Origin of the sequence: Ideonella alba (genome assembly GCF_018069875.1) — a bacterium.
Lineage (GTDB): Bacteria > Pseudomonadota > Gammaproteobacteria > Burkholderiales > Burkholderiaceae_C > Ideonella > Ideonella alba.
In genome coordinates this window covers 281,234-329,320 of the sequence record NZ_JAGQDF010000006.1, presented here as the reverse complement: position 1 = coordinate 329,320, position 48,087 = coordinate 281,234, and the positions used below count along the sequence as shown (strand labels likewise).

The window sequence follows — 48,087 nt, the reverse complement described above, 5'->3', positions numbered from 1 at the left end:
AAGGGGTCTCTCTCATGTCCCCCGGCCTGCGGCCTCCTCCTTGACTTCGTTCGACCCCTTTCCCCCACCTCGCTGGTCACCGTTTCGGGACTGCTCGCGCGAGCGACGCGGAAACGTTGGCAGCGGGCGAGGGGGAGTTCGCTTGGCCGAAGTTAAGGAGGAGGCCGCAGGCCGGGGGACGGAGCCCGGACTCAAACAGTCCTGAGGACTGTTTGTGCCTGGCGACGGCCAGGGCCTCTGGCCCTGGCATGAGGACAAGCGAACTCCCCCTCGCCCGCCGCGCCAAACCGCCGCAGTCGACCCAACGGCCGGTCAGGGCAGGAAGCAGGCAGCGATCAGGTGTCTTCGCTGAGTCGCTTGAACGGCCCGATGCAGCTGTTGAGGCTTTCGTCCTCGCACATCAGGAACTCGCGGCCCGAGCGGTGGATGATGATGAAGTTGACCGCGATGTGGCCGACCTCCGTCACCTGGCCTGTGCAGTCGGGTCGGCCGTTGTCCTTGACGAGCTTGTCGACCCAGCGGTAGAAGCCGCGCGGCGAGGGTTCCAGGTCGATCTCGAACTCGGACTCCGCGGACTGTTCGCCGCTGGTGACCGACATGCTGCCGTCGGCGTGGATGTCGTAGACCTCGTGGCAGGCGGTACCGGGCACGTCGATGCGCCAGGCGCCCACCAGCGGATGCTTGCTGGGCAGCGGCGTGCGCCGCACTTGGGTGGGCAGTTCCTGAGCGACTGCTGGCAGGGTTGGCGCAGCGGTAGCAAGGGCCAGCAGGAGGGGCCAGGTCTTGGTCATGGGTCTCTCAAGGCAGGCGGGGTCGATCAGGTCCGCAGTATGGGCCCTCGGGCCTGGGCGCCATGGGCATTGTCGACGGTGTCAGCGGGCGGGAGGCAGCCAGGCCCGCCAGTTCACGGGCAAGGCATGCAACAGCAGGCTTCGGGCGCCCCGCCACTGAGCGGACAGCAGCAACAGCGCCGCGCCGATCAGCAGCGCGGCGGCGGCCAGGCCGTGTTCCATCACACCCTGGTGCTCCAGCGAGGCCTGCAGGGCATAGACCACATAGGCCAGCGCCGACACCATGAGCGCACGCCGGTCCAGCAGGAGGGAGACAGTCGCCAGCAGCAGGTACAGCGCCAGCACGGCGATGCTTGAGCCCAGGCCGCGGTCCACCGCCATGCCGGTGAACACCGGGTGCACGATCAGCGGAGCCGCCAGCAGGTGCAGCCAGAAGGCCACGTCGGCGCGCCAGGTCTGGCGTGTCGGGTCCCGGCGATCCCAGCGCCAGGCCAGCGCAAAGACCGCGACGCCTGAGACCGACAGCAGCGCACCCGACCAGGGCTCCAGCCCCGGCGCCAGGCTCAGCAGCAGCAACAGGGCCAGGGCCACCGCAGCGGCACAGCCCAGGGCCACCGTGATCGGCACCCGGAAGCGCCGCCAGTGCAGTGCGGCGGCGGCGGCGGTCGCGGCAATGGCTGCCACCAGCGTGCCATCGTCGGGCAATCCCTGGCGCCACATCAGACCCGCGGCGAGCACGCCGCCACACCAGGCCAGCGCCAGCACGATCGAGGGCAGCGCCAGCCGTCGCTGGCGCGTGAAGATCTCGGCCAGACCCCAAGCGGCGGCGGCCACCGCCAAGGCACCCGCCCAGGGCTGCCAGCCCTTGCCCAGCACGGCCAACGCGACCAGCAGCAAGACACAGGCGATGACCACGAACAGGTCGTTGAACCCCGAGACCAGGCGCAGCCGTTCATCGTCGGCATCGGACGGTGGTGCCGCGCCGTCAGCACGGGTCTGCACGCCATAGCGCGCCATCGCCTGCGCCACCTGCGAGGCCTCGGTGGTGTGCTCGGGGTAGAGCCGGTAGCTGGGCGCGAGGATGGGCTCGGTGTGGGTGGGCGCTATCAGCACGACCGCATGGACCGGGAACCGCCCCTGGGTCATGGCCAGCAGAGGTGCGGCCCAGCGCTGGAAATCGGCATCGTCGGGGCGCAGCAGCCGCGCCCGTCCCTTGAGCTTGAAGCCCTTCTGCACGAAGACATCGACGAAGCTGAAGCACACCGCCGGCCGCTCGGCCAGGTTGCGCACCGTGGTGGGCGAGGCGATGTGGGCCACCGCGATGTGCCCGTCGACCAGCGCGAAGACCTCCTTGGGCGAGACGTTGGGCGTGCCGTCGGCGTCCACCGTGGCCAGCCAGCCCAGCACGGCGCGCCGGGCGGTGTCGAGCAGCGCGTCGTCGAAGCCGGCTGGCGTCGCGGTCATCGGGCACGGGCCTGTGCCACCGCGTTCTTCGGATGCACCAGCCGGCGGCGGCCGTCGGCGCTGGGCTCGGCGGTGGCGACGATGATGTCGATCAGCTCGCGTGGCGTGAGCTTCGGGTTGACCGCCAGCATCTTGGCCGCCAGGTTGGCCACCTGCGGTGCCGCCATCGAGGTGCCCGACAGCGCCACGCGCGCACCGCCGGGCAGGTAGCTTTCCACCAGATAGCCGTTGGCGTGCACCTTCACCGTGGGGCCGTAGCTGGTGAACGAAGCCTCGTCGCCGGCCAGGTCCACCGCGCCCACCGTCAGCAGGTTGGGCAGCACGATGCCCGAAGGGATGAACTCGTTGAAGCTGGCATCGCTGTTGTCATTGCCGCCGGCGGCGATGAACAGGATCCCGGGCGCGCTGGCCATGGCCTCGGTTTCGGCGCGCTTGAGCAGGTCGAAGTACTCGCGCGCCATGGCCTTGCGGTCTTCAGGCGTCTTGCCCAGGCCGCATTGCTCCAGATCGCTCTCGATGCTCTTGACGTTGCCGCCCCAGCTCATGTTGACCACGCGCGCACCGTGCTGCTTCAGGAACGCCACCGTGCCGTGCATCGACGCCGCCTCGCGCTCGGTCTGCTCGCGCGTGGGGCAGGGATCGGGCTGGAGCGTGTGGCCGAACTCGATGCGCGCCACCAGCAGCCGCGCGCCCGGGTTGCCGGCCATGGCAATGCCGGCCACATGCGTGCCGTGCTCGTAGTTGCCGGCCAGGTTGATCTCCTCGATCGCCGCCTTGTAGTCGGCCGGGGCCAGCGTGGACAGCCAGGTCTTGACCTCGGTGGCCTCCTTGCTGTCGATGTTGGCCTGCAGGTCGGAGAAGCCCTTGCTGCGCGCCACCATCTGCGGCAGCTTGCCGCGCAGCTCGGCGGGAATCGGTGCCAGCGTGGTGTTCGCCGGGCGGGCGTACTTGTCGTAGCCAATGACCTGCGGCTGGCCTTGGGCGTCCTTCACCACCTGGTTGCCGAACAGCGCGGTGTCGACGCCGCTGTCCCAGACCGCCAGCACCACCGGTGCCTTCACGTCGGCCGGCTGCAGGGCCACGTCGCGGGCGGCCCAGATGTCGGTCTTGGCCACCTGGTGCTGGGCCAGGTAGGCGGTGTAGGTGTCGATCAGGGTCTGCTTCAGCGGCAGGGTGCCGATCAGCGCGAAGCGGGCGAAGACGATCATCGGCGCGAATTCCGAACTCACCGCGCCCGAGCTGTCGGCGATCGGCTGCACCACCTCGCGCACGCGACCCAGCGCCAGCGCTTCGCCGATCAGCTCGGCGCTGGCCTTGGCGCCCTTGATGTCGTTGGCGATCACCGGGTAGGGCAGTGGCGCGAGCTCGCTGCTGATGAAGCGGGCCACCGCCTCGCGGTAGGCCGGGCTGCCCAGCGCATGCTGCTTCGCGGCGCTGGCCATGGCGCGCAGGCGCTGGGCCGAGATCAGCTTGTCGGCGGGCTTGTCCTGCAGGCTGCGCACCAGCTCGGCGCGCTGCAGCGCGCTGTCGTAGCGGCCGTCCAGGAAGTCCATGATGGCCAGCGTGCTCAGCAGGTCACGCCGCGTGCCGACGTCGGGAATCTCGTAGCCGGCCAGCACCGACTCGATGTCGCGGCGCAGCGCGGCGGCGAAGGGCGCATAGGCCTCGGTCTGCCGCACCAGGGTTTCCAGCGGACCCTTCACCGGGTAGCTGAAGCGGGGCAGGTCGGCCGCCTTCTCGATGCGCGGCTTGGCGCTCTGAGCCCAGGTGGCAGGTGCGCTCAGCGTCAGGCCGGCGGTCAGGGCCAGCAGGGCCAGGGTGAGCGGGGCGATGCGGAGGGTACGCATGGTGGTGTGGCAGGTCCTTGATGAGGAGCGGCGATGGTAGCGGGCGGCGGCACTGTCGCCCCTCGCCCCCCCTTGAAACCCCTGAGCGGAATCGCCCGGGGTGTCGTCGTATCCTGCGGCCATCCAACGCCTTTGAATGCACAGACCGAGGAGCCACCGATGGGCACGATGATCCGCTTCCAACGCCCCGACGGCCAGAGCGCCGCCGGCTACCTGGCCGAACCCGCGCAGCCGGCCGGCGCGCCCGGCATCGTGGTGATCCAGGAGTGGTGGGGCCTGAACGACCAGATCCGCGGCGTGGCGGACCGCCTGGCGGCGGCCGGCTACCGGGCACTGGTGCCGGACCTGTACAAGGGCCAATCGACGGTGGAGGCCGAGGAGGCGCACCACCTGATGGACGGCCTGAACTTTGGCGAGGCGGCGTCGCAGGACATCCGCGGCGCGGTCCAGCACCTGAAGGCCGGCGGCGGCAAGGTGGGTGTCACCGGTTTCTGCATGGGTGGCGCGCTGACGCTGCTGGCGCTGTGCAACGCGCCCGAGGCCGATGCCGGCGTGGTCTGGTACGGCTGTCCGCCGCTGGAGTACATCGACGCCTCGAAGATCACCGTGCCCGTGCAGGGCCACTGGGCCGAGCAGGACCAGTTCTTCCCGATCGCCACCGTGGACGCGCTGGCCGCGAAGCTGACCGAGGCCGGCGTGGCGCACGAGTTCCACCGCTACCTGGCCCACCACGCCTTTGCCAATGAGACCGCGGTGGGACCGGCGCGCATCCCCGCCACGCAGTACGACGCGGTGTGGGCCGCGCGCGCCTGGGACCGCACGCTGCGCTTCCTGGGGCGCACGCTGGGCTGATCAGCATGCAGCGGCGGCGCGCGCCGCCTGGGTGCGGCCGCCCCAGCCCCAATGCGCTGCCGGCACTTCCTGCACCTGCACGTAGCTCACCGCGTGCAGGCCCAGGCGGGCGTCCAGCGCCCGGTGGCCGGCGGCGACGAAGGCGGCGATCTCCTCGGGTCGGTTGCTGCCGGCGCTGATGCGGATCTCGACGAAGGCGGTGGGCGCGCCGGCCTGGCCGCCGATGAACCACTGGCCCGGTGGCACGAACTGCAGCGCCACCGCGGTCAGGTCGCGGCGCTTGTGCAGCGTGTCCACCGTGATGTCCAGCAGCTCGTCGGCCACTGCGGTGGCCAGGGCGTCGTCTGCTGCGACGCCCAGCAGCACGGTCAGGATGGGCATGCCGGGGTCTCCAGGCGGCGGGACTGGTGGCGCTGCAGGCGCTGCGTCAGGCGGCGGCCGGCGCGGGCGGCGCCGGTCGACGGCCGCAGCACCTGGCCCAGCAGCCAGTCCCAGGCCTGGGCGATCGCGGCTTCGCGCAACTGGTGGGCCCGGTCGATGGCCTCGGCGTGGAGGCGGGCGCGTTCTTCAAGGTCCATGGTGTGCTCCAGCGGAGGGGTGTGAGTGCACTGTATTGAAGGCACCACCGGCTGGAAACCGCCTTCCATGCGAATTGGTTTTGCAAAAATTGCAAAATATGGGCATGAATTTGCAGCTGGATGACCTGGCCCTGTTCGTCCGCGTGGTGGAGCTGGGCACGCTGTCGGCCGCCGCGCGCGAGCGCAACGGCCCGGTCAGCCAGGTCACGCGGGCCTTGGCGCGGCTGGAGGCGCAGTGCGGCGCGCGCCTGCTCCACCGCAGCACCCACGGCCTGACGCTGACCGACGAAGGCGACACCGTGCTGGCCCATGCACGCCAGATGCTGCAGACCAGCCTGCAACTGGAAAGCGAGCTCTCCGGTCGCCTGGCCGGCCCGCGCGGCTGGGTGCGGGTGGGCTGCAGCGCGGTGATCGCCCAGGCGGTGCTGGCCCCCAGCCTGCCCGCGCTGCTGGCCGCCCACCCCGGGCTGCGGCTGGACATCGTGGCCGACGACCGCATGGTCGACATGGCGCGTGAGGGGCTGGACCTGACGATCCGCACCGGCACGCCCGCTGGCGACGACCTGGTGGCGCGCGAGATTGGCCAGCTCAGCCGCAGCCTGTACGCCGCACCGACCTACGCCGAGGCCCACGGCCTGCCGACCGAACCCGAACAACTCGCCCGCCACCAGCTGGTGGGCCATGCGCTGATGCCGGTGCTCAACACCTGGACGGCGGGCGAGGGCCGCGAGCAGCGCCGCTGGACGGTCAGCCCGTCGATCCGCGCCAGCGACACCGGCACCGTGCTCGCGTTGGTGCGCGCCGGCGTGGGCATCGGTCGCCTGGTCGATCTGGTGGCGCGGCCGCTGGTGCGCAGCGGCGAGTTGCTGCCGGTGCTGCCGCAGTGGTTTGGTGAGAAGCCGCTGCCGATGTATGCGGTGATGCTGCGCGAGCGCCACCGCCTGCCCAAGGTGCGGGCCTGCATCGAACACTGGGCGGCCTGGATGGCCGCGGTCTGACCCTCAGGCCCAGGCGTCCCACACCAGCTTCAGGCCGGTCAGCAGCATGCCCAGGTGGAACAGGCGGTAGAACCAGGTGGGGTTGATGCGCCGCACGATCTTCAGGCCCAGCCACACGCCCACCGGCGCGAAGGGCGCCAACACCAGCGAGGTGGCCATGTTGCGGCCGTCGATCAGCCCCAGCCACCAGTAGGGCAGCCACTTCGAGAAGTTCACCGCGGTGAACAGCACCGCCAGCGTGGCGGTGAAGGTGATCGGCGCCAGGCGCAGCGGCAGCAGGTAGAAGCTGATCGGGGGGCCGCCCGCATGGGCGACGAAGCTGGTGAAGCCCGAGGTGGTCCCCAGCAACAGGCCCAGCCAGCGCGGCGGTGGCGGGCTGTCGGCGCGCGGCGGGAAGGCCAGGCGGATGGCGAGGAAGACCAGCGTGATCGCGCCGACGATGCCGGCCACCGTGCGGCTGCTCAGCACGCCGAACAGCGCGGTGCCGATCACCGTGCCCAGCAGCGCCGCCGGGATCAGGCGGCGCAGCAGCGTCCAGTCGGCCTGGCGCATCAGCGCGGCCAGGCCCATCAGGTCCATGATGGCCAGCAGCGGCAGCATGATCGCGGCGGCCTGCGGCACCGGCACGGTCAGTGCCATCAGCGGCACCACGATGGCGCCGAAACCGGCGCCGAAGCCGCTCTTGGAGATGCCCATCAGGACCACCGCCGGGATGGCCACGGCGTAGAACTGCCAGTCGGTGATCATGCGGCGACAATTGGAGCATGTTCCAGCCGTCCCAGACCGATGTGCGCCGCTTCTTCTGCGAGACGCACGCCAAGGCCCGCCAGGGCCTGCCGCTCACGCCGATCGAGACCCTCGCCGCCGGCTGGATCGACCAGCACCCCGAGTACCACGCCGATCTGGCCGACCTGGAGGCGGCGCTGGCCGCGGTCTACACGGTCGAGGAAGGCCGCACCAACCCCTTCCTGCACCTGGCCATGCACCTGACGATCAGCGAACAGGTGTCGATCGACCAGCCCACCGGCATCCGCCAGGCGGTGGAGCTGCTGGCGGCGCGGCGCAACTCGCTGCACGAGGCCCAGCATGTGGCGATGGATGCGCTGGGCGAGATGATCTGGGCCTCGCAGCGCAGCGGCCTGCCGCCGGACGGCCACGCCTACCTGGACGCGGTGCGTCGGCGCGCCACGGCCTGAGGCCCGCGGGCCGCTCAGTCGGCCCGCTTGTTCGGGCCGCTTATTCGGCCAGCTCCGGCACCGGGAAGTTCCAGACCCAGTCGCCACCGGCACCCTGGCGGGCCAGTCGGCGCAGCACGCGGCGGTAGGGCTCGGTGTTGTCGGCCTCGAACTGGGCCACGATGCGCTCGCGCCGCGTCGTGTCCAGGCCGGCCGTGGCCAGCAGCGCTTCCACCACGCACAACGCCACCTCGCGCCGGGCCTGCAGCAGCGCCTGCAGCGCCAGGCGGAAGTCCTCGAAGCCCAGCGCGTGATCGTGGCTCACCGTGGGCAGGTGCTGGAACAGCTGCTCGCGGTCGAAACGGCGCCGCGCCACCTCGGCATTGGACGCTGCGCAGTGCGCGCGCACCTGGTCGGCCAAGGCCGGCGCCAGCGCAGGCCGTCGCCGCAGCGCCGGGTGCGTGCCGGCCGCGTGGCTGAAGGCCTGGTACAGGCCTTGGGGCCAGCGCTCGACCGGCAGGCGCGCGTTGAGCAGGCGCTTGAGTTCGAGCAGCGCACCGCCGATCGACGGATTGCGGTCCTGCGGCTCGTCCGAGGCATCGACCTCGATGCCCAGGCGGGCGAAGAAGTCATCGATCACGTTGCTGCGCAGCAGGGCCTGGCGGGCATACACCCCCACCTGCAAGGCGGCGCCGGGCCAGGCCGCTTCCCAGCCGGCCAGGAAGTGGTCGTAGTCGACGCCGGTGCCGTTGCCATAGGCCGCCAGCTCGGCGGCATGCTGGCGGGCATGGACCACCTGCTGGTAGCTGGAGACCAGGTAGTCGGCCTGCTCGCGCAGATAGACGATGACCGACGAGCGGCGCGGGTCGAAGGCCGCGGCCACATCCTCGGCGCGCGCGTTCTGGAAGGCCTCGGAGCTGAGCAGCACGCGCCGCGCTGGCTGGGCTTGCCACTCCAGCGCCAGGGCTTGGTGGAACTGGCGCAGCGTGGTGTCGGCCCGCTGCGGGTCTTCGCGCATCGCGCGCTGCTGCAGCACGCCGGCCACAGCATGGTGGGCCACGCCCTGACGACCGGCACGCGGATACAGGATGCCCTCGGCGGCCAGGCGCTCCGGGTGGCCGGCCAGGTAGGCCTGCAGCGAGGAGGTGCCGCTCTTGTGGCGGCCGATGTGCAGGATGAAGGCGGGATCGTTCATGGGGGCGCCAGGCGGCTCAGGCGCCTGCGGCGATCAAGGGCAGCGTGTCCACGCGCTCGTGGAAGGTGACGCGGTCGAAATAGCCTTCGATGCTGGAGCGGTACACCGCCTGCAGCTTGAAGTAGCCGTTCGGGTAGAGGTGCACCGCCTTGCCCAGCAGGCAGCCGCCGATGGCCACGTGCAGGCGGTCGGTGTGGATGGTCTCGTAGCGGTCGATCGCGGCCATGAAGCCGGCGATGTCGGTGGTGTGCTTGCCCTGGTTGCTCAGGTCGACATTGCCGGGCGGGGCGTCAAAGCGGTCGGGATGGCGTTCACGGTCGGTGCGGAAGAACAACCCGGCGCCCTGGCCCGCGCTGCGCGGCCAGTCCTGCAGCGCGAAGGCCATGTCGTGGCAGAAATGCGCGCGCGGCATGGCCTGGCGGCTTTCCTGGTGGTCGCGGCGGAAGAACGTGATGTCGTCGGGCAGGTCCACCGGAACCTCATAGGTGGAGGGCAGCACCACCACGCGGAACTTGCGGCGCAGCTTGCCGACGTGCGTGGCGGCGTGGTTCCAGAACGAGCACCAGGCGCCGCTGCCGCCGTAGATCAGCGTACCGCCGGAGGGCTTCTGCATGAAGTCGATGCAGCGGAAATGCTCCTCGACCTGGAAGCCGTGGGTCTCGAAGAAGCGCAGCGTGCCGGCGCGGATCAGCCCGTCGCCCCAGTTGCCCGGATTGGGAAAGTAGTAGACGGGCTCGTCACGGCAGATGTCCCGTAGCACATCGCGCAGGTGCTCGAAGTCGGGTCGGTGGGTCTTCATGGCGCGTTCCAGAGTTCGGATTCGACCATCGCGTGCAAGGCGGCCAGATCGCCTTTGGCCTTGCGGGCGAACAGCGCGCCCTCGGCGTGGGCCTGTCGCAGTGCCGGGGGCGCACCGGCGCCGTTGGCGCCCAGCTGGCCGCGCAGGTTGTGGCGTGTGCCGATACCGGCCTTCAGCGCCTCGGGCGCCTGGGACAGCGCGGTCTGGAAGAAGGTCTCGTCGGGCAGGAAGGTCTGCGACAGCAGCGTGGCCACCGCAGCCGCCTGCGGGGAATCGACCAGCCACTCGACCACCGATCGGTGCAGCACCACCCATTGGCGGCCGATGACGTAGGGGTGGGTCGTCCAGAACCGCTGGCGGTCGCGCAGCTCGGGAGACGTCAGCGCGCGCAGCTGCAGGAACTTGTCGGTCTCGGTGCAGCATTCGGTGCAGGCCAGCGTGCGCCGCAGCTCAATACGGGACATCGGATTGAAGGGCTCACCCGGCGCAGCCATCAGGCCCTCGACCACCTGGTCGGCCACCACCGAGATGCGGAACAGCGGCAGCCGCCGGCCCGAGCCGGGCCCCGCGTAGGCCAGCCACACCGGCGGACGCCGCACCGGGAAGGCGAACAGGTGCGAGTGCAGGCCGGTCTCGGCACGGTGGCGCGCCAGCGCATCGGCCATGGCTGCGGGCCGCCGCAGGGGGATGCAGCTGCCGCTGAGGTTGATGAACCACTCCCACCCCGGGCGTTCAGCGGCAAACAGCAGCGACTCGCGCATCTGCTGCATCACGCTGGGGCCGGCCCAGATCACGGGCTGGCTGCGTCGCACCGTGGCCAGGGGGCCGATCTCGGCGGCCAGCGTGGCCACGTCGGCGGCGGGCGCGTCCAGGGTGACATCCACCTGGCCGCCCTCGCCGCTGAGGGCGCGCACCAGCCAGTGCAGGTGCGCCCACTGCTGGCCGTGGTGCTGGATCGAGAAGTGGATCATCGACGGCGCGCCGGCTCGCAGCCGCTCAGATGTCGTCGGCGAAGGCGCCTTCGGCGTCGCCGCGGGCCTCGAAGGCGTAGTGCTCGGCCAGCTTGTGCCAGGCCTCCTCGGCACTCTCCACGTACTGGAACAGGTGCACGTCGTCCGGGCTGATCATGCCGGTGTCGACCAGGTGCTGCAGGTCGATCAGCTTCTCCCAGAAGTCGCGGCCGAACAGCAGCACCGGGCGGCGGCGGCTCTTGCCGGTCTGGATCAGGGTGAGCGTCTCGAAGAGCTCGTCGAGCGTGCCGAAGCCGCCCGGGAAGCACACCAGGGCCACCGAGCGCATCACGAAGTGCATCTTGCGCAGTGCAAAGTAGTGGAACTGGAAGCACAGCTCCGGCGTGATGTAGGGGTTGGGCGCCTGCTCATGCGGCAGCACGATGTTCAGGCCCAGGCTCTGGCCGCCCACTTCCCAGGCGCCGCGGTTGCCGGCCTCCATGATCCCGGGGCCGCCGCCGGTGCAGACGGTGATGGGCGTGGCAAGTGCCTTCGAGCGCTCGGTGACCAGGCGGGCGAAGCGGCGCGCCTCGTCGTAGTAGCGGCTCATCTGCTGCGCCGTCTCGGCGCGGCGCAGCGCGGTGGCATCGCCGCTGGCGCGCGCGGCCTGCAGCCGTTCCTCGGCCTGCTCGGGGCTGGGAATGCGGGCACTGCCGAAGATCACGATGGTGCTCTCGATGCCCAGCTCCTGCTGCACCATTTCCGGCTTGAGCAGCTCCAGCTGCATGCGCACCGGCCGCAATTCCTCGCGCAGCAGGAAGTCGGTGTCGGTGAAGGCCAGCCGGTAGCTGCTCTCGGGACCGGCGTAGCGGCCGGTGGGTTGCGCGGCCTGCTGCGCATCGAGCGCGGCGCTGGGAAAGTTGCGGGCGGTGAGGTCGGAGGGACGTGCTGTCATGGGCAGCAGCTTACCCGCAAGCCGGGCGCCGGATCAGGGGCGCGTGGCGGCGCAGACCGGGCAGCCGGGGTGGGCGCTCATGCGCACCTCGTCCCACTGCATGCGGCGGGCGTCCAGCATCAGCAGGCGGCCGGCCAGCGAGCTGCCGATGCCGGCCACCAGGCGCAGCGCCTCGGCTGCCTGCATCGTGCCGATGATGCCCACCAGCGGCGCGAACACGCCCATGGTGGAGCAGCGCACTTCCTCGAAGGTGGCCTCGGGCGGGAACAGGCAGGCGTAGCAGGGCTGGCCCGGCGTGCGGACGTCGTACACCGAGATCTGGCCATCAAAGCCGATCGCCGCCCCCGACACCAGTGGCCGGCGGTGCGCCACGCAGGCGGCGTTGACCGCCTGGCGGGTGGCGAAGTTGTCGCTGCAGTCGATGACCACATCGGCCGCGGCCACCAGGGTGTCCAGGCGGGCGGCATCGGCCCGCTCGGCCAGCACGTCCACCCGCACACCCGGGTTCAGCGCATGGATCGCGGTGCGCGCCGACTCGACCTTGGGCTGACCGATGCGGGCCTGGGCATGCGCCACCTGGCGCTGCAGGTTGGTCAGGTCCACCGTGTCGTGGTCGACCAGGGTGATGCGGCCCAGGCCGGCAGTGCCCAGGTAGAGCGCCACCGGCGAGCCCAGGCCGCCGGCGCCGATCACCAGCGCATGGGCATCCAGCAGGCGCTGCTGGCCCTCGATGCCGATCTCATCCAGCAGGATGTGGCGCGAGTAGCGCAGCAGCTCGTCGTCGGTCACAGGGTCGGCTGACTTGGCGGCTTATTCGGTGGCGGCTTCGGCCTTGCGCTCGGTGGCGGTCTTGGAGACCAGCACCGGCTTGCCCTTGAGCTGGTTCAGCGCCTGCAGCAGCGGGAAGTCTTCGGCGCTGCCGAACTCGGGCAGCGGCTTGACCGCGTCCTTGGACTTGGCGAGCTGCTCCTCCAGCTTCTGGCGGGCTTCCTCGCGGGCCTTTTCACGGGCCTCGTCCTTCTTCTCGTCGGGGCCGCCCAGGTGCTTTTCCAGGTCGGCCTCGCGCATGCGCAGCGCGGCGAAGACATTGCCCTCGGCGGTCTCGTCGAGCCAGACGTCGGGCACGATGCCCTTGGCCTGGATGCTGCGGCCGCTGGGCGTGTAATAGCGCGCGGTGGTGATCTTCAGGGCGGTGTCGGCGCTGAGCTGGCGCACCGTCTGCACCGAGCCCTTGCCGAAGGTCTGGCCGCCCATGATCAGCGCGCGCTTGTGGTCCTGCAAGGCGCCGGCGACGATCTCGGAGGCCGAGGCCGAGCCCTCGTTGACCAGCACCACCAGTGGCACCTTCTTCAGCGCGGCTGGCAGCTTGCGCAGCGGATCGGGGCCGCCGCGGCGGGTGTAGTTGTCGGGGCTGGCGCGGTAGGTGGCCTTGGCGTCGGCGATCTGGCCGTTGGTGCTGACCACCACCGCGTCGGCCGGCAGGAAGGCCGCCGACAGCGCCACCGCGCCTTCGAGCAGGCCGCCCGGGTCGTTGCGCAGGTCCAGCACGATGCCCTTGATCGCCGGGTCCTGCTTGTACAGCTCCTCGAGCTTGCGGGCGAAGTCGTCGATCGTGCGGTCCTGGAACTGGCTGACGCGCAGCCAGGCGTAGCCGGGTTCGATCAGCTTGGCGCGCACGCTCTGGACGTGGATCTCCTCGCGGGTGATGGTGACCGGGAAGCTGCGGCTTTCGGTCTTGCGGAAGATGGTGAGCGTGACCTTGGTGGCCGGCTCGCCGCGCATGCGCTTGACGGCCTGGTCGATGCTCAGGCCCTTGACCGGGGTGTCGTCGATGCGGGTGATCAGGTCGCCGCTCTTGATGCCGGCGCGGAAGGCGGGCGAGCCTTCGATCGGGGAGACCACCTTGACCAGGCCGTCCTCGGCGCCGATCTCGATGCCCACGCCGACGAACTTGCCGGTCGTGCCCTCGCGGAATTCCTTGAAGGTCTTCTTGTCGAAGTACTGGCTGTGCGGGTCCAGGCCGGCGACCATGCCGCCGATCGCGTCAGTGATCAGCTTCTTCTCGTCGACCGGCTCGACATAGTCGTTCTTGACCATGCCGAACACCGCCGCCAGCTGCTGCATTTCTTCGAGCGGCAGCGGGCCGACGCTGCTGCGCGCGATGGCCTGGAGCTGGATGGTCGTCAACGCTCCGGCCACGGCCCCCAGGGCCAGCCAACCCGCGACTTTCAGTGATGTCCCCATGATTCCAGCCTTTTGTGCGCACTCACCGGTGCCCGTATTGTAGGTGTCCGGGTCAAGCCCGGATGTCTCAATGCGGCCAAATGTTGCCGCCAGAAGGGGCTTGTGACAGGGCCGGGCGGCGAAGCGGTCGCTCGCCTTGGGCTCGGCGTCCCTCAGACGCGGGATGCGGCGCGCCAGGCCTGCGGCACGCGCCTACACTGCCGGGATGGAACCGATTTCGGTCTTGATCGTCGAGGACGACGAACGCTTTCGCGTGGCCTTTGCCACTTCGGTGGCCGAGGCCGCGGACATGCGCCTGGTCGGCACCGCCGGCGATCTGGCGCCGGGCCTGCGCCTGCTGCGCGAGCAGCGGCCAGACGTGCTGCTGGTCGACCTGGGTCTGCCCAGCGGCAGCGGCGTCGAGCTGATCCGCTACGCCAACGACCACCTGCCGCAGACCGACGTGATGGTGGTCAGCGTCTTCGGCGACGAACCCCATGTGATGGCCTCGCTGGAAGCCGGCGCCACCGGCTACCTGCTGAAGGACGCCCAGGCGGCCGACCTGACCGAGCAGATCCGCACGCTGCGCGCCGGCGGCAGCCCGATCAGCCCGGTGATCGCCCGCCAACTGCTGCTGCGCCTGACGCCGCAGAGCGCCCCGGTGGTCGACGAGGCCCTGCTGTCGCCCCAGGAACGCCAGGTGTTGACGCTGTCGGCCAAGGGTTTCAGCTTCGAGGAGATCGCCCGCATGCTGGAGGTCTCCCGGCACACCGTGATGACCTATGTGAAGCGCAGCTACCGCAAGCTGCAGGTGCACTCCAAGACCGAGGCGATCTACGAGGCCCGCAAGCTGGGCCTGGTGCGTGACTGAAGCCGGCGAGGGCACCGCCGGCCGTGCCGCCGCGGTGCGCTGGAGCAAGGCGCTGGCCGCCGGCCTGCTGGGCCTGGCCGGTCTGCTGGTCGCCGGGACGGCGCCGGCGGTGCACAAGCTCGACCCCGACACCGTGGCCAGCGCCGCCCAGCCGGCGCCGGTGCTGTACGCCGCCGGCCTGCATGCAGTGCGCCCCCACCAGCTGCCGGCCTACCGCGGCCCGGCCGACCCGGGCGGCGTAGTGCAGGCCCCGGCGCCGGAGGACGCCGCGGCCTGGGCGCCGCTGACCCTGCCGCGCCACGAAGCCCGCGACCCGGTGCGCGCCGCCGCCGCCGACCGGCCGCTGGTGGTCGACTGGCTGCGCATCGACCATGTGGTGCCCGCCGGCGCGCCCGGACCGCTGGCGCTGTACCTGCCGCGCGTGGTGGGCTCGGCGGTGCAGGTGATCGCCCATGACGGCAGCCAGTGGCGCCTGCGCTGGGACGGCACCGACCAATGGCGCGAGCAGTGGAACCGCCCGGTGCTGGTGGACCTGGGGCCGGCGCCGCCGCCTGGCAGCCGCCTGACGCTGGCGGTCGGCCTGATCCACTACGACGGCGCCGAGACGCGGGTGGCGCGGATCTGGATCGGTCCGCGCGCCGAGCTGGCCGAGCGCGCCGGCAGCCGCAATGTGCTGCAGCAGGTGGCGCCGCCGGTGGGCAGCCTGACCTTCCTGTCGCTGGGGCTGTTCGCGCTGCTGTTCTGGCTGGGCCGGCGGCGCGAGCAGGCCTACCTGCTGTTCTTCGGCTCCTCCCTGGTCTGGGCGCTGCGCAACCTGCACTACTACGTGGACATGCCCCAGGACCGGGTGGCCTACGACTGGTTCTGGTGGATGACCAATGCCTCGCTGTCCTGGGTGATGGTGCTGGTCTACCTGTTCGCGCTGCGCTTCGACGCCCGCCGGGCGCCCTGGCTGGAGCGCGGCCTGCTGGGCTTCGTGGCGCTGATGTCGGTGCTGGCCATGCCTTTCGAGGCCTCGCCGGTGCGCACCCTGGTGCAGCTGCACCTGATCAACGCCCTGGTGGGCATGGTCGTGCTGCTACGCCTGAGCTGGATGGCCTGGACCGGCGGCAGCCGCGAGTTCCGGGTGATCACGGCCAGCCTGTGGCTGACCGAGGTGTTCGGCGTGCACGACCTGCTGCTGGTCTCGGGCGGCGTGTCGCCCGAGTCGATCTACCTGCTGCCCTATGCGTCCTACGTGCTGTTCCTGGCCTTTCTGTACGCGGTGCAGGTGCGCTACTCGATGGCGATCCGCGAGGTCGAGCGCGTCAACTCGGGCCTGGAGGCCCGCCTGGCCGCACGCGAGGAGGAACTGCGCGCCAACCACGAGCGCCTGCGGGTGGTCGAGCGCGAGCAGGCCCTGCTGCTGGAGCGCCAGCGCCTGATGCGCGACATGCACGACGGCCTGGGATCGACGCTGATGTCCTCGCTGGTGCTGGTCGAGCAGGGCCGCCTGGACGCCCCTGCCGTGGCCGACCTGCTGCGCGAGTGCGTCGACGACCTGCGCCTGGTGATCGATTCGCTGGAGCCGATCGGCCATGACCTGGTGACGCTGCTGGCCTCGCTGCGCCACCGCCTGGGGCGCCGGCTGGAAAGCGCCGGGCTGGACATGCAGTGGGAGGTCCAGGACCTGCCGCCGCTGCCCTGGCTGGCGCCGCCCGACGCGCTGCAGGTGCTGCGCATCGTCCAGGAGGTGCTGACCAATGTCCTCAAGCACGCCCAGGCGCGCCGCATCCGCCTGGCCACCACGCTGCAGGACAGCACGGTGCAGGTGCTGATCGAGGACGACGGCGTCGGCTTCGACACCGGCCGCTCGGCCCCGGGCCGCGGCCTGCGCCACCTGTCGCAGCGGGCCACGCGCCTGGGCGGCGGCCTGCTGATCGACAGCGCGCCGGGCCAGGGCACCCGGGTGGCGCTGGATCTGCCACTCCAGCGCGGAATGCCGGCTTGACCGACAATCGGCGCCAGACCATGCTCCAGCAACGCACCCTCAAGACCATCACCCGCGCCGTCGGCGTGGGCCTGCACAGCGGCCAGCGCGTCGAGCTGACGCTGCGCCCCGCCGCACCGGACACCGGCATCGTCTTCCGCCGTGTCGACCTGCCGGTGCCGGTGGACATCCCGGTGCGCTTCGATTCCGTCAGCGACACCCGCATGGCCAGCACCATCTCGCCCGGCGGCGACCCTGGCGGCCCCAAGGTGCAGACCATCGAGCACCTGATGTCGGCGTGCTGCGGCCTGGGCCTGGACAACCTCTACATCGACATCACTGCCGACGAGGTGCCCATCCTCGATGGCTCCTCGGCCAGCTTCGTCTTCCTGCTGCAAAGCGCCGGCATCCAGCTGCAGAACGCGCCGAAGAAGTTCCTGCGCGTGAAGAAGGCCGTCGAGGTGCGCGAAGGCGAGGGCGCCCGCCTGATGTGGGCGCGGCTGGAGCCCTTCCATGGCTTCAAGCTGAGCTTCCAGATCGAGTTCAACCACCCGGCACTGGACGCCACCGGCCAGCAGGTGGTGTTCGACATGGGCAGCGGCACCTACGCCCGCGAGATCGCCCGCGCCCGCACCTTCGGCTTCACGCGCGATGTCGAGGCCATGCGCTCGCGCGGCCTGACGCTGGGCGGCAGCATGGACAACGCCATCGTCATCGACGACTACCGCGTGCTCAATGCCGACGGCCTGCGCTACGACGACGAGTTCGCCAAGCACAAGATCCTCGATGCGATCGGCGACCTGTATGTGGCGGGCCACACGCTGCTGGCGGCGTATTCGTCGTTCAAGGGCGGCCATGCGCTGAACAACAAGCTGCTGCGCCAGTTGCTGGCCGACGCCGAGGCCTGGGAGCTGGTCAGCTTCGCGGACACCGCCGAGGCGCCGCGCGGCTTTGCCGAGCTGGCACCGGCCTGGTGAGGCCCGCGCGATGCTGATCTTCCGTCTGGTTTTCGGCCTGCTGCTGCTGACCGGCCTGCTGTGCTTTGCGGCCTACATCGCCACCCGTGACCCGCGCTGGCGCTGGCGTGGCCTGGTGGTGGTCAAGTGGACCGTGCTGGCTGGGCTCGGCTTTTTCGCGGTGATCCTGCTGGAGCGGCTGGCGGTGATGCTGTAGCGGCAGGGGCCGCCAGCCCGGCCACATAGGCCCTCACCGCGCGTTCGCCCACCGCCACCAGATCAAAGGCGGACGGGTCCATCGTCCACTGCCGCATCAGGCCGTCGACCAGGCCGAACAGGCCCAGGGCCGCGCCATGGGCATCGGGCACGAGTGCGCGGCAGGGCTGTTCCATCGCCTGCACGAATTCAGCCACCGCCTGGCGGTGCCGCTCGCCCACCGGGGCCAACTCGCCGGTGTATTCGGTCAGGTGCATGGCGATGCGGAACACGCGTTGCATCTGGGCGTGCCCCGACAGCGCCCGCAGCGGGGCCATGGCCATGCCCAGCAGGGTGGCGCAGGGATCGCCGGGCGTCGCGCCGCGCGCCTCGTCGAAGGCGCATTCGCAGGGCAGGGTGACGCGGTCCAGCATCGCGGTGAACAGGGCGGCCTTGTCCTCGAAGTGCCAGTAGATCGCACCGCGCGTCAGGCCGGCGGCCGCAGCCACCTGCTGCAACGAGGTGCCGGCCACGCCCTGCGACAGGAAGACCTGCTCGGCGGCGTCGAGGAGCTGCTGGCGGGTCACCAGAGCGTCGGCCTTGGACTTGCGAACCATAGAAGAATCGGCGTTCGGTCAACGGCGGGAAAAGCCCCTGCCGTGTAAACATACATACACGATTGTATGTATACTGCGCCCTCCCTGCAAGCCGACAGCGCCCTGCCGCCGTTGGCGCCCCCTTGTCTCCGTGGAAAGCCCCTGATGCCCACCTCCACCTCGCCCACGCCCGTCCGTTCCCTCGCCCGGGGTGTTCCCGGCATCGCCCTGACACTCATGATCGCCACGCTGGCCGCCTGCGGCGGCTCGGGTGGCGGTGCGCCGGGCGGTGGACAGATGCCGCCTTCGCCTGTGGGCGTGGTCACCGCCACGCGCCAGCCGCTGGCCTTGTCCACCGAACTGCCGGGCCGCCTCGAGGCGGTGCGCACGGCCCAGGTGCGTGCGCGGGTGACCGGCGTGGTCCAGAAGCGCCTGTTCGCCGAGGGCGGCCAGGTCAAGGCCGGCCAGAGCCTGTTCCAGATCGATGCCGCGCCCTACCAGGCGGCGCTCGACAGCGCCCGGGCCACCGAGGCGAAGGCCGAGGCCGCGCTGGCCAACGCCCAGGCCACGCTGGAGCGCAACCGTCCGCTGGCCGAGGCCAAGGCGATCAGCCAGCAGGACTGGGTCAGCACCCAGACTGCGCACAAGCAGGCCCAGGCCGACCTGGCGGCGGCGCGCGCGGCGCGCCAGCAGGCGGCGCTGAACGTGGAGTACGCGCAGGTGCGCTCGCCGATCAGCGGCCGCATCGGCCGCGCCACGGTCAGCGAGGGGCAGCTGGTCAGCCAGACCGAGGCCACGCTGATGGCCACGGTGCAGCAGGTCGACACGCTCTACGTCAATGTCACCCAGTCGGCCACCGAGGCGATGCGCCTGAAGCGCGCCTTCGACAGCGGCGCGCTCAAGGCCAGCGGCTCCAGCGCCGTCAAGGTGCTGCTCGACGATGGCAGTGAGTACCCGCTGGCCGGCAAGCTGCTGTTCAGCGACCTGACGGTCGACCCCACCAGCGGTCAGGTCAGCCTGCGGGCTGAATTGCCCAACCCCAAGGGCCAGTTGCTGCCGGGCCTGTACGTGCGGGTGCGCATCGAGCAGGCGGCCACCGACCATGCCTTCCTGGTGCCGCAGCAGGCGGTGCAGCGCAGCGCCTCGGGCGACACCGTGATGCTGGTGGGCGCCGACGGCCAGGTGGCGGTGCGGCCGGTGCAACTGGGCGGCTCGCGCGGCGCCCAATGGGTGGTGACCGACGGCCTGCAGGGGGGTGAGCAGGTGATCGTCGACGGCTTCCAGAAGATCCGGCCCAAGGCGCCGGTCAAGCCGGTGCCCTGGAGCCCGGCGGGCTCAGCCCCGGCCGCTGCGGCCTCGGCAGCGGCGTCCGCCCCGGCGTCGGCCGCCAGCCGCTGAGCGCGGGAGTCCACGCATGAATTCGCGTTTCTTCATCGACCGGCCGATCTTCGCCTGGGTCATCGCCCTGTTCGTGGTGGTGATCGGCGCGGCCGCCATCACCCGGCTGCCGGTGGCGCAGTACCCCACGGTGGCGCCGCCGGCCATCGTCATCAGCACCGCCTACCCGGGCGCCTCGGCGCAGGTGCTGGAAGACTCGGTGCTGTCGGTCATCGAGCAGGAACTCAACGGTGCGCCCGGCCTGATCTACATGGAGTCCTCGGCCGACGCCAACGGCGGCGGCAGCATCACCGCCACCTTCGAGCCGGGCACCGATGTCGCCATCGCGCAGATCGAGGTGCAGAACCGCCTTTCGCGCGCCACGCCGCGCCTGCCCTCGGCGGTGACGCAGCAGGGCGTGCGGGTGGACAAGGCGCGCTCGAACTTCCTGCTGTTCGTCTCGCTGACCTCGACCAACCCGGCCTATGACCCGGTGGCGCTGGGCGATTACGCGGCACGCAACATCCAGCCCGAGCTGCTGCGCATCCCGGGCGTCGGCCAGGCCCAGCTGTTCGGCACCGAGCGCGCGATGCGGGTCTGGATCGACCCCGCCAAGCTGCAGGGCTTCGGCCTGTCGCCCACCGACGTGGTGGCGGCCATCCGTGCCCAAAACGCCCAGGTCTCCGCCGGCACCGTCGGCGCGCTGCCGAACAACGGCGAGCAGACGATCTACGCCACGATCAATGTCAACGGCCAGCTCAGCACCGCCGAGCAGTTCGGCGCCATCCAGCTGCGGGCCAACACCGACGGCTCCAGCGTGCACCTGCGCGATGTGGCCCGCCTGGAGCTGGGTGCGCAGGCCTATGGCAGCCGCTCGCGCCTGAACGGGCAGGACTCCTCGGGCATCGGCATCCAGCTCTCGCCCACCGGCAATGCGCTGGCCACGGCCACGGCCATCAAGGACCGCATGGCCGAGCTCAAGGCCTACATGCCCGAGGGCGTCAGCTACGACATCCCCTATGACTCGTCGAAGTTCGTCAAGATCTCGATCCAGGAGGTGGTCAAGACGCTGATCGAGGCGATCGCGCTGGTCTTCGTGGTGATGCTGGTGTTCCTGCAGAACATCCGCTACACGCTGATCCCCACCATCGTCGTGCCGGTGGCGCTGACCGGCACCTTCGCGGTGATGCTGGCGCTGGGCTTCTCGATCAACGTGCTCACCCTGTTCGGCATGGTGCTGGCGATCGGCATCCTGGTGGATGACGCGATCGTCGTGGTCGAGAACGTCGAGCGCATCATGGCCGAAGAGGGCCTGGGCCCGCGCGAGGCCACGATCAAGGCCATGGGCCAGATCACTGGCGCCATCATCGGCATCACCGTGGTGCTGGTCTCGGTCTTCGTGCCGATGGCCTTCTTCAGCGGTTCGGTGGGCAACATCTACCGCCAGTTCTCGCTGGCGATGGTGGCCTCGATGCTGTTCTCGGCCTTCATGGCGCTGTCGCTGACCCCCGCGCTGTGCGCCACCCTGCTCAAGCCCGTTCCGGCCGACCACCACGAGAAGAAGGGCTTCTTCGGCTGGTTCAACCGCAGCTTCAAGCGCACCGCCAAGACCTACGAGGGGATGATCGCCAAGGTGCTGCCGCGCGCCGGCCGCTTCCTGGTCATCTATGCCGCGATCATCGCCGCGGTGGCGCTGATGTACCGCCAGCTGCCCACCTCCTTCCTGCCCAACGAGGACCAGGGCTACCTGATCGTCAACGTGCAGCTGCCGCCGGGCGCCGCGCAGGGCCGCACGCTGGAGGTGATCAAGCAGGTCGAAGGCTTCCTGGCGAAGCAGCCCGAGGTCGACAAGGTGGTCAGCGTGCTGGGCTTCAGCTTCTCGGGCTCGGGCCAGAACGCCGCGCTGGTGTTCGTGCCGCTCAAGCCCTGGGAGGAACGCAGCGGCCCGCAGCACAGCGCGCAGGCGCTGGCCGGCCGCGCCTTCGGCTACTTCATGGGCAACATCCGCGACGCCTTCATCTTCCCGCTGTCGCCGCCGCCGATCCCCGAGCTGGGCACCGCCACCGGCTTCAACTTCCGGCTGCAGGACCGCGGCGGCAATGGTCACGAGGCGCTGCTGGCGGCGCGCAACCAGCTGCTGGGCATGGCCTCGCAGAGCAAGGTGCTGCAGGGTGTGCGCCCCGACGGCCTGGAGGATGCGCCGCAGCTGCAGCTCGACATCGACCGCGAACGTGCCGCCGCGCTGGGCGTGTCCTTTGACACCATCGGCAACACGCTGGCGGTGGCGCTGGGCTCGGCCTATGTCAACGACTTCCCCAACGGCGGCCGCCTGCAGCGCGTGATCGTGCAGGCCGAGGCCTCGGCGCGCATGCAACCCGAGGACGTGCTGCGCCTGTTCGTGACCAACAGCAAGGGCCAGCAGGTGCCGCTGTCGGCGTTTGCGCGGACGCGCTGGGTCAACGGCCCGGCGCAGACGGTCCGCTACAACGGCTACCCGGCGATGAAGATCGGCGGCGATGCCGCGCCCGGCTACTCCACTGGCGATGCGATGGCCGAGATGGAGCGCCTGGCCGGCCAGTTGCCCCCGGGCTTCGGCTTCGAGTGGACCGGCCAGTCGCGTGAGGAGAAGCTCTCGGGCGCGCAGGCGACGATCCTGCTGGCCTTCTCGATGCTGGCGGTGTTCCTGTGCCTCTCGGCCTTGTACGAGAGCTGGAGCATCCCGGTGGCCGTGCTGCTGGTGGTGCCGCTGGGCGTGCTGGGCTCGCTCACCGGCGTGTGGCTGCGCGGCATGCCCAACGACGTGTACTTCAAGGTCGGCCTGATCACCATCATCGGCCTGTCGGCGAAGAACGCGATCCTGATCATCGAGTTCGCCAAGGACCTGATGGCCGAAGGCAAGGGCCTGATCGAGGCCACGCTGGAGGCCTGCCACCTGCGCTTCCGCCCGATCCTGATGACCTCGTTTGCCTTCATCCTGGGCGTGCTGCCGCTGGCGATTGCCAGTGGCGCCGGCTCGGCCAGCCAGCGCGCCATCGGCACCGGCGTGATGGGCGGCATGATCACCGCCACCGTGCTGGCGGTGCTGATGGTGCCCGTGTTCTTCGTCGTCATCCGCCGGCTGTTCCCGGCCAGTGGCCATGAGGCGCCGCACGCCACCTCGATCGGCTCGGCCGCGACCGACGCGGCCGCCGCGGCCGCGCTGCACAAGGAGGGCCGCTGATGCGCCGCCTGATCACTCCCCTTGCGGCCAGCCTGCTGCTGGCCGGCTGTGTCCACCTGGCACCCGACTACCAGCGCCCCGCCGCCCCGGTGCCGGACGCGCTGCCGGTGACCGGTGACGTCACCCAGGCCCACTGGCCGTCGACGGTCGAGCTGCTGCGCGACGCGCGCCTGCGCCAGGTGGTCGAGCTGGCCCTGGCCGGCAACCGCGACCTGCGCGTGGCCCTGCTCAACGTCGAGAAGAGCCGCGCCCAGCTGCGCATCGCCGACGCCGACCGCTGGCCCACGCTGTCTGCCGCGCTGATCGCCAGCCGCGCCCCCAACAACCAGGGCGTGCAGGCCAACAGCTGGCAAGGCGGCCTGCAGCTGTCGAGCTACGAGATCGACCTGCTGGGCCGCGTGCGCGATGCCAGCGATGCCGCCGCAGCGTCGCTGCTGGCCACCGAGGCCGCGGCCCGCGCCGCCCGGCTGGCGCTGGTGACCCAGACGGCCACCGCCTGGCTGACACTGGCTGCCGACACCGAGCAGTTGCGGCTGGTCCGCGCCACGCTGGCCAGCCGCGAGGAATCGCTGCGCCTGACGGTGCTGCGCGAGCGCGTCGGCGCCGCCAGCGCACTGGAGCTGCGCGCCGCCGAAGGCCTGGCCGCCAGCGCCCGCGCCGCTGTGGCGCAGCTCGAGCGCCAGCAGGCCCAGGACCGCAACGCGCTGGCCTTGCTGGTCGGCCAGCCGCTCACGGCAGCGCAACTGCCCCCGGAGGATGTGTCGCTGGCGGGCGCCGACTGGCTGGCACCGGTGCCGGCGGGCATGAGCTCGCAGGTCCTGCTGGCGCGACCCGACGTGATCCAGGCCGAGCAGCAGCTGGTGGCGGCCAACGCCAACATCGGCGTGGCACGCGGCGCGATGTTCCCGCGCCTGGTGATCAGCGGCAGCGCCGGCCAGGTCAGCGACACGCTGGCCGGGCTGTTCGATGGCGGACGCTTTGCCTACTCGCTGACCTCGACACTGGCCATGGCCTTGTTCGATGCCGGACGCAACCAGGCCAATGTGCGCGTGGCCGAGGTCAACCGCGAGCAGGCCGTGGCCAGCTACGAGAAGACCGTGCAGGGCGCCTACCGCGAGGCGGCCGACGCGCTGGTGGCGCAGGCCACCTGGACCCGCCAGGTGCAGGCCCAGCAGGCGCTGCTGAACGCCGAGCAGGAGCGCACCCGGCTGACCCGCCTGCGCTTCGAGGCCGGCGCCGCCAGCCTGGTCGACACGCTCGACGCCGAGCGCTCGCTGGCCGCGGCACAGCAGGCCCTGGTCCAGGTGCGCCTGGCCGAGGCGCTCAACCGGCTGGCGCTGTACAAGGCGCTGGGCGGCGCCGAGCGCGCGGGCGCCTGATCAGGCGTCGGCCTGCGGGCCGGCGCCTGCGCGCTCATTCGCCGGTCTGCAGCCCGATGATGCCCACCACCACCAGCGCGAAGAACAGCGCCTTCATCGGCGTCATCGGCTCCTGGTAGATCAGCGTGGCCAACAGCGCGGTGCCCAGCGTGCCGATGCCGGCCCACACCGCGTAGGCCGGCCCCAGCGGCACGCCGCGCAGCGCCACCGACATCAGCCAGATGCTCACCAGCCCGAACCCCACCGCCCCTGCGGTGGGCACCGGCCTGGTGAAGCCGTCGCACTCCTTCATCAGCACCGAGAAGGCGATCTCACAGACGCCGGAGGCCACGACCAGCAGCCAGGCAAAGAGCGGGTTGGGCGAGGACAGCGACCAGTTCATGTCGGCAGTATCGCCGCTGTCTGCGGCTACCATCGCCCCATGACCCGTGCCGAGCTGATGGGCCAGCTGCTTGCCTTCATCGCCCGCCTGATCACGGGCGCGCAGGGCCACTGGCGCGGCTGCGTGCCGCAGGCGGTGCAGCGCATCTACTTCGCCAACCACCAGAGCCACCTGGACTGGGTGCTGATCTGGGCGGCGCTGCCCAGTGAACTGCGCGCACGCACCCGGCCGATTGCGGCGCGCGACTACTGGACCTCGTCGCCGCTGAAGCACTGGATCACCCGCGAGGTGTTCCATGCCGTCTACGTCGACCGCCAGCGCCAGGGTGACGAGGACCCGCTGGCGCCGCTGCAACAGGCGCTGCAGGGCGGCGACTCGCTGGTCATCTTTCCCGAGGGCACGCGTGGCAGCAGCGGTGAGCCGCAGGCCTTCAAGAGCGGCCTGTACCACCTGGCTCGCCAGTTCCCGCAGGTGCAGCTGGTGCCTTGCTGGATCGCCAACGTGCAGCGGGTGATGCCCAAGGGCGAGGTGGTGCCGGTGCCCATCCTGTGCAGCGTCAGTTTCGGCGTGCCGCTGGTGCTGGGCGACGACGAGGACAAGGCGGCCTTCCTGGCGCGCGCCCGTGAGGCCGTGGTGGGGCTGCGCCCGCCCGGGGGCGACTAGGACCGCCATGGGCTGGCTGCGATCCCTCTCCGTCGAACAGCAGGTGGGCCTGCTGTTCGTGGTGCTGTTCGGCGTGCTGGCCTTGTGCAGCGTCGGTGGCGTGCTGTGGGCCCTGCGCGAGCCGCGCAGCGACCACGAGCGCGCCGCCCGCGAGCGCTTCGGCCGCGACCTGCGTGCGGTGTGGTTCGGCGCGGTGCTGTTCTGGCTGGGTTGGCTGTCGGGCGCGGTGGGCGCCACGCTGCTGTTCGGCGTGCTGGCCTTCCTGGCGCTGCGCGAGTTCGTCACGCTGATGCACACCCGGCGCAGCGACCACCGCGCGCTGCTGGCGGCGTTCTTCGTGATCCTGCCGCTGCAGTTCGTGCTGGCGGGCGGGCGCTGGTTCAACCTGTTCAGCGTCTTCATCCCGGTCTATGCCTTCATCGCGCTGCCGGTGATCAGCGCCCTGGCGGGTGACCCCGAGCGCTTCCTGGAGCGCAACGCCAAGCTGCAGTGGGGCCTGATGGTCTGTGCCTTCGGCCTGTCGCATGTGCCGGCGCTGCTGCTGCTGGAGTTCCGCGGCTACGGCGGACGCGGCGCCTTCCTGCTGTTCTTCCTGGTGGTGGTGGCGGCGCTGGCGCAGATCGCCCAGGAGCTGGCCAGCCACTGGCTGCGCCGGCGGCCGGCGGTGCGGGCGATCAGCCGCAGCTTCTCGTGGCGGGCCTGGGTCGCCGGCGTGCTGGCCGGCGCGGTGGCCGGCGCGGCGCTGTACTGGATCACGCCCTTCAAGCCCTGGCAGGCCTTTGCGATGGCGGCGCTGGCGGGCGGTGCCGGGCAGATGGGCGAGCTGGTGATGAAGGCGCTGAAGAAGGATGCCGGCGTACAGTACTGGGGTCCCCAGGCCAGCGTCACCGGCGCGGTGGGCCTGCTCGACCGCATTGCCCCGCTGGCCTTCTCGGCGCCGGTGTTCTTCCACTCGCTGCGCTGGTATTTCTCGCTCCCATGACACGCGTGCTCGGCATCGACCCCGGCCTGGCCACCACCGGCTTCGGCGTCATCGAGAAGGACGGCCCGCGGCTGCACTATGTGGCCAGCGGCACGATCCGCACCACCGGCCCCGGCATCGAGGTGGCGCTGGGCGATCTGCCCGGCCGTCTGAAGCTGATCTTCGAAGGCGTCACCGAGGTGGCGCGGCGCTACCAGCCCGGCGAGGCCAGTTGCGAGATCGTCTTCGTCAACGTCAACCCGCAGAGCACGCTGCTGCTGGGCCAGGCGCGCGGTGCGGCGGTGGCGGCGCTGGTGATGGCGGGCCTGCGGGTGTCCGAATACACGCCGCTGCAGATGAAGAAATCCGTCGTCGGCCATGGCCACGCGCGCAAGGACCAGATCCAGGCCATGGTGCAGCGCCTGCTGGACCTGCCCGGCGTGCCCGGCAAGGACGCCGCCGACGCGCTGGGCCTGGCCATCACCCACGCCCACGCGGGGGGGCACCTGGATGCGCTGGCCCGCGTGACCGACCTGAAGCGCCGCACCCATGCCCACTTCAAGGGCGGGCGCGCCTATTGAGCTGCCACGCATGAGCCTGCACCCATGAGCACCCGCACCGACTGGATCGACATCGACCCCGCCCGCCCCGGCTTCCAGGGCTACCTGGCGCTGCCTCCCGCTGGCCGCGGACCCGGCCTGCTGCTGCTGCAGGAGATCTTCGGCGTCAACGCGCACATCCGCGCGGTGGCCGAACAGTACGCGCTGGACGGCTTCGTGGTGCTGGCACCCGATGTTTTCTGGCGCCAGGCGCCGCGGGTGGACCTGGGCTATGTGGGGGCCGACCGGGAGCGCGCGCTGGCGCTGATGCAGGCGCTGCCGCCCGCCGAGACCGGGCCGGACCTGGCGGCCGCGCTGGCCGCGCTGAAGGCGCGCCCCGAATGCACCGGTCGCAGCGCGGCGCTGGGCTACTGCATGGGCGGACGCCTGGCCTGGGCGCTGGCGGCGCAGGGCGGGCTGGACGCGGCGGTCGCCTGGTACGGCGGCGGCATCCACCACCAGCTGGCGCTGGCCCCCTCGGTGAACTGCCCGATGCAGTTCCACTACGCCGGCGAGGACCCGCACATCCCGCCCGAGGCGGTGGAGGCGGTGCGCGCCGCGATGGCCGGCAAGCCGGCCGAGGTCTTCGTCTACGAGGGCGCGCAGCACGGCTTCAACTGCTGGGCGCGGGCCTCCCATGGGCCGGCTGCCGCCGCGCTGGCGCACGGTCGCACGCTGCAGTTTCTCAGCGCGCTGTTCTAAGCAGCGCCCGCCGCCGGGCCGCCCCAAGGCGGGCGAGCCCCCTTGGGGGGTGGCGAAGCCGCGCAGCGGCAAGCCTGGGGGCCCCTATTCCGGTCGGCCCTGACGGCCGGCCTTGATCTCGCTGCGCTTGCTCTTGCTGGCCAGGCGCCGCTGCTGCGAGCCGCGCGTGGGCCGGGTGGCCTTGCGCGCCTTGGGCACATGGGCGGCGGCGTCCACCAGGGCCTGCAGCCGCGCCAGTGCGTCGGCCTGGTTCATCGGCAGGCTGCGGTGCTCCTGGGCCTTGATGACGACCACGCCGTCGCTGCCGATGCGGCTGTCGGGCCAGGCCAGCAGCCGGGCCTTGAGCGCCTCGGGCAGCGAGCTGGCGGTGATGTCGAAGCGCAGGTGCGCCGCGTTCGACACCTTGTTGACGTTCTGGCCCCCCGCGCCCTGGGCGCGGATGGCCGTGAACTGCACCTCGGCCGGGTCGACCTTCGGTGCCGTTTTCACGTTCAGTGGCGGAAGTGGCGGGTGCCGGTCAGCACCATCGCGATGCCGCGCTCGTCGGCGGCGGCGATCACCTCGTCGTCGCGCATCGAGCCACCCGGGTGGATGACGCAGGTGGCACCGGCGTCGACCACCACGTCCAGGCCGTCACGGAACGGGAAGAAGGCGTCGCTGGCCACGGCGGTGCCGGCCAGGCTCAGGCCGGCGGCCTGGGCCTTGATGCTGGCGATGCGGGCCGAGTCCAGGCGGCTCATCTGGCCGGCGCCCACACCGAAGGTCATGCCGTCCTTGCAGAAGACGATGGCGTTGCTCTTGACGAAGCGCGCCACGGTCCAGGCGAACTTGAGGTCTTCCAACTGCTGCGCGGTGGGCTGGACCTTGGTGACCACTTTCAGCTCGCCGACGATGTCGACGTTGTCGGCCGACTGCAGCAGCATGCCGCCGCCCACGCGCTTCATGTCCAGCGGGTTGCTGGTCCTGGAGATCGCCACTTCCAGCAGGCGCACATTGACCTTGCCGGCGTACGCGGCGCGCGCGGCCGGGGTGATGGTCGGGGCGATCGCCACCTCGACGAAGTGCTTGTTGGCGTTGATCTTCTCGACCACGTCGGCATCCAACGGCCGGTTGAAGGCGATGATGCCGCCGAAGGCGCTGGTGGGGTCGGTCTTCAGGGCCTTCTCGTAGGCTTCCAGCAGCGTCGCGCCCACGGCCACGCCGCAGGGGTTGGCGTGCTTGACGATCACGCAGGCGGGCGCCTCGAAGGCCTTGACGCATTCCCAGGCGGCGTCGGCGTCGGCGATGTTGTTGAAGCTGAGTTCCTTGCCCTGGATCTGGGTCCAGCCGGCCAGCAGGCCGGAGGCGACCTGCGCCTCCTTGTAGAAGGCGGCGCTCTGGTGCGGGTTCTCGCCGTAACGCATGCCCTGAACCTTGTGCAGCTGCAGGTTGAACACGCTGGGGTACTCCTCGCGTGCCGGCACGGCGGCGGTGTTCTCCTCGGCGCCCGGGGCCAGCGAGGTCAGGTAGTTGCTGATCATGCCGTCATAGGCGGCGGTGTGCGAGAACACCTTCTTGGCCAGCATGAACTTGGTGGCGCGGGTCAGCGACTGGCCCTGCGAGGCCGACAGCTCGGCCAGCACCTGCGGGTAGTCGACGGGGTCGATCACCACGCCCACGTCCTGCCAGTTCTTGGCCGCGGCGCGCAGCATCGCCGGGCCGCCGATGTCGATGTTCTCGATCGCGTCCTCGAAGCTGCAGTCGGCCTTGGCGGTGGCCTGGGCGAAGGGGTAGAGGTTGATGATCAGCAGGTCGATGGTGCCGATGCCATGTTCCTTCAGCGCGGCCATGTGCTCGGGCACATCGCGACGCGCCAGCAGGCCGCCGTGCACGCGCGGGTGCAGGGTCTTGACGCGGCCGTCGAGCATCTCGGGAAAGCCGGTGATCTCGCTGACCTCGGTGACCGGCAGGCCGGCGCCGGCCAGCAGCTTGGCGGTGCCGCCGGTGGACAGCAGCCGGATGCCGTGGCCGTGCAGGGCCTGGGCGAATTCGACGATGCCGGTCTTGTCGGAGACCGAGAGCAGGGCGGTGAGCTGGGTCATGGTGGGCGGGTCAGTTTGAAGAATGAAGAGTCACTTGATGAGCCGGTGGTCGAGCAGCTTGCGGCGCAGCGTGTTGCGGTTGATGCCCAGCCATTCGGCGGCCTTGCTCTGGTTGCCGTCGGCCTGGCGCATCACCACCTCGAGCAGCGGCTTCTCGGCGCTGCCCATCACCAGGTCGTGCAGCGAATGCGGCTCGGCGCCGTGCAGGTCCTTGAAATACTGGTCCAGCGTGTCGCGCACGCTCTCCTCGATGTTCTTCTTACTCATGGATAGGTTCGGGTGGGGTCAGGCGCGCTCGCGCAACAGCGACTGGTTGGCGGCGGGCAGCGGCAGGCGTTCGTGGGTGTCGGCCAGCGCGTCGAAGAAGGTGGACACCGCGCGCAGCTGCGCGTCGGCGTCGTCCAGCGTGTTCATCACCGCGCGGAAGGCCTCGCCACCGGGCAATGCGCGCACCGCCCAGCCAATGTGCTTGCGCGCGCTGCGCACGCCACTGGCCTCGCCGTAGAGGCCGTAATGGTCGCGCAGATGCTCGGTCAGCCAGGCCTGGACCTCGCGCGTGACCGGGGGCGGCAGGTGCTCGCCGGTGGCCAGGAAGTGGGCGATCTCGCGGAAGATCCAGGGCCGGCCCTGGGCGGCGCGGCCGATCATCACCGCGTCGGCGCCGGTGCGCGCCAGCACCGCGGCGGCGGTCTCGGGGGAGTCGATGTCGCCGTTGGCCACCACGGGAATCGACAGCGCGGCCTTCACCGCGGCCACGGTGTCGTGCTCGGCCTGGCCGCTGTAGCCCTGCTCGCGCGTGCGGCCGTGCACCGTGACCATCGCCACGCCAGCGCTCTCGGCGGCGCGCGCCAGGCGCAGCGCATTGCGCTCGGTGTCGCACCAGCCGGTGCGCATCTTCAGCGTCACCGGCACCCCGCGCGGTGCGCAGGCGGCCACCACGGCCTCGATGATCTGCAGTGCCAGCGGCTCCTCGCGCATCAGCGCCGAGCCGGCCCACTTGTTGCACACCTTCTTGGCGGGGCAGCCCATGTTGATGTCGATGATCTGCGCGCCGCGGTCGATGTTGTAGGCGGCGGCCTCGGCCATCATCGGCGCATCGGTGCCGGCGATCTGCACCGCGATCGGGCCGGGCTCGCCGGTGTGGTCGGCGCGGCGCGAGGTCTTCAGCGACTGCCACAGGTCCTTGCGCGAGGTGACCATCTCGCTGACCGCATAGCCGGCACCCAGGCGCCGGCACAGCTGGCGAAACGGACGGTCGGTCACCCCGGCCATCGGGGCGACGAACAGCCGGTTCGGCAGCTCATGGGGGCCGATGCGCATGGAGGAGGGTGCTGAAAAAGGAGGCAGGAGTATAGCCGCCAGGGCCTTGCCCGCCGCGCCACAATCGGCCCGATGGAGGCGTGGTTCACATCGCAGCTGGCCGGGCTGATGGACTGGCTGGCGCTGCCGCAGGTCGGCCTGCCGGCGGTATTCCTGGTGGCGCTGGTGTCGGCGACGCTGCTGCCGCTGGGCTCCGAACCCGCGGTGGCTGCGCTGGTGCTGGCCGAGCCGGGTCTGTTCTGGCCGGCGGTGCTGGTGGCCACCGCGGGCAACACCCTGGGCGGCGCGATCAGCTGGTGGATGGGCTGGGGCGCCGAGCGGGCCTTCGAGCAGGTCGCCCACCGCCCGCCGCGCGAGCAGCGCCTGCTCGAGGCGCTGCGCCGATTCGGCCCCAAAGCCTGCGTGATGAGTTGGCTGCCGCTGCTGGGCGATCCGCTCTGCGCGCTGGCGGGCTGGCTGCGCCTGCCCTTCTGGCCCTGCGTGGCCTGGATGGCGCTGGGCAAGTTCCTGCGCTACGTGCTGATGACCGGGGCGATCGTGGCCGGCTGGCCGCTGCTGTCGGGCTGAGACTGTCAGCGGGTGCAACCGGGGCCCGGGACCCCAGGCATGCGTCCACAATCAGGGGACCATCGGTGCCTGACCGCTGGAGGGAGTGAACACACAATGACATCCGAGACATCCGCCTACCAGGCCCTGTGCGCGGCGTTCGCGCGCATCCACCGCTACGAGCACCTGCAGGGCATCGTCAGCTGGGACCAGGCGGCCTACATGCCCCCGGCCGGCAACGAGGCGCGCGCGGCGGCGCTGGCCGAGCTGGCCGCGCTGCTGCACCGCCTGCGCACCGAACCCAAGATCGGCCACCTGCTGACCCAGGCCGAGGCCGAGCCGCTGGACGCGGTGCAGCGGGCCAACCTGCGCGAGATCCGCCGCCACTGGCTGCTGGCCACCGCCTGGCCCGAGGACCTGGTCGAGCGCCGCGCGCTGGCGGGCGCGCGCTGCGAGCACGCCTGGCGCAGCCAGCGTCCTGCCAACGACTGGACCGGCTTTGCCGCCAACCTGCGACCGGTGCTGGAGATCGCCCGCGAGGAGGCGCGGCTGCTGGCCGAGCGCAGCGGCCTGGGCCTGTACGACGCGCTGATGGACCAGTATGAGCCCGGCATGCGCGCGGCCGAGGTGGCCCGCCTGTTCGGCGAGGTGCGGCGCTGGCTGCCCGGCCTGATCCAGCGCGTGGTGGTGCGACAGGCCGACGAGCCGGTCATCGAGCCGGTGGGGCCGTTCTCGGTGCCGGCCCAGCGCGGCCTGTGCGAGCAGGTGATGCGGCGCCTGGGCTTCGACTTCCAGGCCGGCCGGCTCGATGTGTCGGCCCATCCGTTTTCGGGCGGCGCGCCCGAGGACGTGCGCCTGACCACCCGCTTTGTCGAGGACAACTTCGTGCTGGCGCTGATGGGCACCATCCACGAGACCGGCCACGGCCGCTACGAGCAGGGCCTGCCGCGCGCCTGGCTGGGCCAGCCGATCGGCGCGGCCCGCTCGATGGCGCTGCATGAGAGCCAGAGCCTGTCCTTCGAGATGCAACTGGGCGGCCACCCCGGCTTCGCCCGGCTGCTGTCGCCGCTGCTGGTCGAGGCCTTCGGCGACCAGAGCGCCTTCGAGCCGCACAACCTGCACCGCCTGCTGACCCGGGTGAAGCCCGGCCTGATCCGCGTCGAGGCCGACGAGGTCACCTACCCGGCGCATGTGATCCTGCGCTTCGAGATCGAGCGCGCGCTGATCGAGGGCGAGGCCGAGGTGGACGACATCCCGGCGATGTGGGATGAGCGCATGCAGTCGCTGCTGGGCATCGACACCCGCGGCAACTACCGCGACGGCCCGATGCAGGACATCCACTGGACCGACGGCTCCTTCGGCTATTTCCCCTGCTACTCGCTGGGGGCGATGTACGCCGCGCAGTGGTTTGCCGCGATGCGCCGCGAGCTGCCCGGCCTGGACACCGCCATCGACGCCGGCGACCTGTCACCGGCGCTGGACTGGCTGGCGGCGCGCATCTGGTCGCAGGCCAGCCAGTGGCCGACCGACGAACTCGCGCAGCGCGCCAGCGGTGAGACGCTGAACCCGGCGCACTTCCGGGCGCACCTGGAGCGGCGCTATCTGCGGGACTGAGGACCCGCGCGACTGATCAGCGGCGCGACACCCAGCGCTCCAGCCGGTCCAGCGTGCGGTGGGTGCGCGCGACCAGCGCCTTGCCGCGCGGCGCCGGCGGCGAGTCGCTGGCCAGCAACTGGCGCGGCTCGTGCAGGCGGTCCTCGTTCAGGCGCAGGCCGTGGCGCGCCAGCGTCGGACCCAGCTCGGCGGCGCGCTCGCGCAGCATCTGGCGGGTCTGCTGGAAGGCATGGCTGGCCAGGCGGCGGCGCATCGAGTAGCTGAAGGTGCCGGCATGGAACATCTCGGCGTCGCCGTGGTCGGGCTCGAAGAGCAGGATGTCGCAGTCCGGGTGGCTGCGCTCATAGCCCTTCATGCCCAGCTCCAGCCGCGAATGGATCAGCGAGCGGAAGGTCTGGCTCAGCAGCGCCGGCAGGCCGCCCTGTTCCAGCCGGGGGATGGCCCCGGCCGTGGGATGACGGCCCTTGCCCGGGTCGTGCGTGGCATCGAAGGGCACCAGCGGGTTCAGGCAGATCAGCAGGTCCAGGCCGCGCTCGAGCAGCACCGAGGCGTGAACGGTCTTCTTCAGCGCGCCGTCCACATAGTGCCGACCACCGATCTCGACCGGCGGGTACAGGCCGGGCAGCGCGGCGCTGGCGATCACCGCCTGCGAGATCGGCACCTCGTCCCAGCCGGGCTGACCAAAGGGGGCGGCGTCGCCGGTGTCCAGGTCGGTGGCCACCACCACCAGGCGCTGGCCGAGGTCACGGAAGTCATTGCTGCGGCCCGGCGCCGAGAACAGCTGGCGCAGGTGCCGCTCGAGCGGCGCGTTGTCGAAGAAGCCGTTGGGCAGCAGGCGGCCGACGTCGGACATCCAGCCGGCCAGCGAGCCGCGGCCCAGCATCCACTGCCAGGCGGCCGAGGCGGTGACCAGCGGCGCCATCGCCATGCGGCGGACGTACTCGTTCCAGGCGGGCTGGGTGAACAGGCCGGGGTCGATGACGCTCTCGTCGCCACCGACATTCTCGATGAAGGCCGCGCACATCGCGCGCGGCGTCAGGCCGTTGGCCAGCGCTGCCGCGATGAAGGCGCCGGCCGAGACACCGACGAAGTGGTCAACCCCGGTGAAGGACAGGCCCTCGACCGAGTCTTCCAGCGCGCACAGGGCGCCGATCTCGTAGATGGCGCCGATCGGGCCGCCGCCCGCCAGGGCCAGGCCGATGCGCGGACCGCGCGGGGGGCGTCGTCGGGAGGGTCGGGCCATGCGTCAGCGTCGGGGTGGGCGCCAGGGCGCCAGCACCCCGGCAGGGACCTCAGGCCGCGGGGGCCGACTTCTTGGCCGCAGCCTTGCGCGGCGCGGCGGCCTTCTTGGCGGGGGCCGGTGCCGGCGCCGCGACCGCTGCCTTGGCGGCAGCCTTCTTCGGCGCGGCGGCCTTGCGCGGGGCCTTGGCCGGCTTGGCGGGCTTGACGTCGCCACCCAGCTTGGCCACCGCGGCGGCCAGGGCCTCGACGCGGGCGGTCAGCTCCGCCACGTCCTTGGCGGTGGGCACGCCCAGCTTGCTCATCGCCTTGGCGGTGCGGGCCTCGAAGATCGATTCCAGCTTGTCCCAGGACGCGCCGGCCTTGTTCGTGACCTCACCGGCCATCGCGCTCATCTTGCCGGTGACCTCGCCCAGGCGTTCCTCGGCCACGGCCTGGGTCTTGCGCTGCAGGCTGACGCCTTCCTTGACCAGCGCCTCGAAGACCTTGCCGCCTTCTTCCTGGGCCTTGGCGAACGCGCCCATGCCGGCCAGCCAGATCTGCTGGGCCGAGGCCTTGACGGCGCCGGCGAGTTGGCTGTCGAGCAGGCCGGCCGGGTTGGCGGCCTTGGCCTCGGCCATCTTCTTGAGCTTCTTGACCATGGGATGTGTCCTCGCAGTGTCCGTGTGGCGTGGCTGGGTGGCCCGTCCCGAAGGCTTGGGCGCCTCGGGCGGCCACGCTGTCCCCCGAGTCATGCAGGCCAGTGTAGGCAGACGGCCTGGGGGCTTCATCCTAATCCGCTAGGGAGACCGCTCTATCCCGGGATGATCCCGGGTTTGCGCGCAAAGGCCGGGCGGGCGGGCAGCGCCACAATCGGCGCCATTCGTCGAGCACCGCAAGGAGATGGGCATGCGTTACTTCGTCACTGGCGCCACCGGGTTCATCGGCAAGCGCCTGGTCGCCGCGCTGCTGGCGCGCCGCGGCAGCACCGTGTATTTCCTGGTCCGCCCGGGCAGCGAGGGCAAGGTCCAGGGCCTGCTCGAGTCCTGGGGCGTGTCGAAGTCGCGCGCGGTGGCGGTGACCGGTGACCTGACCAGCCGCAAGCTGGGCGTGGCCGCCGACCAGATCAAGGCCCTGAAGGGCCAGATCGATGCGGTCTACCACCTGGCGGCCGTGTATGACCTGGAAGCCGATGCCGACAGCCAGGTGCGCGTGAACGTGGAAGGCACGCGCAACGTGGTCGAGTTCGCCAAGGCCATCGACGCCGGCCACCTGCACCACGTCAGCTCGATCGCCGCCGCCGGCCTGTACGAGGGCGTGTTCCGCGAGGACATGTTCGACGAGGCCGAGAACCTCGACCACCCGTACTTCAGCACCAAGCACGAGAGCGAGAAGATCGTCCGCACCGAGTGCAAGGTGCCCTGGACGGTCTACCGCCCGGCGGCGGTGGTGGGCGACTCGCGCACCGGCGAGATGGACAAGATCGATGGCCCCTACTACTTCTTCAAGCTGATCCAGCGCATGCGCCAGATCCTGCCACCGTGGATGCCGGCGGTGGGCCTGGAGGGCGGGCGCATCAACATCGTGCCGGTGGATTTCGTGGTGGCGGCGCTGGACCACATCAGCCACTCCAAGCACGCGATCAAGGGCAAGTGCTTCCACCTGGTCGACCCGGTCGGCTACCGCGTGGGCGATGTGCTGGGCGTGTTCGCCAAGGCGGCGCACGCGCCGAAGATGAACCTCTTCGTCAATGCCGCGCTGCTGGGCTTCATTCCGCGCAGCGTGAAGAAGGGCCTGATGGCGCTGGCGCCGGTGCGCCGCATCCACCGCGCGGTGATGGCCGACCTGGGCCTGCCCGAGGACATCCTGACCTTCGTCAACTACCCCACGCGCTTCGACTGCCGCGAGACGCAGGCGGCGCTCAAGGGCTCGGGCATCGAGTGTCCCAACCTGCACGACTACGCCTGGCGGCTGTGGGACTACTGGGAGCGCCACCTCGACCCCGACCTGTTCAAGGACCGCTCGCTCAAGGGCTCGGTGGCGGGCAAGGTGGTGCTGGTGACGGGCGGCTCGTCAGGCATCGGCCTGGCCGCGGCGATCAAGTTCGCCGAGGCCGGCGCGATCACCGTGATCTGCGCCCGTGACGAGATCAAGCTCAAGGAAGCCGCCGACGAGATACGTGAGCAGGCCGGCAAGGACGCCCAGATCCACACCTTCAGTGCCGACATTGCCAACGAGGAAAGCTGCGCCGCGCTGGTGACCTGGCTGACCGAGCAGTTCGGCGGCGTGGACGTGCTGGTCAACAACGCCGGCCGCTCGATCCGCCGCGCGATCGAATCGAGCTACGACCGCTTCCACGACTACCAGCGCACGATGGACCTGAACTATTTCGGCTGCCTGCGCGTGACCATGGGCCTGCTGCCGGGCATGGCGGCCAAGCGCAAGGGCCATGTGGTCAACATCAGCTCGATCGGCGTGCTGACCAATGCGCCGCGCTTCTCGGCCTATGTGGCCAGCAAGGCCGCGCTGGATGCCTGGACGCGCTGCGCCTCCAGCGAGTTCGCCGATGTGGGCATCACCTTCACCACCATCAACATGCCGCTGGTGCGCACGCCGATGATCGCGCCCACCAAGATCTACAACAACGTGCCCACGCTGTCGCCGGAAGAGGCCGCCGACATGGTGGCCGAGGCGGTGATCCACAAGCCGGTGCGCATCGCCACCCGCCTGGGCATCTTCGGCCAGGTGCTGCATGCGCTGGTGCCGCGCGTGGCGCAGATCGTCATGAACACCAGCTTCCGGATGTTCCCGGATTCGGAAGCGGCCAAGGGCGAGAAGGGCGGCAAGCCGCAGCTGTCGGCCGAGGCGGTGGCGCTGCAGCAGATGATGCGCGGCATCCACTTCTGAGCTGGGCCGGGGCACGCGCGGGCCGGGCGGCCCGCGCGACGCTCACTTCTTGCGGATCGCGGTGATCACGTAGGTGCCGTCGCGCTTTTCAGCCTCGAACACCACCTGGTCACCCACGGCCAGGCCTTGCAGCAGCGCCGCCGAGTTGGCCTTGTAGGCCATGGTCATGGCGGGCATGTCCAGGCTGGGGATGGCGTCGTGCTTGAGCGTCAGGCGCATTTGCGCGGCGTCGATCTTGCGGATCTCGCCGTCGGCCGCGGCCGCCAGGCCGCTGGCCAGGGCCAGGCCGGCGGTCAGCACCAGGCGGGCAATGGACGCAACAGGGCGGGGGGTGTGCATGGCAGGGGACTCCTTGTGAGCCTTCAACGGGGCGGCAGCGCTGCCGGATGACAGCGGGGCTCGGTCGGGATGATGCCGCAGCCGATCCCTACAATCCCGCCATTCCCCTTTCGCCCCCCTGTCACCGCCATGACCACCACCCCGACCCCCGTCAGCGTCGACCACATCCTGCCGCGCGAGAAGGCCGAGATCCTCTCGCAGGCGCTGCCCTACATCCGCAAGTACCACGGCAAGACCCTGGTCATCAAGTACGGCGGCAACGCGATGACCGACCCGGCGCTGCAGCAGGACTTTGCCGAGGACATCGTGCTGCTCAAGCTGGTGGGCATGAACCCGGTGGTGGTGCACGGTGGCGGCCCGCAGATCGACGAGGCGCTCAACCGCCTGGGCAAGAAGGGCACCTTCATCCAGGGCATGCGCGTCACCGACGAGGAGACGATGGAAGTCGTCGAGTGGGTGCTGGGCGGCGAGGTGCAGCAGGACATCGTCGGCCTGATCAATGCCGCGGGCGGCAAGGCCGTGGGCCTGACCGGCCGCGATGGCGGCCTGATCCGTGCCAAGAAGCTGAAGATGGTCGACAAGGACGACCCCAGCAAGGAGCACGATGTCGGCCAGGTGGGCGACATCGACTCGATCGACCCCAGCGTCGTCAAGGCGCTGCAGGACGATGCCTTCATCCCGGTGATCAGCCCGATCGGCTTTGGCGAACACAACGAAAGCTACAACATCAACGCCGACGTCGTGGCGGCCAAGCTGGCCACGGTGCTGAAGGCCGAGAAGCTGCTGATGCTGACCAACATCACCGGCGTGCTCGACAAGAGCGGCCAGCTGCTGACCGACCTCACCGCGCGCCGCATCGACGAGTTGTTCGCCGACGGCACGATCAGCGGCGGCATGCTGCCCAAGATCGCCGGCGCGCTGGACGCCGCCAAGAGCGGCGTCAACGCGGTGCACATCATCGACGGCCGGGTGCCGCATGTGCTCCTGCTCGAGATCCTGACCGATCAGGCCTTCGGCACCATGATCAGAAGTCATTGAAGCCCCCAGGCTTGTCGCTGCGCGCCTTCGCCCTGTGCCATGGCTGATCGCCGCACAGTCTGGCTGTTCGACCTCGACAACACGCTGCACAACGCCGGCGCGTCGGCGTTCCGCTACTTCGACGGCGCGATGAACCGCTACATCGAAGAGCAGCTGCAGGTCAGTCCTGACGAGGCCGATCGGCTGCGTGCCGACTACTGGCACCGCTACGGCTCGACGCTGCTGGGGCTGATCCGCCACCACGGCGTGCGCCCCAGCCACTTCGTGCGCCACACCCACGCCTTCCCGGGGCTGGAGCGCGAACTGGTGGGGCACCCGCATGATCTGGCGGCGCTGCGCCGCTTGACCGGGCGCAAGATCGTGCTCACCAATGCCGGACGCGACTACGCGCTGCGCGTGCTCAAGGCCCTGCGCCTGGACGGCCTGTTCGACGAGGTGATCGGCATCGAGCAGATGCGCCTGTTCGGCCAGATCCGGCCCAAGCCGGACGCCCGCATGTTCAAGGCCCTGGCCGCCCGGCTGGGGGTGCACCCGTCGCGCTGCGTGCTGGTCGAGGACACCCTGCTGCACCAGCGCTCAGCCCGGTCGGTGGGCATGCGCACGGTGTGGATGCAGCGCTGGGTCAAGCACCACGCCCACGGCCCGGAAGTCGGTGTTTACCTGCACCGCAGGCCGCCCTATGTGTGTGCAAGAATCAAAACGCTGCAACAGTTGCGCCGGCTGCCCTGATGTCTGACCTGCCCGAATCCGCCGACCCGGTCGAGACCGAGGCACCCACCGACGCGGCAGCGGCGGCGTCCGGCCGCAAGCGCCCCAAGCCGGGCGAGCGCCGTGTGCAGATCCTGCAGACCCTGGCCGCCATGCTCGAGCAGCCCGGCGCCGACCGCATCACCACCGCTGCCCTGGCCGCGAAGCTGCAGGTCAGTGAAGCGGCGCTGTACCGCCACTTCGCCAGCAAGGCGCAGATGTTCGAAGGGCTGATCGAGTTCATCGAGTCCAGCATCTTCAGCCTGATCAACCAGATCGCCGAGCGCGAGCCCGACGGCCGCCTGCAGGCCCAGCGCATCACCCAGGTGCTGCTGCAGTTTGGCGAGAAGAACCCCGGCATGACCCGCGTGATGGTGGGCGACGCACTGGTCTTCGAGCACGAGCGCCTGACCGCGCGGATGAACCAGTTCTTCGACCGGGTCGAGGCGCAGCTGCGCCAGAGTCTGCGCCTGGACGCCCAGGCCGAAGGCTCGGCCACGCCCACGGTCGATGCCAACGGCCGCGCCTCGGCGCTGACCGCCTTCATCGTCGGGCGCCTGCAGCGCTATGCCCGCTCGGGTTTCCGCCGCGTGCCCACCGAGCAGCTCGACGTGGCGCTCGCGCTGCTGGCCTGACGCTGGCCTCGTCGGTTCCCGCGGTCCGACACGATCCTGTCAACTCCGCCGCCTCCAATCGGTCCATCGGCAGTGCGCTGCCATGACCCTTGGAGGACCCCATGCTGTCTCGTTCCCGCCCTCTGGCCACCTCGGCGCTGCTGGCTGTTGCCGCATCAGCGGCGCTGGCTGGCGCGCCCGCCACGCTGACCGTCAAGATCCTGTCGCTGAACGACTTCCACGGCCAGCTGGAGTCGCCAGGCAGCTTCCGCGCCCGGGCCACCGACGCGGCCGTGCCGGCCGGTGGTGCCGACGTGCTGGCGGGCTATGTGGCCGCGGCCCGAGCGGCCAACCCGAACACCGTGGTGGTGTCGGCCGGTGACCTGATCGGCGCCAGCCCGCTGGTCTCGGCGCTGTTCCACGACGAGCCGACGATCGAGGTGATGAACCGCATCGGGCTGGACTTCAATGCGGTGGGCAACCACGAGTTCGACGACGGCAAGGTCGAGCTGCGGCGCATGCAGCGCGGCGGCTGTCATCCGACCGACACCGTCAACAGCTGCCGCGGCGCCGAGGTCGGCACGCCGGTGCCCTTCGAGGGCGCACGCTTCGGCTTCCTGGCCGCCAACGTGGTGCAGCGGCGCAACGGCGAGACGCTGTTCCCGCCCTACGGCGTCAAGACCTTTGACGCCGACGGCCGCCCGCTGCGCATGGCCTTCATCGGCATGACGCTGAAGGAGACACCGCAGATCGTCTCGCCCGCCGGCATCAAGGGCCTGGCCTTCACTGATGAGGCGCAGGCGGTCAACGCCCTGGTGCCACGCCTGCGGGCCGCCGGCATCGAAGCCATCGTGGTGATGATCCACCAGGGCGGCGTGCAGACCGGCACCACGGCCGACATCAACGGCTGCGAAGGCGGGCTGGCGGGCTCGCCGATCAAGCCGATCGTCGCGGCCCTCGACGGCGCCGTCGATCTGGTGCTGACCGGCCACACCCACGCCGCCTACAACTGCCAGCTGCCGCTGGCCAGCGGCCGCCTGGTGCCGGTGACCAGCGCCAACGCGATCGGACGGGTGCTGACCGAGATCGATGTGACGCTGGACCGCCGCAGCGGCGACGTCACCGCGGTCAGCGCGCTCAACAAGGTGGTCGACCGCAGCAACCCGGCGATCGTGCCCAACGCGCAGGTCGCCGCGATCACCAGCGCCTACAAGGCGATCGCCGCGCCGGTGGCCAACCAGGTGATTGGGGCGATCACCCGCGACGTGCCCAACACCAAGGACGCCGCCTGCAACATGCCGGCCGGCGACCTGGTGGCCGACGCCCAACTGGCCGCCACGGCAGCGCCCGAGCTGGGCGGGGCACAGCTGGCGCTGATGAACCCCGGCGGTGTGCGCACCCCCGGCTTCCTGTACGCCGGCAGCGGGGTGGGCGAGGGCGATGGCAACGTCACCTACGGCGAGGCCTTCACCGTCCAGCCCTTCGGCAACGGCCTGGTCACGCTGACGCTGAGCTCGCAGCAGCTCAAGGACACGCTGGAGCAGCAGTTCCCGAACTGCTTCGGCCAGACCAGCTTCGCCCGCGTGCTGCTGCCCTCCAACGGCGTGCGCTACGAGTGGGACCACACCCAGGCCTGTGGTGCCAAGGTGCGCAACCTGAGCGTGCAGTTGCCGGGCGGCGCCGTGACGGTGGTCGATGCGGCGGGCACGGTGCTCGAGCCCTCGCGCGCCTGGCGCGTCACGGTGAACAACTTCCTGGCCGACGGCGGCGATGCCTTCACCGTGCTCAAGGGCGGCACCGACCGTCTGGGCGGTGGTCAGGACATCGACGCGCTGGTGAGTTACATGGCCCGGTTCAGGGCGCCGAACCCGCCCTACGACCCGGGCGCTGCCCACCTGGGCAAGCCGCGCATCGTGCGCCTGGACACCGGCACCAGCTGCCCCTGAGCCAGCCAGCCGCGCTGCGGCAGCCCACTACACTGGCGGGATGTTCGATCCCGCCAAACTGATGGGTCTGCTGGAGCGTGCCGATGCGGTGCTGCAGCGCCTCGAAGCCGTGCTGCCGCGCCCGCTGGCCGACCCCGACTGGTCGGCCTCGATCGCCTTTCGCTACCGCAAGCGCCAGGGCGCCGGCTGGCTGGAGCCGGTGCGCCATGTCGGCCTGATCCGCCTGGATGACCTGAAGGAGGTCGACACCCAGCGCGGGCGGCTGCGCCGCAACACCGCGCAGTTCGTGGCCGGCCGGCCGGCCAACAACGTGCTGCTGACCGGCGCGCGTGGCACCGGCAAGAGCTCGCTGATCCGCGCCTGCCTGCATGAGTTTTCCGACCGCGGCCTGCGCCTGATCGAGGTGGACAAGACCGACCTGATCGACCTGCCGGACATCGTCGAGCGCATCGCCGGCCGGCCCGAGCGCTTCATCATCTTCAGCGACGACCTCAGCTTCGAAGAGGGCGAGGCCGGCTACAAGGCGCTGAAATCCATCCTCGATGGCTCGGTGGCCGCCAGCACCGAGAACGTGCTGATCTACGCCACCAGCAACCGCCGCCACCTGCTGCCCGAGCGCATGGCCGACAACCTGGCGGCGCGTCACGACGAGAATGGCGAACTGCACCCCGGCGAGGCGATCGAGGAAAAGATCTCGCTGTCCGAGCGCTTCGGCCTGTGGATCAGCTTCTATCCGTTCAGCCAGGACGAGTACCTGGCCATCGTGCGGCAATGGCTGGCGCACTACGGCGTGCCCGCCACCGCCTGGGACGCCGCGCGGCCGCAGGCCCTGGTGTTCGCCCTGGAGCGCGGCTCGCGCTCGGGCCGGGTGGCGCACCAGTTCGCCCGCGACTATGCGGGACGCGACCACGGCACCGATCTGCCCGCGGCCCCGTCCAGCGACACCCCGGCCCCGGACGGCCTGGACCATGTCTGAGGCGGTGCACTCGGCCGACGGCGTGGTCCGCGCGCCGCGGGCGGCGGTGGAGGTGGCCGTCGGCGTGCTGGTGCGCCCCGATGCCAGCGGCCGCGAGCGGCAGTTCCTGCTGACCTCGCGCCCGCCGGGCAAGGTCTACGCCGGCTACTGGGAGTTCCCGGGCGGCAAGCTGGAGGCCGGCGAGAGCGTGCACCAGGCGCTGGCGCGCGAGCTGCACGAGGAGCTGGGCATCACGATCGGCGCCAGCCGGCGCTGGCACGAGCTGGTGATGGACTACGAGCACGCCCGCGTGCGCCTGCATTTCCGCCTGGTGTCGTCGTGGAGCGGCGCGCTGCAGATGCGCGAAGGCCAGGCCATGGCCTGGGAGACGCTGCCGGTGGCCAGCGTGCCGGTGCTGCCGGGCACCATTCCGGTGCTGCACTGGTTCGCCCAGGAGTGGGGCCATGCCGGTCCCACCCACGCGGGCTGAGCCTGCGCTTCGTTACACTGCCTGCATGACTGATTGGCTGGACCGCGTGCGCTGGGACCGGGACGGGCTGGTGCCCGTGATCGCCCAGGAGGCGGCGACGGGCGATGTGCTGATGTTCGCGTGGATGAACCGCGAGGCGCTGTCGCGCACCGCGGCGCTGCGCCAGGCGGTCTACTTCAGCCGCTCGCGCCAGAAGCTGTGGCACAAGGGCGAGGAGTCGGGCCACTTCCAGGACGTGCACGAGATCCGCATCGACTGCGACCAGGACGTGGTGCTGCTGAAGATCACCCAGCGCGGCCATGAGCCCGGCATCGCCTGCCATACCGGCCGCCACAGCTGCTTCTATGAACGCCTGGAGGGCGACCGCTGGGTGGCGGTCGATCCGGTGCTGAAGGATCCGGAGACGATCTACCGATGAGTGCCAACGACAGCCTGCAGCGCCTGCACGAGGTCATCGAGAGCCGCCGCCAGGGCGACCCGGACAAGAGCTACGTCGCCCGCCTGTTCCACAAGGGCACCGACGCCATCTTGAAGAAGGTGGGCGAAGAGGCCACCGAAACCGTGATGGCGGCCAAGGACGGCGACCGCGAGAAGATCGTCTACGAAGTGGCCGACCTGTGGTTCCACTCGATGATCGCGCTGGCCCATTTCGGCCTGTCGCCGGCCGATGTGCTGCGCGAGCTGGAGCGCCGCGAGGGCCTGTCCGGCCTGGAAGAGTTTGCTGCCCGCAAGGCCCAGGCGCGCGAGCGCCAGGGCGATTGACCCCCGCTGGAGGACCCGATGAGCGAACCCGACGCCGTGGTACTGGATGCTGAGCGCGAGGCCTCGCTGCGCAGCGTCAGCCAGATCAGCTACCTGCTGCACGCCGTGGTGGCGGTGGGGGCCGTGATCCCCAGCTTCCAGCCGGGCGTGGCGCTGCTGGTGGTGGCCTTCATCATTGACATGGTCAAGCGCGGCGAGGCCCAGGGCAGCTGGCAGGAGAGCCACTTCGCCTGGCGCATCCGCAGCGTGGTCTGGGCCGGCCTGCTCTACCTGGTCACCGCGCCGCTGTGGGTGCTGCTGATCGTGCCGGGCTGGATCGCCTGGTTCGGCATCTCGCTGTGGTTCCTCTACCGCGTGGTGCGCGGCTGGTCGGCGCTGAACGACCGCCGGCCGATGCCGCGTTGAACTTTTCCGACAACGACGCATCCCATGAGTGCTGATCCGAACTGCATCTTCTGCAAGATCGTCGCGGGCCAGATCCCCGCGAAGAAGGTTCACGAGGACGACCGGGTGGTCGCCTTCCACGACATCGCGCCCTGGGCACCGGTGCATGTGCTGATCATCCCGAAGCAGCACATCGCGTCGATGACCGAGGTGACCGAGGCCGACGCCGCCCTGCTGGGCCACATGAACGTGCTGGCGCCGCGGCTGATGGCCCAGCTGGGGGTGACCGACGGCTTCCGCCAGGTCATCAACACCGGGCGCGACGGCGGGCAGGAGGTGTTTCACCTGCACATGCATGTGATGGGCGGTCCGCGCCCGTGGGCCAAAGGCTGACCTGCCAGGGTGGACAGGCGCCGGCCCTAGAATCCGTCATTCGACTTAGGAGAACTTGACATGGGATCGTTCAGCATCTGGCATTGGCTGATCGTGCTGCTCATCGTGGTGATGGTGTTCGGCACCAAGAAGCTGAAGAACATGGGCTCCGACCTGGGTTCGGCGGTCAAGGGCTTCAAGGACGGCATGAAGGGCGCCGCCGAGGGCGACCAGCAGCCGGTGCCGCCGGCGCAGCAGGTGGCCGCGCCGAGGACCGACGCCAACACCGTGGACGTCGAGACCAAGACCAAGTCCTGAGCCCCGAGCCGGCAGCCGCGCGCGCATGATCGACTTCGGTTTCGACAAGCTGGCCCTGATCGGCGCCGTGGCGCTGATCGTCATCGGGCCCGAGAAGCTGCCGCGCGTGGCCCGCACCGTGGGCCACATGGTAGGCAAGGCGCAGCGCTATGTGGCCGACGTCAAGGCCGAGGTGAACCGCTCGATCGAGCTGGAAGAGCTTCAGAAGATGAAGTCCCAGTTCGAGACGGCGGCGCGCGATGTCGAGCAGACCGTGCGCACCGAGGTCAACGACGCTGCGTCCAGCTTCGAGTCCAACTGGAGCGAAGTCACGGCCGGCCTGTCCGGGCCGAGCAGCGACGGCTCGACCTTGACCGAGCCGCCAGCGAGCTACCAGCCGGTGCGCAAGAACTGGCGTGTGAAGCGCAGCGCCACGCCCCAGTGGTACAAGCAGCGCGCCGGCGTGCGCACCCACGTGCAATCGGGCGCCGCCCGCGTTCGGCGCTTCCGCCCGCGTGCCGGCTGACCGCGCCCTGAATCCCCCTTTGTGCCCGACCGCGGGCCCCTGACCCGCATGAGCAACGAACCGCGCGACGAACTCGAAGGCACCGAAGCGCCGTTCGTGTCCCACCTGATCGAGCTGCGCGACCGCCTGATCCGGGCGCTGATCGCGGTGGGCATCGCCTTCGGCGTGCTGGCGCTGTGGCCCGGCCCCAGCGGCCTCTATGACCTGCTGGCCGCGCCGCTGGTGCGCAACCTGCCGCAGGGCGCGACGATGATCGCCACCAACGTGATCTCGCCCTTCCTGGTGCCGCTGAAGATCACGCTGATGGCCGCCTTCCTGCTGGCGCTGCCGGTGGTGCTCTACCAGGTCTGGGCCTTTGTGGCGCCGGGCCTGTACAGCCACGAGAAGAAGCTGGTGCTGCCGCTGGTGGTGTCCAGCACGGTGCTGTTCTTCTCCGGCGTGGCCTTCTGCTACTTCTTCGTCTTCGGCCAGGTCTTCAAGTTCATCCAGCAGTTCGCGCCCAAGAGCATCACCGCGGCGCCGGACATCGAGGCCTACCTGGGCTTCGTGCTGACGATGTTCATCGCCTTCGGCGCCGCCTTCGAGGTGCCGGTGGTGGTGGTGGTGCTGGCGCGCATGGGCGTGGTCAGCGTCGAGAAGCTGCGCGAGTGGCGCGGCTACTTCATCGTCATCGCCTTCGTCATCGCTGCTGTCATCACGCCACCGGATGTGGTCTCGCAGCTGGCGCTGGCGATCCCGATGGTGCTGCTCTACGAGCTGGGCATCCTCGCCGCGGGCCTTTTCATCAAGCACACCCAGGCGCCCCCCGACAACGGCGCCTGAGGCCCTAGGTCCGTCAGCGCGGCGATTTCGGTCGCTGGGCGACGGTGACCGTCAGCTGCAGCGTTTCGCTGCCGCGCTGCACGCCGATCTGCGCCTGCGACTGCGGCTTCAGCTCCGACACCGCCAGCAGCAGCTGCGAGGTGCTGCGCACCGGCCGCCCGGCGATGGTGGTGACCACATCGCCCGGCCGCATGCCGGCCTGGCTGGCCGGACCGTTCTGCAGCACGCCGGTGATCAGCACGCCCTGGCTGACCGGCAGGTTGAAGCTCTGGGCGAACTCCGGGTCCAGGTCGCGTGGCTGCACGCCGATCCAGCCGCGGGTGACCTGCCCATCGCGCACCAGGCCGTCCATCACATGCTGCGCCAGGTCGATCGGGATGGCGAAGCCGATGCCCATGCTGCCGCCCGACTGCGAGTAGATCGCCGAGTTGATGCCCACCAGGTTGCCCGCCGCATCGACCAGCGCGCCGCCCGAGTTGCCGGGGTTGATGGCCGCATCGGTCTGGATGAAGTTCTCGAAGGTGGACAGGCCCAGGCCGCTGCGCCCCAGCGCACTGACGATGCCCGAGGTCACCGTCTGCCCCACGTTGAACGGGTTGCCGATCGCCAGCACCGCATCGCCCACCTGCAGTTGCTCGATCGCGCCCAGCGTCAGGCTGGGCAGGTTGTCCAGACCGATCTTCAGCACCGCGATGTCGCTTTCGGGGTCGGTGCCGATCAGCTGGGCCTCGGCCTCGCGGCCGTCGGCCAGACGCACGCTCACCTGGTCGGCGCCCTCGACCACATGGTGATTGGTCAGCAGGTAGCCGTCGCTGCTGACGATCACGCCCGAACCCAGGCCCACCTGCGGTTCGGGCTGCTGGCCGGGCTGGCCGAAGAAGAAGCGGAACCACGGGTCCTGGCTGTGCGGCTGCTGGGCCGAGCGCCGCGGCGGCGCCTTGCTGGCGGTGATGCTGACCACCGCCGGCGCGGCCCGCTTGGCCGCCTGGGTCAGCGGCTGCAGCGGGGCCGACGCGCCCGGGCTGCTCACGCCCACCGTGACCACGCCCGAGGCGGGCGGCCGCGCCATGCCCAGCACGTCGGGGGCGCCACCCAGCCACTGCGGCTTGAAGGTGCCCACGACAAACAGCACCGCCACGGCCACGGTGACGGCTTGCGAGAAAATCAGCCAGGTTCTGCGCATCGGAAGACAGGGGAAAGGACAGGCACCGTGGCCCAGCGTCGCGACATCGACAGGCACCTGCACGAGCTGCTGCAGGTTGACCGCTTCAAGGATTATGGGCCGAACGGCCTGCAGGTGGAGGGCAAGGACGAGATTGTCAAGATCGTCAGCGGCGTCACCGCGAGCCGCGCATTGATCGATGCCGCCATCGCCGAGGGCGCCGACGCGCTGCTGGTGCACCACGGCCTGT

The 48,087-nt window shown here is 70.4% G+C and carries 53 protein-coding genes (1 of these 53 running past the window's edge); 31 read left to right on the top strand and 22 right to left on the bottom strand.

Going from position 1 to position 48,087, the window contains the following annotated elements:
• Positions 1–335: 335 nt before the first annotated feature.
• The 3 genes from KAK07_RS13115 to KAK07_RS13105 all read right to left on the bottom strand — a co-directional run bounded on the left by KAK07_RS13115 (position 336) and on the right by KAK07_RS13105 (position 4,102).
• Positions 336–791 carry a hypothetical protein gene (locus tag KAK07_RS13115; protein ID WP_247661099.1) on the bottom strand — a complete coding sequence of 152 codons (456 nt, stop codon included), beginning with the start codon at positions 789–791 and terminating at the stop codon, positions 336–338.
• Positions 792–872: 81 nt separating this feature from the next.
• Positions 873–2,255, bottom strand: a complete 1,383-nt coding sequence (locus tag KAK07_RS25325; RefSeq protein WP_247661098.1) for a pyridoxamine 5'-phosphate oxidase family protein — start codon at positions 2,253–2,255, stop codon at positions 873–875.
• The gene (locus tag KAK07_RS13105; RefSeq protein ID WP_210854113.1) at positions 2,252–4,102 is read right to left on the bottom strand and encodes a S8 family serine peptidase; all 1,851 of its coding nucleotides are present in this window, start codon (positions 4,100–4,102) and stop codon (positions 2,252–2,254) included. Before KAK07_RS13105 ends, KAK07_RS25325 begins: the two co-directional genes overlap by 4 nt.
• A 168-nt stretch (positions 4,103–4,270) precedes the next feature.
• On the opposite strand from KAK07_RS13105, the gene KAK07_RS13100 reads away from it, so the two are divergent.
• Entirely contained in the window at positions 4,271–4,954 is a 684-nt protein-coding gene (locus KAK07_RS13100; protein WP_210854229.1) for a dienelactone hydrolase family protein, read from the top strand.
• Here the strand turns inward: KAK07_RS13100 and KAK07_RS13095 are convergent, their stop codons facing one another.
• Together KAK07_RS13095 and KAK07_RS13090 are read right to left on the bottom strand one after the other, a co-directional pair.
• Positions 4,955–5,335, bottom strand: coding sequence for a tautomerase family protein (locus tag KAK07_RS13095; RefSeq protein ID WP_210854112.1), 381 nt, complete (start codon positions 5,333–5,335; stop codon positions 4,955–4,957). It abuts the gene before it with no gap.
• The gene (locus KAK07_RS13090) at positions 5,323–5,532 is read right to left on the bottom strand and encodes a hypothetical protein (RefSeq protein WP_210854111.1); all 210 of its coding nucleotides are present in this window, start codon (positions 5,530–5,532) and stop codon (positions 5,323–5,325) included. The genes KAK07_RS13095 and KAK07_RS13090 overlap by 13 nt, the downstream gene beginning before the upstream one ends.
• A gap of 104 nt (positions 5,533–5,636) precedes the next feature.
• Here KAK07_RS13090 and KAK07_RS13085 point away from each other — a divergent pair, with 104 nt between their 5' ends.
• Positions 5,637–6,530: a LysR family transcriptional regulator gene (locus KAK07_RS13085; RefSeq protein ID WP_210854110.1), complete on the top strand. Its 894-nt coding sequence runs from the start codon at positions 5,637–5,639 to the stop codon at positions 6,528–6,530.
• 3 nt (positions 6,531–6,533) lie between these two features.
• On the opposite strand, the gene KAK07_RS13080 is transcribed toward KAK07_RS13085, so the two are convergent.
• Positions 6,534–7,277: a sulfite exporter TauE/SafE family protein gene (locus KAK07_RS13080; RefSeq protein ID WP_210854109.1), complete on the bottom strand. Its 744-nt coding sequence runs from the start codon at positions 7,275–7,277 to the stop codon at positions 6,534–6,536.
• A 17-nt stretch (positions 7,278–7,294) separates the two neighbouring features.
• Here KAK07_RS13080 and KAK07_RS13075 point away from each other — a divergent pair, with 17 nt between their 5' ends.
• Positions 7,295–7,726: a DUF1841 family protein gene (locus tag KAK07_RS13075; protein WP_210854108.1), complete on the top strand. Its 432-nt coding sequence runs from the start codon at positions 7,295–7,297 to the stop codon at positions 7,724–7,726.
• Between the two features lie 40 nt (positions 7,727–7,766).
• On the opposite strand, the gene KAK07_RS13070 is transcribed toward KAK07_RS13075, so the two are convergent.
• From KAK07_RS13070 to KAK07_RS13045, 6 genes are read right to left on the bottom strand one after another with little or no spacing between them, the layout of a single operon-like run.
• Positions 7,767–8,900 carry a hypothetical protein gene (locus KAK07_RS13070; RefSeq protein ID WP_210854107.1) on the bottom strand — a complete coding sequence of 378 codons (1,134 nt, stop codon included), beginning with the start codon at positions 8,898–8,900 and terminating at the stop codon, positions 7,767–7,769.
• Between the two features lie 16 nt (positions 8,901–8,916).
• Entirely contained in the window at positions 8,917–9,699 is a 783-nt protein-coding gene (locus KAK07_RS13065; RefSeq protein WP_210854106.1) for a hypothetical protein, read from the bottom strand.
• The gene (locus KAK07_RS13060; RefSeq protein ID WP_210854105.1) at positions 9,696–10,670 is read right to left on the bottom strand and encodes a beta-1,6-N-acetylglucosaminyltransferase; all 975 of its coding nucleotides are present in this window, start codon (positions 10,668–10,670) and stop codon (positions 9,696–9,698) included. The genes KAK07_RS13065 and KAK07_RS13060 overlap by 4 nt, the downstream gene beginning before the upstream one ends.
• Positions 10,671–10,695: 25 nt before the next feature.
• The gene (locus KAK07_RS13055; RefSeq protein WP_210861212.1) at positions 10,696–11,604 is read right to left on the bottom strand and encodes an LOG family protein; all 909 of its coding nucleotides are present in this window, start codon (positions 11,602–11,604) and stop codon (positions 10,696–10,698) included.
• 33 nt (positions 11,605–11,637) lie between these two features.
• Positions 11,638–12,393, bottom strand: a complete 756-nt coding sequence (locus tag KAK07_RS13050; protein ID WP_210854103.1) for a HesA/MoeB/ThiF family protein — start codon at positions 12,391–12,393, stop codon at positions 11,638–11,640.
• Between the two features lie 21 nt (positions 12,394–12,414).
• On the bottom strand, positions 12,415–13,848 hold the full coding sequence (locus KAK07_RS13045) for a S41 family peptidase (RefSeq protein WP_210861210.1): 1,434 nt from the start codon (positions 13,846–13,848) through the stop codon (positions 12,415–12,417).
• Positions 13,849–14,053: 205 nt separating this feature from the next.
• Between KAK07_RS13045 and KAK07_RS13040 the strand changes: the two genes are divergently transcribed.
• From KAK07_RS13040 to KAK07_RS13025, 4 genes are read left to right on the top strand one after another with little or no spacing between them, the layout of a single operon-like run.
• The gene (locus tag KAK07_RS13040; RefSeq protein WP_247661097.1) at positions 14,054–14,698 is read left to right on the top strand and encodes a response regulator; all 645 of its coding nucleotides are present in this window, start codon (positions 14,054–14,056) and stop codon (positions 14,696–14,698) included.
• Positions 14,691–16,688, top strand: coding sequence for a 7TM diverse intracellular signaling domain-containing protein (locus tag KAK07_RS25780; RefSeq protein WP_210861208.1), 1,998 nt, complete (start codon positions 14,691–14,693; stop codon positions 16,686–16,688). Before KAK07_RS13040 ends, KAK07_RS25780 begins: the two co-directional genes overlap by 8 nt.
• Positions 16,689–16,708: 20 nt before the next feature.
• On the top strand, positions 16,709–17,644 hold the full coding sequence (lpxC, locus tag KAK07_RS13030) for a UDP-3-O-acyl-N-acetylglucosamine deacetylase (RefSeq protein WP_210861206.1): 936 nt from the start codon (positions 16,709–16,711) through the stop codon (positions 17,642–17,644).
• A 10-nt stretch (positions 17,645–17,654) separates the two neighbouring features.
• Positions 17,655–17,840 (top strand): hypothetical protein, encoded by a 186-nt coding sequence (locus KAK07_RS13025; RefSeq protein ID WP_210854098.1) that lies wholly within the window; start codon positions 17,655–17,657, stop codon positions 17,838–17,840.
• On the opposite strand, the gene KAK07_RS13020 is transcribed toward KAK07_RS13025, so the two are convergent.
• The gene (locus KAK07_RS13020) at positions 17,767–18,435 is read right to left on the bottom strand and encodes a TetR family transcriptional regulator (RefSeq protein ID WP_210861204.1); all 669 of its coding nucleotides are present in this window, start codon (positions 18,433–18,435) and stop codon (positions 17,767–17,769) included. The genes KAK07_RS13025 and KAK07_RS13020 overlap by 74 nt on opposite strands.
• Before the next feature lie 144 nt (positions 18,436–18,579).
• Here KAK07_RS13020 and KAK07_RS13015 point away from each other — a divergent pair, with 144 nt between their 5' ends.
• From KAK07_RS13015 to KAK07_RS13005, 3 genes are read left to right on the top strand one after another with little or no spacing between them, the layout of a single operon-like run.
• A complete protein-coding gene (locus KAK07_RS13015) occupies positions 18,580–19,812 on the top strand; it encodes an efflux RND transporter periplasmic adaptor subunit (protein WP_210861202.1) in 1,233 nt (410 codons plus the stop codon).
• A gap of 16 nt (positions 19,813–19,828) precedes the next feature.
• Entirely contained in the window at positions 19,829–23,011 is a 3,183-nt protein-coding gene (locus KAK07_RS13010; RefSeq protein ID WP_210861200.1) for an efflux RND transporter permease subunit, read from the top strand.
• Positions 23,011–24,390: an efflux transporter outer membrane subunit gene (locus KAK07_RS13005; RefSeq protein WP_210861198.1), complete on the top strand. Its 1,380-nt coding sequence runs from the start codon at positions 23,011–23,013 to the stop codon at positions 24,388–24,390. The genes KAK07_RS13010 and KAK07_RS13005 overlap by 1 nt, the downstream gene beginning before the upstream one ends.
• Positions 24,391–24,424: 34 nt before the next feature.
• Here KAK07_RS13005 and KAK07_RS13000 read toward each other — a convergent pair whose 3' ends face one another.
• On the bottom strand, positions 24,425–24,772 hold the full coding sequence (locus KAK07_RS13000; protein WP_210861197.1) for a DMT family transporter: 348 nt from the start codon (positions 24,770–24,772) through the stop codon (positions 24,425–24,427).
• 39 nt (positions 24,773–24,811) lie between these two features.
• Here KAK07_RS13000 and KAK07_RS12995 point away from each other — a divergent pair, with 39 nt between their 5' ends.
• From KAK07_RS12995 to KAK07_RS12980, 4 genes are read left to right on the top strand one after another with little or no spacing between them, the layout of a single operon-like run.
• Complete coding sequence (locus KAK07_RS12995) at positions 24,812–25,435, top strand: lysophospholipid acyltransferase family protein (protein WP_210861195.1); 624 nt, start codon at positions 24,812–24,814, stop codon at positions 25,433–25,435.
• Positions 25,436–25,442: 7 nt separating this feature from the next.
• The gene (locus KAK07_RS12990; protein WP_210861193.1) at positions 25,443–26,417 is read left to right on the top strand and encodes a phosphatidate cytidylyltransferase; all 975 of its coding nucleotides are present in this window, start codon (positions 25,443–25,445) and stop codon (positions 26,415–26,417) included.
• Positions 26,414–26,977: a crossover junction endodeoxyribonuclease RuvC gene (ruvC, locus tag KAK07_RS12985; protein WP_210854089.1), complete on the top strand. Its 564-nt coding sequence runs from the start codon at positions 26,414–26,416 to the stop codon at positions 26,975–26,977. Before KAK07_RS12990 ends, ruvC begins: the two co-directional genes overlap by 4 nt.
• 24 nt (positions 26,978–27,001) lie before the next feature.
• Positions 27,002–27,697 (top strand): dienelactone hydrolase family protein, encoded by a 696-nt coding sequence (locus tag KAK07_RS12980; RefSeq protein WP_210861191.1) that lies wholly within the window; start codon positions 27,002–27,004, stop codon positions 27,695–27,697.
• Between the two features lie 84 nt (positions 27,698–27,781).
• Here the strand turns inward: KAK07_RS12980 and arfB are convergent, their stop codons facing one another.
• From arfB to dusB, 4 genes are read right to left on the bottom strand one after another with little or no spacing between them, the layout of a single operon-like run.
• Complete coding sequence (arfB, locus tag KAK07_RS12975; RefSeq protein WP_210861189.1) at positions 27,782–28,186, bottom strand: alternative ribosome rescue aminoacyl-tRNA hydrolase ArfB; 405 nt, start codon at positions 28,184–28,186, stop codon at positions 27,782–27,784.
• 2 nt (positions 28,187–28,188) lie between these two features.
• Entirely contained in the window at positions 28,189–29,778 is a 1,590-nt protein-coding gene (gene purH / locus KAK07_RS12970; RefSeq protein WP_210854086.1) for a bifunctional phosphoribosylaminoimidazolecarboxamide formyltransferase/IMP cyclohydrolase, read from the bottom strand.
• A gap of 30 nt (positions 29,779–29,808) precedes the next feature.
• On the bottom strand, positions 29,809–30,045 hold the full coding sequence (locus KAK07_RS12965; protein WP_210854085.1) for a helix-turn-helix domain-containing protein: 237 nt from the start codon (positions 30,043–30,045) through the stop codon (positions 29,809–29,811).
• An 18-nt stretch (positions 30,046–30,063) separates the two neighbouring features.
• Complete coding sequence (gene dusB / locus KAK07_RS12960; RefSeq protein ID WP_210861187.1) at positions 30,064–31,098, bottom strand: tRNA dihydrouridine synthase DusB; 1,035 nt, start codon at positions 31,096–31,098, stop codon at positions 30,064–30,066.
• A 72-nt stretch (positions 31,099–31,170) separates the two neighbouring features.
• Here dusB and KAK07_RS12955 point away from each other — a divergent pair, with 72 nt between their 5' ends.
• Positions 31,171–31,665: a YqaA family protein gene (locus KAK07_RS12955; RefSeq protein WP_210861185.1), complete on the top strand. Its 495-nt coding sequence runs from the start codon at positions 31,171–31,173 to the stop codon at positions 31,663–31,665.
• A 96-nt stretch (positions 31,666–31,761) separates the two neighbouring features.
• Positions 31,762–33,258 (top strand): carboxypeptidase M32, encoded by a 1,497-nt coding sequence (locus KAK07_RS12950; protein ID WP_210861183.1) that lies wholly within the window; start codon positions 31,762–31,764, stop codon positions 33,256–33,258.
• 16 nt (positions 33,259–33,274) lie between these two features.
• On the opposite strand, the gene KAK07_RS12945 is transcribed toward KAK07_RS12950, so the two are convergent.
• Together KAK07_RS12945 and KAK07_RS12940 are read right to left on the bottom strand one after the other, a co-directional pair.
• On the bottom strand, positions 33,275–34,501 hold the full coding sequence (locus tag KAK07_RS12945; RefSeq protein ID WP_210861181.1) for a patatin-like phospholipase family protein: 1,227 nt from the start codon (positions 34,499–34,501) through the stop codon (positions 33,275–33,277).
• Positions 34,502–34,550: 49 nt separating this feature from the next.
• Positions 34,551–35,138 carry a phasin family protein gene (locus tag KAK07_RS12940; protein ID WP_210861179.1) on the bottom strand — a complete coding sequence of 196 codons (588 nt, stop codon included), beginning with the start codon at positions 35,136–35,138 and terminating at the stop codon, positions 34,551–34,553.
• 247 nt (positions 35,139–35,385) lie between these two features.
• Here KAK07_RS12940 and KAK07_RS12935 point away from each other — a divergent pair, with 247 nt between their 5' ends.
• Positions 35,386–37,383 carry an SDR family oxidoreductase gene (locus KAK07_RS12935; RefSeq protein ID WP_210861177.1) on the top strand — a complete coding sequence of 666 codons (1,998 nt, stop codon included), beginning with the start codon at positions 35,386–35,388 and terminating at the stop codon, positions 37,381–37,383.
• 42 nt (positions 37,384–37,425) lie between these two features.
• On the opposite strand, the gene KAK07_RS12930 is transcribed toward KAK07_RS12935, so the two are convergent.
• Positions 37,426–37,722 (bottom strand): copper-binding protein, encoded by a 297-nt coding sequence (locus KAK07_RS12930; RefSeq protein ID WP_210854078.1) that lies wholly within the window; start codon positions 37,720–37,722, stop codon positions 37,426–37,428.
• A gap of 129 nt (positions 37,723–37,851) precedes the next feature.
• On the opposite strand from KAK07_RS12930, the gene argB reads away from it, so the two are divergent.
• The 13 genes from argB to tatC all read left to right on the top strand — a co-directional run bounded on the left by argB (position 37,852) and on the right by tatC (position 46,675).
• The gene (gene argB / locus KAK07_RS12925; protein ID WP_210854077.1) at positions 37,852–38,760 is read left to right on the top strand and encodes an acetylglutamate kinase; all 909 of its coding nucleotides are present in this window, start codon (positions 37,852–37,854) and stop codon (positions 38,758–38,760) included.
• Positions 38,761–38,799: 39 nt separating this feature from the next.
• On the top strand, positions 38,800–39,489 hold the full coding sequence (locus KAK07_RS12920) for a pyrimidine 5'-nucleotidase (protein ID WP_210861175.1): 690 nt from the start codon (positions 38,800–38,802) through the stop codon (positions 39,487–39,489).
• Complete coding sequence (gene slmA, locus KAK07_RS12915) at positions 39,489–40,142, top strand: nucleoid occlusion factor SlmA (RefSeq protein WP_210854075.1); 654 nt, start codon at positions 39,489–39,491, stop codon at positions 40,140–40,142. The genes KAK07_RS12920 and slmA overlap by 1 nt, the downstream gene beginning before the upstream one ends.
• 101 nt (positions 40,143–40,243) lie before the next feature.
• Complete coding sequence (locus tag KAK07_RS12910) at positions 40,244–42,067, top strand: bifunctional metallophosphatase/5'-nucleotidase (RefSeq protein ID WP_210861173.1); 1,824 nt, start codon at positions 40,244–40,246, stop codon at positions 42,065–42,067.
• A 40-nt stretch (positions 42,068–42,107) separates the two neighbouring features.
• Positions 42,108–43,043, top strand: a complete 936-nt coding sequence (locus KAK07_RS12905; protein ID WP_210861171.1) for an ATP-binding protein — start codon at positions 42,108–42,110, stop codon at positions 43,041–43,043.
• Positions 43,036–43,512, top strand: a complete 477-nt coding sequence (locus KAK07_RS12900) for a (deoxy)nucleoside triphosphate pyrophosphohydrolase (protein ID WP_210861169.1) — start codon at positions 43,036–43,038, stop codon at positions 43,510–43,512. Before KAK07_RS12905 ends, KAK07_RS12900 begins: the two co-directional genes overlap by 8 nt.
• Positions 43,513–43,537: 25 nt before the next feature.
• The gene (gene hisI / locus KAK07_RS12895) at positions 43,538–43,930 is read left to right on the top strand and encodes a phosphoribosyl-AMP cyclohydrolase (protein WP_210854071.1); all 393 of its coding nucleotides are present in this window, start codon (positions 43,538–43,540) and stop codon (positions 43,928–43,930) included.
• Complete coding sequence (locus tag KAK07_RS12890) at positions 43,927–44,274, top strand: phosphoribosyl-ATP diphosphatase (RefSeq protein ID WP_210854070.1); 348 nt, start codon at positions 43,927–43,929, stop codon at positions 44,272–44,274. Before hisI ends, KAK07_RS12890 begins: the two co-directional genes overlap by 4 nt.
• A gap of 18 nt (positions 44,275–44,292) precedes the next feature.
• Complete coding sequence (locus KAK07_RS12885; protein ID WP_210854069.1) at positions 44,293–44,679, top strand: DUF4870 family protein; 387 nt, start codon at positions 44,293–44,295, stop codon at positions 44,677–44,679.
• 24 nt (positions 44,680–44,703) lie between these two features.
• Positions 44,704–45,051, top strand: a complete 348-nt coding sequence (locus KAK07_RS12880; protein WP_210861167.1) for a histidine triad nucleotide-binding protein — start codon at positions 44,704–44,706, stop codon at positions 45,049–45,051.
• Between the two features lie 60 nt (positions 45,052–45,111).
• Positions 45,112–45,348 carry a Sec-independent protein translocase subunit TatA gene (gene tatA, locus KAK07_RS12875; RefSeq protein ID WP_210854067.1) on the top strand — a complete coding sequence of 79 codons (237 nt, stop codon included), beginning with the start codon at positions 45,112–45,114 and terminating at the stop codon, positions 45,346–45,348.
• A gap of 25 nt (positions 45,349–45,373) precedes the next feature.
• The gene (gene tatB, locus KAK07_RS12870) at positions 45,374–45,853 is read left to right on the top strand and encodes a Sec-independent protein translocase protein TatB (RefSeq protein WP_210861166.1); all 480 of its coding nucleotides are present in this window, start codon (positions 45,374–45,376) and stop codon (positions 45,851–45,853) included.
• Positions 45,854–45,901: 48 nt separating this feature from the next.
• Positions 45,902–46,675 (top strand): twin-arginine translocase subunit TatC, encoded by a 774-nt coding sequence (tatC, locus tag KAK07_RS12865; protein WP_210854065.1) that lies wholly within the window; start codon positions 45,902–45,904, stop codon positions 46,673–46,675.
• Between the two features lie 13 nt (positions 46,676–46,688).
• On the opposite strand, the gene KAK07_RS12860 is transcribed toward tatC, so the two are convergent.
• Positions 46,689–47,858: a trypsin-like peptidase domain-containing protein gene (locus tag KAK07_RS12860; RefSeq protein WP_210854064.1), complete on the bottom strand. Its 1,170-nt coding sequence runs from the start codon at positions 47,856–47,858 to the stop codon at positions 46,689–46,691.
• 27 nt (positions 47,859–47,885) lie between these two features.
• On the opposite strand from KAK07_RS12860, the gene KAK07_RS12855 reads away from it, so the two are divergent.
• Positions 47,886–48,087, top strand: partial view of a Nif3-like dinuclear metal center hexameric protein gene (locus KAK07_RS12855; protein WP_210861164.1) — the beginning only. 545 nt of this gene lie beyond the right edge of the window; 202 of the gene's 747 nt are visible here — the first part of the coding sequence; it begins with the start codon at positions 47,886–47,888; the stop codon falls past the right edge of the window.

Excerpts from the sequence above, each read along its gene's own strand:
- KAK07_RS13115 (WP_247661099.1), bottom strand. The coding sequence starts at position 791 with ATGACCAAGACCTGGCCCCTCCTGCTGGCCCTTGCTACCGCTGCGCCA.
- KAK07_RS25325 (WP_247661098.1), bottom strand. The coding sequence starts at position 2,255 with ATGACCGCGACGCCAGCCGGCTTCGACGACGCGCTGCTCGACACCGCC.
- KAK07_RS13105 (WP_210854113.1), bottom strand. The coding sequence starts at position 4,102 with ATGCGTACCCTCCGCATCGCCCCGCTCACCCTGGCCCTGCTGGCCCTG.
- KAK07_RS13100 (WP_210854229.1), top strand. The coding sequence starts at position 4,271 with ATGATCCGCTTCCAACGCCCCGACGGCCAGAGCGCCGCCGGCTACCTG.
- KAK07_RS13095 (WP_210854112.1), bottom strand. The coding sequence starts at position 5,335 with ATGCCCATCCTGACCGTGCTGCTGGGCGTCGCAGCAGACGACGCCCTG.
- KAK07_RS13090 (WP_210854111.1), bottom strand. The coding sequence starts at position 5,532 with ATGGACCTTGAAGAACGCGCCCGCCTCCACGCCGAGGCCATCGACCGG.
- KAK07_RS13085 (WP_210854110.1), top strand. The coding sequence starts at position 5,637 with ATGAATTTGCAGCTGGATGACCTGGCCCTGTTCGTCCGCGTGGTGGAG.
- KAK07_RS13080 (WP_210854109.1), bottom strand. The coding sequence starts at position 7,277 with ATGATCACCGACTGGCAGTTCTACGCCGTGGCCATCCCGGCGGTGGTC.
- KAK07_RS13075 (WP_210854108.1), top strand. The coding sequence starts at position 7,295 with ATGTTCCAGCCGTCCCAGACCGATGTGCGCCGCTTCTTCTGCGAGACG.
- KAK07_RS13070 (WP_210854107.1), bottom strand. The coding sequence starts at position 8,900 with ATGAACGATCCCGCCTTCATCCTGCACATCGGCCGCCACAAGAGCGGC.
- KAK07_RS13065 (WP_210854106.1), bottom strand. The coding sequence starts at position 9,699 with ATGAAGACCCACCGACCCGACTTCGAGCACCTGCGCGATGTGCTACGG.
- KAK07_RS13060 (WP_210854105.1), bottom strand. The coding sequence starts at position 10,670 with ATGATCCACTTCTCGATCCAGCACCACGGCCAGCAGTGGGCGCACCTG.
- KAK07_RS13055 (WP_210861212.1), bottom strand. The coding sequence starts at position 11,604 with ATGACAGCACGTCCCTCCGACCTCACCGCCCGCAACTTTCCCAGCGCC.
- KAK07_RS13045 (WP_210861210.1), bottom strand. The coding sequence starts at position 13,848 with ATGGGGACATCACTGAAAGTCGCGGGTTGGCTGGCCCTGGGGGCCGTG.
- KAK07_RS13040 (WP_247661097.1), top strand. The coding sequence starts at position 14,054 with ATGGAACCGATTTCGGTCTTGATCGTCGAGGACGACGAACGCTTTCGC.
- lpxC (WP_210861206.1), top strand. The coding sequence starts at position 16,709 with ATGCTCCAGCAACGCACCCTCAAGACCATCACCCGCGCCGTCGGCGTG.
- KAK07_RS13025 (WP_210854098.1), top strand. The coding sequence starts at position 17,655 with ATGCTGATCTTCCGTCTGGTTTTCGGCCTGCTGCTGCTGACCGGCCTG.
- KAK07_RS13020 (WP_210861204.1), bottom strand. The coding sequence starts at position 18,435 with ATGGTTCGCAAGTCCAAGGCCGACGCTCTGGTGACCCGCCAGCAGCTC.
- KAK07_RS13015 (WP_210861202.1), top strand. The coding sequence starts at position 18,580 with ATGCCCACCTCCACCTCGCCCACGCCCGTCCGTTCCCTCGCCCGGGGT.
- KAK07_RS13010 (WP_210861200.1), top strand. The coding sequence starts at position 19,829 with ATGAATTCGCGTTTCTTCATCGACCGGCCGATCTTCGCCTGGGTCATC.
- KAK07_RS13005 (WP_210861198.1), top strand. The coding sequence starts at position 23,011 with ATGCGCCGCCTGATCACTCCCCTTGCGGCCAGCCTGCTGCTGGCCGGC.
- KAK07_RS13000 (WP_210861197.1), bottom strand. The coding sequence starts at position 24,772 with ATGAACTGGTCGCTGTCCTCGCCCAACCCGCTCTTTGCCTGGCTGCTG.
- KAK07_RS12995 (WP_210861195.1), top strand. The coding sequence starts at position 24,812 with ATGACCCGTGCCGAGCTGATGGGCCAGCTGCTTGCCTTCATCGCCCGC.
- KAK07_RS12990 (WP_210861193.1), top strand. The coding sequence starts at position 25,443 with ATGGGCTGGCTGCGATCCCTCTCCGTCGAACAGCAGGTGGGCCTGCTG.
- ruvC (WP_210854089.1), top strand. The coding sequence starts at position 26,414 with ATGACACGCGTGCTCGGCATCGACCCCGGCCTGGCCACCACCGGCTTC.
- KAK07_RS12980 (WP_210861191.1), top strand. The coding sequence starts at position 27,002 with ATGAGCACCCGCACCGACTGGATCGACATCGACCCCGCCCGCCCCGGC.
- purH (WP_210854086.1), bottom strand. The coding sequence starts at position 29,778 with ATGACCCAGCTCACCGCCCTGCTCTCGGTCTCCGACAAGACCGGCATC.
- KAK07_RS12965 (WP_210854085.1), bottom strand. The coding sequence starts at position 30,045 with ATGAGTAAGAAGAACATCGAGGAGAGCGTGCGCGACACGCTGGACCAG.
- dusB (WP_210861187.1), bottom strand. The coding sequence starts at position 31,098 with ATGCGCATCGGCCCCCATGAGCTGCCGAACCGGCTGTTCGTCGCCCCG.
- KAK07_RS12955 (WP_210861185.1), top strand. The coding sequence starts at position 31,171 with ATGGAGGCGTGGTTCACATCGCAGCTGGCCGGGCTGATGGACTGGCTG.
- KAK07_RS12950 (WP_210861183.1), top strand. The coding sequence starts at position 31,762 with ATGACATCCGAGACATCCGCCTACCAGGCCCTGTGCGCGGCGTTCGCG.
- KAK07_RS12945 (WP_210861181.1), bottom strand. The coding sequence starts at position 34,501 with ATGGCCCGACCCTCCCGACGACGCCCCCCGCGCGGTCCGCGCATCGGC.
- KAK07_RS12940 (WP_210861179.1), bottom strand. The coding sequence starts at position 35,138 with ATGGTCAAGAAGCTCAAGAAGATGGCCGAGGCCAAGGCCGCCAACCCG.
- KAK07_RS12935 (WP_210861177.1), top strand. The coding sequence starts at position 35,386 with ATGCGTTACTTCGTCACTGGCGCCACCGGGTTCATCGGCAAGCGCCTG.
- KAK07_RS12930 (WP_210854078.1), bottom strand. The coding sequence starts at position 37,722 with ATGCACACCCCCCGCCCTGTTGCGTCCATTGCCCGCCTGGTGCTGACC.
- argB (WP_210854077.1), top strand. The coding sequence starts at position 37,852 with ATGACCACCACCCCGACCCCCGTCAGCGTCGACCACATCCTGCCGCGC.
- KAK07_RS12920 (WP_210861175.1), top strand. The coding sequence starts at position 38,800 with ATGGCTGATCGCCGCACAGTCTGGCTGTTCGACCTCGACAACACGCTG.
- slmA (WP_210854075.1), top strand. The coding sequence starts at position 39,489 with ATGTCTGACCTGCCCGAATCCGCCGACCCGGTCGAGACCGAGGCACCC.
- KAK07_RS12910 (WP_210861173.1), top strand. The coding sequence starts at position 40,244 with ATGCTGTCTCGTTCCCGCCCTCTGGCCACCTCGGCGCTGCTGGCTGTT.
- KAK07_RS12905 (WP_210861171.1), top strand. The coding sequence starts at position 42,108 with ATGTTCGATCCCGCCAAACTGATGGGTCTGCTGGAGCGTGCCGATGCG.
- KAK07_RS12900 (WP_210861169.1), top strand. The coding sequence starts at position 43,036 with ATGTCTGAGGCGGTGCACTCGGCCGACGGCGTGGTCCGCGCGCCGCGG.
- hisI (WP_210854071.1), top strand. The coding sequence starts at position 43,538 with ATGACTGATTGGCTGGACCGCGTGCGCTGGGACCGGGACGGGCTGGTG.
- KAK07_RS12890 (WP_210854070.1), top strand. The coding sequence starts at position 43,927 with ATGAGTGCCAACGACAGCCTGCAGCGCCTGCACGAGGTCATCGAGAGC.
- KAK07_RS12885 (WP_210854069.1), top strand. The coding sequence starts at position 44,293 with ATGAGCGAACCCGACGCCGTGGTACTGGATGCTGAGCGCGAGGCCTCG.
- KAK07_RS12880 (WP_210861167.1), top strand. The coding sequence starts at position 44,704 with ATGAGTGCTGATCCGAACTGCATCTTCTGCAAGATCGTCGCGGGCCAG.
- tatA (WP_210854067.1), top strand. The coding sequence starts at position 45,112 with ATGGGATCGTTCAGCATCTGGCATTGGCTGATCGTGCTGCTCATCGTG.
- tatB (WP_210861166.1), top strand. The coding sequence starts at position 45,374 with ATGATCGACTTCGGTTTCGACAAGCTGGCCCTGATCGGCGCCGTGGCG.
- tatC (WP_210854065.1), top strand. The coding sequence starts at position 45,902 with ATGAGCAACGAACCGCGCGACGAACTCGAAGGCACCGAAGCGCCGTTC.
- KAK07_RS12860 (WP_210854064.1), bottom strand. The coding sequence starts at position 47,858 with ATGCGCAGAACCTGGCTGATTTTCTCGCAAGCCGTCACCGTGGCCGTG.